52 protein-coding genes and 11 tRNA genes (1 of these 63 running past the window's edge) are annotated in these 55,301 nt (G+C 65.8%); 28 read left to right on the top strand and 35 right to left on the bottom strand.

Annotation, left to right across the window (positions count from 1 at the left end):
- Positions 1–411 precede the first annotated feature (411 nt).
- The 4 genes from V9L21_RS19905 to V9L21_RS19920 form a co-directional block, all read right to left on the bottom strand.
- Complete coding sequence (locus V9L21_RS19905; RefSeq protein WP_337314665.1) at positions 412–702, bottom strand: hypothetical protein; 291 nt, start codon at positions 700–702, stop codon at positions 412–414.
- Between the two features lie 249 nt (positions 703–951).
- On the bottom strand, positions 952–1,344 hold the full coding sequence (locus tag V9L21_RS19910; RefSeq protein WP_337314666.1) for a nuclear transport factor 2 family protein: 393 nt from the start codon (positions 1,342–1,344) through the stop codon (positions 952–954).
- Between the two features lie 21 nt (positions 1,345–1,365).
- Positions 1,366–1,698, bottom strand: a complete 333-nt coding sequence (locus V9L21_RS19915; protein ID WP_337314667.1) for a DUF2834 domain-containing protein — start codon at positions 1,696–1,698, stop codon at positions 1,366–1,368.
- Positions 1,699–1,766: 68 nt separating this feature from the next.
- Positions 1,767–2,585 carry a helix-turn-helix domain-containing protein gene (locus V9L21_RS19920; RefSeq protein WP_337314668.1) on the bottom strand — a complete coding sequence of 273 codons (819 nt, stop codon included), beginning with the start codon at positions 2,583–2,585 and terminating at the stop codon, positions 1,767–1,769.
- Positions 2,586–2,819: 234 nt separating this feature from the next.
- Between V9L21_RS19920 and V9L21_RS19925 the strand changes: the two genes are divergently transcribed.
- Together V9L21_RS19925 and V9L21_RS19930 are read left to right on the top strand one after the other, a co-directional pair.
- Positions 2,820–4,772: a sensor histidine kinase gene (locus tag V9L21_RS19925; protein WP_337314669.1), complete on the top strand. Its 1,953-nt coding sequence runs from the start codon at positions 2,820–2,822 to the stop codon at positions 4,770–4,772.
- Between the two features lie 45 nt (positions 4,773–4,817).
- Positions 4,818–5,735: an AraC family transcriptional regulator gene (locus V9L21_RS19930; RefSeq protein ID WP_337314670.1), complete on the top strand. Its 918-nt coding sequence runs from the start codon at positions 4,818–4,820 to the stop codon at positions 5,733–5,735.
- A gap of 33 nt (positions 5,736–5,768) precedes the next feature.
- Here V9L21_RS19930 and V9L21_RS19935 read toward each other — a convergent pair whose 3' ends face one another.
- Positions 5,769–6,677, bottom strand: coding sequence for a LysR family transcriptional regulator (locus tag V9L21_RS19935; protein ID WP_337314671.1), 909 nt, complete (start codon positions 6,675–6,677; stop codon positions 5,769–5,771).
- 166 nt (positions 6,678–6,843) lie between these two features.
- Between V9L21_RS19935 and V9L21_RS19940 the strand changes: the two genes are divergently transcribed.
- The 8 genes from V9L21_RS19940 to V9L21_RS19975 all read left to right on the top strand — a co-directional run bounded on the left by V9L21_RS19940 (position 6,844) and on the right by V9L21_RS19975 (position 14,018).
- Positions 6,844–7,563 carry a pirin family protein gene (locus tag V9L21_RS19940; RefSeq protein ID WP_337314672.1) on the top strand — a complete coding sequence of 240 codons (720 nt, stop codon included), beginning with the start codon at positions 6,844–6,846 and terminating at the stop codon, positions 7,561–7,563.
- Between the two features lie 140 nt (positions 7,564–7,703).
- Entirely contained in the window at positions 7,704–8,357 is a 654-nt protein-coding gene (locus tag V9L21_RS19945) for a hydrolase (RefSeq protein WP_157612132.1), read from the top strand.
- 16 nt (positions 8,358–8,373) lie between these two features.
- Positions 8,374–8,652 carry a XapX domain-containing protein gene (locus V9L21_RS19950; RefSeq protein ID WP_258504132.1) on the top strand — a complete coding sequence of 93 codons (279 nt, stop codon included), beginning with the start codon at positions 8,374–8,376 and terminating at the stop codon, positions 8,650–8,652.
- A gap of 1 nt (position 8,653) precedes the next feature.
- A complete protein-coding gene (locus V9L21_RS19955; RefSeq protein WP_337314673.1) occupies positions 8,654–10,555 on the top strand; it encodes an amidohydrolase in 1,902 nt (633 codons plus the stop codon).
- Between the two features lie 8 nt (positions 10,556–10,563).
- Positions 10,564–10,959: a DoxX family protein gene (locus V9L21_RS19960; protein ID WP_337314674.1), complete on the top strand. Its 396-nt coding sequence runs from the start codon at positions 10,564–10,566 to the stop codon at positions 10,957–10,959.
- Positions 10,952–12,547, top strand: a complete 1,596-nt coding sequence (locus tag V9L21_RS19965) for an MFS transporter (protein ID WP_337314675.1) — start codon at positions 10,952–10,954, stop codon at positions 12,545–12,547. Before V9L21_RS19960 ends, V9L21_RS19965 begins: the two co-directional genes overlap by 8 nt.
- 64 nt (positions 12,548–12,611) lie before the next feature.
- Positions 12,612–13,433: an alpha/beta fold hydrolase gene (locus tag V9L21_RS19970; protein ID WP_337314676.1), complete on the top strand. Its 822-nt coding sequence runs from the start codon at positions 12,612–12,614 to the stop codon at positions 13,431–13,433.
- A 21-nt stretch (positions 13,434–13,454) separates the two neighbouring features.
- Complete coding sequence (locus V9L21_RS19975) at positions 13,455–14,018, top strand: AraC family transcriptional regulator (RefSeq protein WP_337314677.1); 564 nt, start codon at positions 13,455–13,457, stop codon at positions 14,016–14,018.
- On the opposite strand, the gene V9L21_RS19980 is transcribed toward V9L21_RS19975, so the two are convergent.
- From V9L21_RS19980 to V9L21_RS19995, 4 genes are all read right to left on the bottom strand, one after another.
- Entirely contained in the window at positions 14,015–15,223 is a 1,209-nt protein-coding gene (locus tag V9L21_RS19980) for a helix-turn-helix transcriptional regulator (RefSeq protein ID WP_337314678.1), read from the bottom strand. The genes V9L21_RS19975 and V9L21_RS19980 overlap by 4 nt on opposite strands.
- Entirely contained in the window at positions 15,124–16,389 is a 1,266-nt protein-coding gene (locus V9L21_RS19985; RefSeq protein ID WP_337314679.1) for an MFS transporter, read from the bottom strand. Before V9L21_RS19985 ends, V9L21_RS19980 begins: the two co-directional genes overlap by 100 nt.
- Complete coding sequence (locus V9L21_RS19990; RefSeq protein ID WP_337314680.1) at positions 16,386–17,018, bottom strand: rhodanese-like domain-containing protein; 633 nt, start codon at positions 17,016–17,018, stop codon at positions 16,386–16,388. The genes V9L21_RS19985 and V9L21_RS19990 overlap by 4 nt, the downstream gene beginning before the upstream one ends.
- Before the next feature lie 82 nt (positions 17,019–17,100).
- A complete protein-coding gene (locus V9L21_RS19995; RefSeq protein WP_337314681.1) occupies positions 17,101–18,540 on the bottom strand; it encodes an aminotransferase-like domain-containing protein in 1,440 nt (479 codons plus the stop codon).
- A gap of 135 nt (positions 18,541–18,675) precedes the next feature.
- Between V9L21_RS19995 and V9L21_RS20000 the strand changes: the two genes are divergently transcribed.
- Positions 18,676–19,824: a pyridoxal phosphate-dependent aminotransferase gene (locus tag V9L21_RS20000; RefSeq protein WP_337314682.1), complete on the top strand. Its 1,149-nt coding sequence runs from the start codon at positions 18,676–18,678 to the stop codon at positions 19,822–19,824.
- Here V9L21_RS20000 and V9L21_RS20005 read toward each other — a convergent pair.
- Entirely contained in the window at positions 19,821–21,647 is a 1,827-nt protein-coding gene (locus V9L21_RS20005) for a histidine kinase (protein ID WP_337314683.1), read from the bottom strand. The two genes, V9L21_RS20000 and V9L21_RS20005, sit on opposite strands and share 4 nt — an antisense overlap.
- Before the next feature lie 224 nt (positions 21,648–21,871).
- Here V9L21_RS20005 and oxlT point away from each other — a divergent pair, with 224 nt between their 5' ends.
- Positions 21,872–23,218: an oxalate/formate MFS antiporter gene (gene oxlT, locus V9L21_RS20010; RefSeq protein WP_337314684.1), complete on the top strand. Its 1,347-nt coding sequence runs from the start codon at positions 21,872–21,874 to the stop codon at positions 23,216–23,218.
- Between the two features lie 99 nt (positions 23,219–23,317).
- Here the strand turns inward: oxlT and V9L21_RS20015 are convergent, their stop codons facing one another.
- The 17 genes from V9L21_RS20015 to V9L21_RS20095 form a co-directional block, all read right to left on the bottom strand.
- Complete coding sequence (locus V9L21_RS20015) at positions 23,318–24,073, bottom strand: response regulator transcription factor (protein ID WP_157612154.1); 756 nt, start codon at positions 24,071–24,073, stop codon at positions 23,318–23,320.
- Positions 24,074–24,080: 7 nt separating this feature from the next.
- Positions 24,081–24,371, bottom strand: a complete 291-nt coding sequence (locus V9L21_RS20020; protein WP_337314685.1) for a DUF1330 domain-containing protein — start codon at positions 24,369–24,371, stop codon at positions 24,081–24,083.
- 68 nt (positions 24,372–24,439) lie between these two features.
- Positions 24,440–26,068 carry a tannase/feruloyl esterase family alpha/beta hydrolase gene (locus tag V9L21_RS20025; RefSeq protein ID WP_337314686.1) on the bottom strand — a complete coding sequence of 543 codons (1,629 nt, stop codon included), beginning with the start codon at positions 26,066–26,068 and terminating at the stop codon, positions 24,440–24,442.
- Positions 26,069–26,230: 162 nt separating this feature from the next.
- Complete coding sequence (locus V9L21_RS20030) at positions 26,231–26,911, bottom strand: Crp/Fnr family transcriptional regulator (RefSeq protein WP_337314687.1); 681 nt, start codon at positions 26,909–26,911, stop codon at positions 26,231–26,233.
- Positions 26,912–27,153: 242 nt separating this feature from the next.
- Positions 27,154–27,717, bottom strand: a complete 564-nt coding sequence (locus V9L21_RS20035; protein ID WP_337314688.1) for an HNH endonuclease — start codon at positions 27,715–27,717, stop codon at positions 27,154–27,156.
- A 63-nt stretch (positions 27,718–27,780) separates the two neighbouring features.
- A tRNA-Arg gene (locus V9L21_RS20040) sits at positions 27,781–27,857 on the bottom strand.
- A gap of 7 nt (positions 27,858–27,864) precedes the next feature.
- A tRNA-His gene (locus V9L21_RS20045) sits at positions 27,865–27,938 on the bottom strand.
- A gap of 19 nt (positions 27,939–27,957) precedes the next feature.
- Positions 27,958–28,034 (bottom strand) — tRNA-Asn (locus V9L21_RS20050).
- Positions 28,035–28,083: 49 nt separating this feature from the next.
- Positions 28,084–28,284 carry a short-chain dehydrogenase gene (locus V9L21_RS20055; RefSeq protein WP_337314689.1) on the bottom strand — a complete coding sequence of 67 codons (201 nt, stop codon included), beginning with the start codon at positions 28,282–28,284 and terminating at the stop codon, positions 28,084–28,086.
- A gap of 97 nt (positions 28,285–28,381) precedes the next feature.
- A tRNA-Arg gene (locus V9L21_RS20060) sits at positions 28,382–28,459 on the bottom strand.
- A gap of 56 nt (positions 28,460–28,515) precedes the next feature.
- Positions 28,516–28,591, bottom strand: a tRNA-Asp gene (locus V9L21_RS20065).
- Positions 28,592–28,616: 25 nt separating this feature from the next.
- Positions 28,617–28,692: transfer RNA gene (locus V9L21_RS20070), tRNA-Ser, on the bottom strand.
- Between the two features lie 100 nt (positions 28,693–28,792).
- Positions 28,793–28,868, bottom strand: a tRNA-Pro gene (locus V9L21_RS20075).
- Positions 28,869–28,885: 17 nt separating this feature from the next.
- Positions 28,886–28,963 (bottom strand) — tRNA-Gln (locus V9L21_RS20080).
- Positions 28,964–28,980: 17 nt separating this feature from the next.
- Positions 28,981–29,057 (bottom strand) — tRNA-Glu (locus tag V9L21_RS20085).
- A gap of 88 nt (positions 29,058–29,145) precedes the next feature.
- A tRNA-Leu gene (locus V9L21_RS20090) sits at positions 29,146–29,230 on the bottom strand.
- A 147-nt stretch (positions 29,231–29,377) separates the two neighbouring features.
- Positions 29,378–29,454, bottom strand: a tRNA-Gly gene (locus V9L21_RS20095).
- Between the two features lie 582 nt (positions 29,455–30,036).
- Between V9L21_RS20095 and V9L21_RS20100 the strand changes: the two genes are divergently transcribed.
- Positions 30,037–30,411 (top strand): hypothetical protein, encoded by a 375-nt coding sequence (locus V9L21_RS20100; protein ID WP_337314690.1) that lies wholly within the window; start codon positions 30,037–30,039, stop codon positions 30,409–30,411.
- 34 nt (positions 30,412–30,445) lie between these two features.
- Here the strand turns inward: V9L21_RS20100 and paoC are convergent, their stop codons facing one another.
- The 4 genes from paoC to V9L21_RS20120 all read right to left on the bottom strand — a co-directional run bounded on the left by paoC (position 30,446) and on the right by V9L21_RS20120 (position 35,492).
- Positions 30,446–32,659 carry an aldehyde oxidoreductase molybdenum-binding subunit PaoC gene (paoC, locus tag V9L21_RS20105; RefSeq protein ID WP_337314691.1) on the bottom strand — a complete coding sequence of 738 codons (2,214 nt, stop codon included), beginning with the start codon at positions 32,657–32,659 and terminating at the stop codon, positions 30,446–30,448.
- A gap of 5 nt (positions 32,660–32,664) precedes the next feature.
- Entirely contained in the window at positions 32,665–33,615 is a 951-nt protein-coding gene (locus V9L21_RS20110; RefSeq protein ID WP_337314692.1) for an FAD binding domain-containing protein, read from the bottom strand.
- Complete coding sequence (paoA, locus tag V9L21_RS20115; protein WP_337314693.1) at positions 33,612–34,262, bottom strand: aldehyde dehydrogenase iron-sulfur subunit PaoA; 651 nt, start codon at positions 34,260–34,262, stop codon at positions 33,612–33,614. Before paoA ends, V9L21_RS20110 begins: the two co-directional genes overlap by 4 nt.
- A gap of 246 nt (positions 34,263–34,508) precedes the next feature.
- Entirely contained in the window at positions 34,509–35,492 is a 984-nt protein-coding gene (locus tag V9L21_RS20120; RefSeq protein ID WP_337314694.1) for an AraC family transcriptional regulator, read from the bottom strand.
- 199 nt (positions 35,493–35,691) lie between these two features.
- On the opposite strand from V9L21_RS20120, the gene V9L21_RS20125 reads away from it, so the two are divergent.
- Positions 35,692–36,564, top strand: a complete 873-nt coding sequence (locus tag V9L21_RS20125) for an alpha/beta fold hydrolase (protein WP_337314695.1) — start codon at positions 35,692–35,694, stop codon at positions 36,562–36,564.
- A 7-nt stretch (positions 36,565–36,571) separates the two neighbouring features.
- Here the strand turns inward: V9L21_RS20125 and V9L21_RS20130 are convergent, their stop codons facing one another.
- Both V9L21_RS20130 and V9L21_RS20135 read right to left on the bottom strand, forming a co-directional pair.
- Positions 36,572–37,477, bottom strand: coding sequence for a beta-1,6-N-acetylglucosaminyltransferase (locus V9L21_RS20130; RefSeq protein ID WP_337314696.1), 906 nt, complete (start codon positions 37,475–37,477; stop codon positions 36,572–36,574).
- Between the two features lie 74 nt (positions 37,478–37,551).
- On the bottom strand, positions 37,552–38,451 hold the full coding sequence (locus tag V9L21_RS20135; RefSeq protein ID WP_337314697.1) for a LysR substrate-binding domain-containing protein: 900 nt from the start codon (positions 38,449–38,451) through the stop codon (positions 37,552–37,554).
- Positions 38,452–38,579: 128 nt separating this feature from the next.
- Between V9L21_RS20135 and V9L21_RS20140 the strand changes: the two genes are divergently transcribed.
- The 5 genes from V9L21_RS20140 (at position 38,580) to V9L21_RS20160 (ending at position 43,596) form a co-directional block, all read left to right on the top strand.
- Positions 38,580–39,740 carry a CaiB/BaiF CoA transferase family protein gene (locus V9L21_RS20140; protein ID WP_337314698.1) on the top strand — a complete coding sequence of 387 codons (1,161 nt, stop codon included), beginning with the start codon at positions 38,580–38,582 and terminating at the stop codon, positions 39,738–39,740.
- A gap of 52 nt (positions 39,741–39,792) precedes the next feature.
- On the top strand, positions 39,793–40,737 hold the full coding sequence (locus tag V9L21_RS20145; RefSeq protein WP_337314699.1) for a dioxygenase family protein: 945 nt from the start codon (positions 39,793–39,795) through the stop codon (positions 40,735–40,737).
- Positions 40,738–40,749: 12 nt separating this feature from the next.
- Positions 40,750–41,556, top strand: coding sequence for a citryl-CoA lyase (locus V9L21_RS20150; RefSeq protein WP_258504237.1), 807 nt, complete (start codon positions 40,750–40,752; stop codon positions 41,554–41,556).
- Positions 41,553–42,518 carry a Bug family tripartite tricarboxylate transporter substrate binding protein gene (locus V9L21_RS20155; protein ID WP_337314700.1) on the top strand — a complete coding sequence of 322 codons (966 nt, stop codon included), beginning with the start codon at positions 41,553–41,555 and terminating at the stop codon, positions 42,516–42,518. Before V9L21_RS20150 ends, V9L21_RS20155 begins: the two co-directional genes overlap by 4 nt.
- 97 nt (positions 42,519–42,615) lie before the next feature.
- A complete protein-coding gene (locus tag V9L21_RS20160; RefSeq protein ID WP_337298271.1) occupies positions 42,616–43,596 on the top strand; it encodes a Bug family tripartite tricarboxylate transporter substrate binding protein in 981 nt (326 codons plus the stop codon).
- A 22-nt stretch (positions 43,597–43,618) separates the two neighbouring features.
- On the opposite strand, the gene V9L21_RS20165 is transcribed toward V9L21_RS20160, so the two are convergent.
- Positions 43,619–45,031 (bottom strand): aminotransferase-like domain-containing protein, encoded by a 1,413-nt coding sequence (locus tag V9L21_RS20165; RefSeq protein ID WP_337314701.1) that lies wholly within the window; start codon positions 45,029–45,031, stop codon positions 43,619–43,621.
- Positions 45,032–45,193: 162 nt separating this feature from the next.
- Here V9L21_RS20165 and gabT point away from each other — a divergent pair, with 162 nt between their 5' ends.
- The 7 genes from gabT (at position 45,194) to V9L21_RS20200 (ending at position 53,621) form a co-directional block, all read left to right on the top strand.
- Positions 45,194–46,486, top strand: coding sequence for a 4-aminobutyrate--2-oxoglutarate transaminase (gene gabT, locus V9L21_RS20170; RefSeq protein WP_258504241.1), 1,293 nt, complete (start codon positions 45,194–45,196; stop codon positions 46,484–46,486).
- A gap of 26 nt (positions 46,487–46,512) precedes the next feature.
- Positions 46,513–47,607, top strand: coding sequence for an ABC transporter ATP-binding protein (locus V9L21_RS20175; protein WP_337314702.1), 1,095 nt, complete (start codon positions 46,513–46,515; stop codon positions 47,605–47,607).
- Positions 47,608–47,680: 73 nt separating this feature from the next.
- Positions 47,681–48,709, top strand: coding sequence for an ABC transporter substrate-binding protein (locus V9L21_RS20180; protein ID WP_337314703.1), 1,029 nt, complete (start codon positions 47,681–47,683; stop codon positions 48,707–48,709).
- A gap of 27 nt (positions 48,710–48,736) precedes the next feature.
- Entirely contained in the window at positions 48,737–49,993 is a 1,257-nt protein-coding gene (locus V9L21_RS20185; protein ID WP_337314704.1) for an ABC transporter permease, read from the top strand.
- A gap of 22 nt (positions 49,994–50,015) precedes the next feature.
- Positions 50,016–50,834 (top strand): ABC transporter permease, encoded by an 819-nt coding sequence (locus tag V9L21_RS20190; protein WP_157612203.1) that lies wholly within the window; start codon positions 50,016–50,018, stop codon positions 50,832–50,834.
- Positions 50,835–50,846: 12 nt separating this feature from the next.
- Entirely contained in the window at positions 50,847–51,797 is a 951-nt protein-coding gene (speB, locus tag V9L21_RS20195) for an agmatinase (protein WP_337314705.1), read from the top strand.
- 351 nt (positions 51,798–52,148) lie between these two features.
- Positions 52,149–53,621, top strand: coding sequence for an NAD-dependent succinate-semialdehyde dehydrogenase (locus V9L21_RS20200; RefSeq protein WP_337314706.1), 1,473 nt, complete (start codon positions 52,149–52,151; stop codon positions 53,619–53,621).
- Positions 53,622–53,691: 70 nt separating this feature from the next.
- Here the strand turns inward: V9L21_RS20200 and V9L21_RS20205 are convergent, their stop codons facing one another.
- Positions 53,692–54,465 carry a M48 family metalloprotease gene (locus V9L21_RS20205; RefSeq protein WP_337314707.1) on the bottom strand — a complete coding sequence of 258 codons (774 nt, stop codon included), beginning with the start codon at positions 54,463–54,465 and terminating at the stop codon, positions 53,692–53,694.
- Between the two features lie 232 nt (positions 54,466–54,697).
- On the opposite strand from V9L21_RS20205, the gene V9L21_RS20210 reads away from it, so the two are divergent.
- Both V9L21_RS20210 and V9L21_RS20215 read left to right on the top strand, forming a co-directional pair.
- A complete protein-coding gene (locus V9L21_RS20210; protein ID WP_337314708.1) occupies positions 54,698–55,108 on the top strand; it encodes a hypothetical protein in 411 nt (136 codons plus the stop codon).
- 135 nt (positions 55,109–55,243) lie between these two features.
- Positions 55,244–55,301: the beginning of a hypothetical protein gene (locus V9L21_RS20215; protein WP_337314709.1), read on the top strand. 290 nt of this gene lie beyond the right edge of the window; the window shows 58 of its 348 coding nt (coding positions 1–58); the start codon lies at positions 55,244–55,246; its stop codon lies beyond the right edge, outside the window.

Here is a 55,301-nt window from a genome sequence, read left to right on the forward strand (position 1 = left end):
CCTCCATCGATGATGAAGGGCATGCAAACTGCGAGCCAGTTCCTAGAATTCAGCGGAGTTTTTCAACACAATCGGCCCAAAGCGGCCTCTCAAACTTCTCGAGAGCGGTCGTTGAACCCCGACTGCTTGCGATCATTTTGCAAGTACGTCATGCCAGGTTCGAAAAACCATGGAGCACCTCGATGGCCACCTCATTCAAGCACTCCGGAAAGGACGTCCGAAAAACATCCGCTCCGCGCCGGCCACGAAAACTAGCCTGCTTCAGCTTGGGTCGGAGTCTGGCTCCAATTCTGAGGACTTTAGCTAGGTCCTCAAGGAATGAGGCAGGTGCTTCAATTCCACATCGCGCTTCGGTGCCAGCCATCTCCTTGCGGCATGCCTGCCATTCCCTGTGCCGGCCAGAAGGCGAGGTCACATCATCCGGAAGCCCCGGGTGAACTGCATCGACGTTTTCATCGGCGCAGGCAAATCGCTCATCTTCGCCAGCTCTGCAACTCCATCCGCCGTGATGCGAGTCACCGTCGCCAGGCGCGATGAAAGGTAGGCTGCGGTCGAGGTCAGGGTCGTGATCTCGGCTTCGATCAGCCCCGTCGCCAAAAGCACCGAGACGTGCCGGATCTCCTCCGGACAAGCGACCCGGACGGGAAGCTGCACATGCTGCAGCCTCTTCAAAAACGAAAGCGGCATTATTCGATCCTCCATGCCGGCGCCTCCTCTCCCAAGCACGCCGGCCTGCGTTGGGTCTCGAAAAAATGTTTGTTTAGGTCTTCTTTGGCACAGCCGGTCAGTGGGTAGAACGTGAAGCCACCAAACCAGCGGTGCGGGAGGTCATGCAGCTCTCTTGGCCGGTAGGACTTCCCGAACACCGCGCTGCTTGTAACCGATTTGGCCTGATTTCTCATTGACCTGGGGCAGCTTCCGTCGCCGCAGTGGGCGGTCACGCCGGTATGTTCAGTCTATTGCGTCGCGCCATAAGCCCGTATCGGTGATTTGCTGCAGTTCCCAAAACTGCATACCGTCGAACTCCCAGAAATGAGCAAACGTGGCGCTCAAGATTTTGCTGGTTTCCGTGGCTGTGCCGTTGTAGGTGCCTCGCACGATCAGCACCGTGCCTGCATCGAAAAGCTGGTCCACCTTCACATCCAGCTGAAACAGTCGGCCGACCACCGCCCATGCCTCACCCATCATCGCGTCAAGACCGCTGTAGTTCTTTCCCAGGCCCCTTGGAAGGCCGGGAGACAACCGGCCCCTGAAGTCGGCGCGAAGCAACTGCTGTAGAGCGTCGGCATCCCCGCTGTTCAATGCTGCGTAGAGGGCGTGGCCCTTGGCCAGGATATTGGTCATGAACGGATCCCTTGCGGGTCATCAGTCGCGTTCATCGCACCGGCCTCGAATCGCCATGTACAGCGGCAAGCTGAAGGCGAGTCCGATGCCGAATGTCAGCACGACATAGATCCACGGCCGACGAACGCCGGCTGCCGGTGCGTCCTGCAACAGCCAGACCGAGAACGCCGCGGCGGCGATGTAGACGTCCCAGGTAATTCCCGCGACCAGCTTGTTGGCGGACACAGCAGCGACAAAAGGCCCCGGTGCGAAGCTGCCGCCGTCCAGGAGGAAGGCGATATTGAAGTACCACGGAGCCACCACGCCGAGCAATGCGAGGACGAAAAGGACGAGGGTTGCGTTCTTGGTCGACATGGCTGGGCATCCTATTGGCCCTGCGCGGCTGACTATAGGAAAAATGCGACATCGGCCCATGGCCGCTGTCACTGCGCCGTGCCTACCGCGAGCGCCCAGTTTTCCGAATCCCGCTGGCGGGCGGCCTCAATGAGCGTGCTCAGCGAAGCGCCGGCCAACATGCGCAGGTCGCGTGCCATGTGCGACTGGTCATAGTAGCCATGCCGCAACGCGAGTGCTGCGCCTGGCGTGCCGGTGGCAATGGCATCGCGCAGCAATCCTTCCATGCGGGCCACGCGCTGGAACAGCTTGGGCGTCAGGCCGAAGGTTCCGGCGAACACTCGTTCGAACTGCCGCGTGGAGAGGCCCGCGGCATCGGCGGGAGCCGCTGCCCGCAGGGCAACTTGCTGCAGCAGCGCCGCGCGGCGCACTCGCTCGAGATGTACTTCGTCGCGCAGGCGCTCGCGTGCGAACGTCAACAAGGAAGCCAAGCGCCGCTCGGGGACGGTCTCTGCCCTGATGCGCTCCATCAGCAGCGGCCAGGCTTGGCCGAAAACATCTGCCGCATCGGCAAACTGGTGCGGCAGAGACAGCGGGCTCGATTGCAGCAGCCCGAGCGTCCCTGTGGGCTGCAGCCGCAGCCCGGCGTAGCACAGCCGCGGCGTGCGATAAAGCGTGAGCGGCACCGCGCGGGCACTGCCCACGAATCCGTCAGGAAGGGGGACGAATGCGCCCGACGGTTCCTTGGCGAAGAACCGGCCCTCGAGGACCAGAACAAGTCCGCCCTCGACCAGCGCGGGAAAGTGGCAGGGCACCGGCTGGCTGCCTGGGCTGTCGAACGAGAGGTGCACAGCCATTGAAACCCAGGCGCTCACATCGGGGTGCGGCCGCGCGACGTGGAGTTCCATCTGCGAATTATCCGATCAAGCGCTTCGCTCATGGCAAACAGGGTGGCGTCGGCTGCTGCTTTGGCCCGGGCGGATGGGCAGCAAGCGCAGTGTCGCAATCGCCGCATAGACTCGGCCGATGCACTGCGTTTTCATTCCCGGTGTGCCATCGGCTGCATTTCAAGGGATGCATGCCGGCGGCTGGCCGACAGCTGGAAGCGCTGCATGACGGCATGCTGCGGGGAGCGCCGGTGGATGGCCCGTTGGTTCGCCCTGCTATGGCTGGCCCTGCCGGTGGCAGCCCCGACATGTGCGGGTGCAGCGCAGCCGCCCCTTGCGAATGCAGCAACGCCACAGCCCGATGGTGCTGTCCACATCACGCGGGCCGAACTGCTGTCCATCACGGGTACGGGTTATTCAGCTCCGCCGCGACGCATCGAGGACGCCGGGCTGCCGGTCGACGGATGGCAGGAAGTCAGCCTGCCGCATACGGCCGAGCGCGAACTGGTCCCCACGCCGTCAGGCGGTGTGAACACCATCACTGATTGGTATCGCATCGACCTGACCGGCTTGGCGCCCTCGGCGGAACAGCCGCGCCTTCTCTACCTGCCGCGTTGGAAGACCCTGGGCCGCATCGCGGTGTACGGCGACGGCGTGTTGCTCTACCAATCGCAAGGCAGCGCCGTGCACAACGGCTACAACCAGCCTCTGCTTGTGCCGCTGAATGCGGCGGCGAACACGCCTTCTCCAAGCTCGGTGCTGATTCGCGTCGATCGCCTGCGAAGCAGCGGCAGCGGCTTTTCGACGGTATGGGTGGGTGACCAGGGCTCGCTGGGTTGGCGCTACCAGGTTCGCCAGTTGCTGCAAGTGCAGTTGCCGTTCATGGGCAGCGCTGCGTTCCTGGCGGTTGGCGCATTCGCGTTCGCGGTGTGGCTGGGAAGAAGGAGCGAATTGCTCTACCTGCTGTTCTTTGCCATTTCGGCACTCGCCTACTTGCGCACGCTCCACTATTTTGTGAGCGGAGACTACCTGCCTATTTCGGACGAGTGGTTTGAATGGATCACCGTTGTCTCGCTGCTCTGGCTGATCATCCTCATCCACCTGTTCCTGCAGCGCTTGCATCAGCAGCGCTCGGCCTGGCTCACCCGCTTGTCGGTCGCCCTGGCGCTGGCCTGCAGTGTCGCAACGCTGCCGCACGCATCCGAGGCGATTCCAAGTCTCTACCTGCTCACGCCCCTGCTCAACCTGGCAGTGCTGCCGGTTGCGGTGCTGATCTTTGCAGTAAACCTGCACAAGGCACTGCGCGCCAGGCTGCCCGAAGGGCGACTGGTGGCGGGCTGGGCGGTGGCGGCTGTCGCATTCACTTCGTATGACGGGCTGCTGCAAAACAACCTGGTCAGCCCGGAGAGCGTGTACACCTCACCCTACGCCATCATCAGCCTGTTCTTCATCTTCTCGTACATCATGTTCCAGCGGTACACGGGCGCGTTCGCCGAGGTGGCCCGGTTGAACAAGGGCCTGGCGCAGCGCCTGCAGGCACGCGAGAGCGAGCTGGAGCAAAGCTACCAGCGGCTGCGCGTCGTCGAGAACGAGCAAATGCTGGGTGCCGAGCGCCGGCGCCTGATGCAGGACATGCACGATGGGCTGGGGTCGTCGTTGATCAGTGCCATTCGTTCGGTCGAGCAAGGCGCCATGACCGGCACCGAGATCTCCGGCGTGCTCAAGGGCTGTATGGACGATCTGAAGCTGGCCATCGATTCGATGGAGAGCGTGGATGCCGATCTGCTGCTGTTGCTGGCAACCTTGCGCTTTCGCCTGGCACCGCGCATCGAGAGCGCCGGGCTTGCGTTGCGCTGGGAGGTGCAGTCGGTGCCTGCGTTGCCCTGGCTGAACCCCGGCAGTGCACTGCACATCCTGCGCATCATGCAGGAGTGCGTGGCCAATGTGCTGCGCCACACCCGGGCCACGACCATCCGCTTCAGCACCGCGATGGACGGGCAGGGCGTGTGCGTGGTGATCGAAGACAACGGCGGAGGCTTTGCCGTGGAGGAGGTCTTGCTTCGAAGAGGCCGGGGACTGCGCAACCAGCAGCAGCGCGCAACGGCCATTGGCGGCACTGTCAACTGGGAATCCGGCAGTGCCGGAACCCGCTTCACGCTCTGGTTGCCGCTTGAACAGGTAGCCGGCACCGAATCCGTTCCCCAGTGACGCAGCCGCCCTAGGCAGCTTCTACAAAACCGGTATCGTTCTCAAATGCTGAACACCCTTGGTCCTCACTGCCACTTCGGACAACGACTCGCATCGCAGTACGGCATCGACGCGGTTCAGTCTTTCGTGAGCAGGTCGCGCCGCGGCTGCGAACTGGGCGTTGCGCGCATGCGCTATGAGCTGCCGCATCTGTTCGTGCTGGCGCCCCTGCCCACCGAAGACGCGTTCCTGCTCAGCGTGGAGATCAATCCGGGCGGCAGCCGGCGCGTCGTCCGGGACGGCAAATCGCGGCAACTGGGCCTGCAGCAGGAGGGCGCCTTTCACATTGCCGATCTTTCGCAGCGCGCCTCGGCCTACGTGAGCAGCCCGTTCCATTCGATGTTCTTCCATCTGCCGCGCGCAACCATCGATGCGTTCACAGAAGAAATGGAGATGCCGCGCATCGACCGGCTGGGCTGTGCCGCGGGCACGCTCGATCCGGTGGTCGCCAATCTGGGCCGGGCCATGCTGCCGGTGCTGATGCATCCGCAGGATGCGAGCCGGCTGTTCGTGGAACACCTGGCGCTGGCGCTGAAGGCGCATGTGGTGCATGCCTACGGCGGCGTGGCCGGGCCGGCGCCTGTGCAGTCACGAGGCCTCGCGCCGTGGCAGGAGCGCCGGGCCAAGGCGTTTCTCACGGAGCACCTTGCCGGCGACGTATCGCTGGGCGATGCGGCGCGCGAATGTGCGCTGTCGCGCAGCCACTTCAGCAAGGCGTTCAAGCAGACGACGGGGCAGACGCCGCATGCATGGCTCGTAGCGCAGCGCGTGCAAGCGGCGCGCCGCCTGCTGGGGCAGCCGCGTCTTCCAATCGCGGAGATTGCCACCGCCTGCGGCTTTTCCGACCAGAGCCATCTGACGCGGGTGTTTACCGCGCACACGGGCACGTCTCCCGCGCGCTGGCGGCGCCTGAACGCGGGCTGATTCGTGCGCTGATTCGCGCACTGTGCTGAGGGTTCAGAGCGACCTCGGCAGCAGCGCCGGAACCAGCTGCCGGTTCAGCTGCTTCACCCACCACTGGAGCGCCTTTCCCTTGGCGCCGGTCTTCCAGGCAAGCCAGAACGCCTCGGGGGCGCGCGGCTCTTCGGTCTGCAGCTCGATGAGCGTGCCGCGCTTCAGTTCGCCCTCGATGCACGCCCGGGGTAAAAAGCCATGCCCCAGGCCCGCGGCCTGGCAGGCGATCTTCGCGGCCATGCTGGGTACGGCCACGCGGTGCTGGCCGGCGAGCAGCCCCACGGTGCGGTCGGAGAGAGTGCGCGCGCTGTCGCTCACCACGATGGCGTTGTGCTCCAGCAGGTCGCCGCGATGCAGCGGCCGCTCGAGACGCGTCAGCGGATGCGTGGGCGCCACGCAGAACGCGAACTCGAGGCTGCCCACCATCACCGCCTGGTAGCCCCCGCCGGCCGGCCCTTCGCCTGCGGCAATGACGATGTCGGCACGCCCCTCGCGCAATGCCTCCCAACTGCCGGTGAGCGCCTCGCACCCGATGCGCAGCCGCGTGCCGCAGCGCAGCGCCTCGAATGCGCGAATGTCGTCGATCAGTGCCTGCGTGGGAATCAGCGAGTCGTGCACCAGCCGCAGCTCCGATTCGAAGCCGGTGGCGATCTGCCGCATGCGCGATTCGAGATCGCCCGCGGCGCCGAGCAGCCAGCGGCCTTCCTTGAGCATTTCTTCGCCGGCCGCGGTGAGTGTCACGCGCGGCCCGTTGCGCACGAACAGCAGCATGCCCAACTGCTCCTCGAGCTTGCCCACGGCGTACGAGATGGTCGAGGGCACCTTGTTCAGGCGCGCGCCCGCGGCGGCGAACGAGCCGTGGCGTGCGATGGCGTCCACCAGTTCGATGGCTTCGAGACTGAGCTTGAGCACGGCAAGTCCTTCAAGAATTGAATCATCGAAAAATTCGATGATTGACGGCTAAAAGTTTCGTCAACAGGCCTTGGTGAAAGCAAGATGATTCAGCCATGCCTCTGAGATTCTTCTCCGAAGCGATTGTGAATCACATCGAACCAAACAACCACCAAGGGCCTCAATCATGTTGGAAATTCGCAGCGCCAATGACCGCGGACTTGCAGACTTCGGCTGGCTCAAGTCCCGCCATACCTTTTCTTTTGGCCACTACCACGACCCGGAGCAAGAGGGCTTCTCGGACCTGCTGGTGATCAACGACGACCGCGTGCATCCCGGCCGCGGCTTCGGCACCCACCCGCACCGCGACATGGAAATCTTCTCGTACGTGCTCGACGGCGCGCTCGAGCACAAGGATTCGATGGGCACCGGTTCCGTCATTCGCCCCGGCGACGTTCAGATGATGAGTGCCGGTACCGGCGTGCGCCACAGCGAGTTCAATTCGTCCGCCACCGATCCGCTGCACTTCCTGCAGATCTGGATCGTGCCGAACGCCAAGGGCGTTGCACCGCGCTACCAGCAGGTGCACTTTGCGCCCGAAGAAAAGCGCGGCCGCCTGCGGCTGATCGTCTCGCCCGAGGGCACCGACGGCTCGCTTGCCGTGCACCAGGACGCCCGCGTCTACGCCGGCCTGTTCGACGGCGATGAAGCCACCTCGCTCACGCTCGGCCCCGATCGCCACGCCTATGTGCATGTGGCGCGCGGCAGCGTGGAAGTGAACGGCCAGCGGCTGGGCGAGGGCGACGGTGCGCGGGTGCGCGGCGAACAGCGGCTCGACCTGGCGCGCGGCCAGGGCGCCGAGGTGCTGGTGTTCGACCTGCGCCCGAAAGAGTTGCCTTCCTTCTGACATTGCACATGCGCCCGTGGCCGGCGCGGACGGCAAATGTCCAAACGGCCTCACTAATCGACAAGACACGCATCGGCGCCGAAACGACGATGCATGGCAACGCAAGACCTGATTTTTTTCACCAACTCACGGAGAGTCCCATGTCCATCAAAGCCACCCCCACCGCCGGCTCCAAGCTGCTGACCCCCGCCGACCACACGCTGGTCATGATCGACTTCCAGTCGCAGATGGCATTTGCCACGCACTCGATCGACGCGGTGAACCTGCGCAACAACGCCGCCCTCGTGGCTAATGCGGCGGCCGGTTTCGGCGTGCCGACCATCCTCACGACCGTGGCCGAGAAGAGTTTCTCGGGCCCTATGTTCAGCGAGATCACCGATGCCTTCCCGGGCCAGAAGATGCTCGACCGCACCTCGATGAACACCTGGGAAGACGCCGCGGTGATCGACCGTGTGAACGAGATCGGCAAGAAGCGCATCGTGCTGTCCGGCCTCTGGACCGGCGTGTGCATCGTCGGCCCGGCGCTGTCGGCCATCGACCAGGGCTTCGAGGTGTTCGTCATTGCCGATGCCTGCGGCGATGTGTCCACCGAGGCGCACAACCGCGCCATGGACCGCATGGTGCAAGCCGGCGCACAGCCGATGACCTCGCTGCAATACCTGCTCGAGCTGCAGCGCGACTGGGCCCGCACCGACACCTACGAACTCACCACCGGCATCGCGAAGAAGTTCGGCGGCGCCTACGGCCTGGGCGTAACCTACGCCAAGACCATGTTCGGCGCCCACGAAGGCTGATGGCCAGGTGAACGGAATGAAGCCCTACGTCCTGTCGCTCGCGCTCGGCCTGCTGGTCGGTGTGATCTACGCACTGTTCCAGGTGCGCTCGCCGGCCCCGCCGGTCATCGCCCTCGTGGGGCTGCTCGGCATCTTGCTCGGCGAGCAGATCCCGCCGCTCATCAAGAGCGTGATCAAGCCAGATGCCGTGGCCACCTCGTGGCTGCGGCACCAGGTCAAGCCGCATGTGTTCGGCGAACTGCCGCAATGCGCCAAGGCCGAGGCCGGCACCGCGGCCGGAAAGAAGGACGCCTGACATGGCCGGCACCACCGCCCCCCAGCTGATCCTGCACAACGGCCGCTTCACCACGCTGGACCGCGCCAACCCCGTGGCCGATGCCGTGGCCATTGCGGACAGCCGCTTTACCCGCGTGGGCCGCGCGCAAGACATCCTGCCGCTGGCGGACGGCAGCACCCGGGTCATCGACCTGCAGGGCAGGCGCGTGCTGCCGGGCCTCATCGACAACCACCTGCACATCATTCGGGGCGGGCTCAACTTCAACCTCGAGCTGCGCTGGGACGGCGTGCGCAGCCTGGCCGACGCCATGGCGATGCTGAAGCGCCAGGTGGCGATCACGCCCGCGCCGCAGTGGGTGCGCGTGGTGGGCGGCTTCACCGAACACCAGTTCGTTGAGAAGCGCCTGCCGACCATTGAAGAGCTCAACGCCGTGGCGCCCGACACGCCGGTGTTCCTGCTGCACCTGTATGACCGCGCGCTGCTCAACGGCGCGGCGCTGCGCGCGGTGGGCTACACCAGGGACACCCCCGCACCGCCCGGCGGAGAAATCGTGCGCGACGCGGCCGGCAACCCGACCGGGCTGCTGCTGGCCAAGCCCAACGCGAGCATCCTCTACGCCACCCTGGCCAAGGGCCCCAAGCTGCCCTTCGAATACCAGCTCAATTCCACGCGCCACTTCATGCGCGAACTCAACCGCCTGGGCGTGACCGGCGCCATCGACGCGGGCGGCGGGTTCCAGAACTTCCCCGAGGACTACCAGGTGATCCAGCAGCTGGCCGATGCCGGCCAGCTCACTATTCGCCTGGCCTACAACCTGTTCACGCAAAAGCCCAAGCAGGAGAAGCAGGACTTCCTCAACTGGACCGCCAGCTCCAGGTACAAGCAGGGCGACGACTACTTTCGCCACAACGGCGCGGGCGAGATGCTGGTGTTTTCGGCGGCCGACTTCGAAGACTTTCGCCAGCCGCGGCCCGACATGGCGCCCGAAATGGAAGGCGAGCTCGAAGAAGTGGTGCGCGTGCTGGTGCAGAACAAGTGGCCGTGGCGCATGCACGCCACCTACGACGAAACCATCGACCGTGCGCTCGACGTGTTCGAGAAGGTCGACCGCGACACGCCGCTCGCGGGCCTGAACTGGTTCTTCGACCACTGCGAGACCATCTCCGAAAAATCGATCGACCGCATCGCCGCGCTCGGCGGCGGCATTGCGGTGCAGCACCGCATGGCCTACCAGGGCGAATACTTCGTCGAGCGCTACGGCGCCGGTGCGGCCGAAGCCACGCCGCCCGTGAAGCGCATGCTCGAAAAAGGCGTCAGGGTGTCCGCAGGCACCGACGCCACGCGCGTTGCCTCGTACAACCCGTGGGTGTCGCTCTCGTGGCTGGTCACCGGCAAGACCGTGGGCGGCATGCAGCTCTACCCGCAGCGCAACTGCCTGGACCGCGAGGCCGCGCTTCGCATGTGGACCGAGAACGTGACCTGGTTCTCGAACGAGGTTGGCAAGAAGGGCCGCATCGAAGCCGGCATGCTGGCCGACCTAGTGGTGCCTGACCGCGACTTCTTCGCCTGCCCCGAGTCCGAGATTGCCGACACCACGGCGCTCCTGACCATGGTCGGCGGCAAGGTGGTGTATGCCGCGGGGCCGTTCCAGCCGCACGACGAAGGCGCGCCGCCGCCGGCCATGCCCGACTGGTCGCCGGTGCGCAGCTTCGGCGGCTATGGCGGCTGGGCGAATACCGGGGGAACTGCCGAGGGCGCACCGCTGCAAAAGGCGATGCGCCACGCGGCCATGGCCTGCGCGTGTGCCAACAACTGCAGCGTGCACGGCCACCAGCATGCAACGGCCTGGAGCAGCAAGCTGCCGATTGCCGACCTGAAGAGCTTCTGGGGCGCGCTGGGCTGCGCCTGCTGGGCGGTGTGATGGCGACGATGCGCCGGACCACTTCACCCGCGGTGCGCTGGGTCGCCTTGCTGCTGCTCTGCGCGGCCTACCTGCAGGGCGGCATCAACAAGGCCCTGGACTTCAACGCGGCCATCGCCGAGATGAACCACTTCGGCCTGTCGCCCGCCGCGCCGCTGGCGGTGGCCGTCATCGTGCTGGAGCTGGGCGCCTCGGCGCTCATTCTCACGGGCTTCCTGCGCTGGCTCGGCGCGCTGGCACTGGGCGGCTTCACTCTGATGGCGACCTTCGTCGCGCTGCGCTTCTGGGAAATGCCGCAGCCCGAGCGCTTCATGGCCGCCAATTCATTCTTCGAACACCTGGGCCTGGTCGGCGGCTTTGTGCTCGTGGCCTGGCTCGACCTGAAAGAGCGCACCCATGACTGATTCCCCCAAAGGCGCTGCCGCTTCGCCGCCCGGCGCCTTTGCGCCGCTGCGCCAGCCGGTGTTCGCGGTGCTGTGGGCGGCCACCGTGCTAGGCAACATCGGCAGCTTCATGCGCGACGTGGCGAGCTCGTGGCTGGTGACTGACCTTTCGGCCAACCCGACCGCGGTGGCGCTGATCCAGACCGCGGCCACGCTGCCGATCTTTCTGCTGGCGATTCCGGCGGGCGTGCTCTCCGACATCCTCGACCGGCGGCGCTTTCTTATTTTTGTGCAGCTGGTGCTCGCGGCCGTGAGCGGCACCCTGCTGGTGCTCTCCCATACCGGCACGCTCACTGTCGAATACCTGATCGCGCTGACGTTCGTCGGCGGCATTGGTGCGGCACTCATGGGTCCGACCTGGCAATCGATCGTGCCCGAGCTGGTGCCCCGCAGCGACCTGAAGAGCGCGGTCGCGTTGAACTCGCTCGGCATCAACATCGCGCGCTCCATCGGCCCGGCGGCGGGCGGGCTCATTCTCGCGAGCTTCGGCGCCGCGGTGACCTATGGCCTGGACGTGCTGAGCTATGTGTTCGTCATTGCGGCGCTGATCTGGTGGAAGCGCCCCGCAGCCGTCGACACCGGGCTGTCAGAAAACTTCTTCGGCGCTTTCCGCGCCGGCATCCGCTACACGCGAGCGAGCAAAGAGCTGCACGTGGTGCTGCTGCGCGCGGCGGTGTTCTTTGTGTTCGCAAGCTCTGTGTGGGCGCTGCTGCCGCTCGTGGCGCGCCAGATGCTCGGCGGCACGGCGGGGTTCTACGGCGTGCTGCTTGGCGCCGTGGGCGCGGGCGCCATCGGCGGAGCGCTGTTGATGCCGCGGCTGCGCAAGCGGCTCGATGCCGACGGCATGCTGCTGCTGGCTTCGCTGCTCAGCGCTGCCGTGATGGGCGGGCTGGTCTTTGCACCCCCGCAATGGCTCGCGGTAGGCCTCTTGTTGTTGCTGGGGCTGGGCTGGATCATCGCGCTCACCACGCTCAACGGCGTGGCGCAGTCCATCTTGCCGAACTGGGTGCGCGGCCGCGGGCTGGCCGTGTACCTCACGGTGTTCAACGGCGCAATGGCGGCCGGCAGCCTGGGCTGGGGCCTTGTCGCACAGCAGATCGGCGTGCCCTACACGCTGGTGGCCGGCGCCGTGGGCCTGGTGGTGGCCGGCCTCATATTCCACCGGGTACGCCTGCCCGCAGGCGAAGCCGACCTGCAGGCGTCGAACCACTGGCCGGAGCCGCTGCTGGCCGAGCCCGTGGCGCATGACCGCGGGCCGGTGATGGTGCAGGTCGAGTACCGCATTCGCAAGGAAGACCGGCCTGCGTTCATGGAGGCGATGAGGCGCCTGTCGCTCGAACGCCGCCGCGACGGCGCCTACGCATGGGGCGTGACCGAGCACACCGGCGACGCGGAGCGCGTGATGGAGTGGTTCCTCGTCGAGTCCTGGGCCGAGCACCTGCGCCAGCACCAGCGCGTGTCGCATGCCGACGCCGACCTGCAGAACGAAGCCGTGCGCTTTCACATGGGGCCCGGAAAGCCCGAGGTGCACCACTTTCTTTCCCTCTGATTTTTCGATGTCCGCCTTCTTTTTCCTTCCTTCTTTCCCTCCACTCCACTACCACTGAAAAACCATGACCACACTGACATTGCGCGACGGAACCGAGCTCTACTACAAGGACTGGGGCACGGGCCAACCCATTCTCTTCAGCCACGGCTGGCCGCTCAGCGCCGACATGTGGGATGCCCAGATGCTGTTCTTCGCGGAACGCGGCTACCGCGTCATTGCGTTCGACCGCCGCGGTTTCGGCCGCTCGAGCCAGCCGTGGACCGGCTATGACTACGACACCTTTGCCGACGACATCGCCGAGCTGATCGAAAAGCTCGACCTCAACGACGTCATCCTGGCCGGCTTCTCGATGGGCGGCGGCGACGTGACCCGCTACATTGCGCGCAAGGGCAGCTCGCGCGTGGCCAAGCTTGCGCTCATCAGCGCCGTGACGCCGCTGTTCATGAAGACCGACGACCACCTCGTGGGCCCCGACGCGTCGCTGTTCGCGAGCATTCGCGCCGGCCTGGCCGCCGACCGCCCGCAGTTCCTCGACGACTTCAGCACGCTCTTCTACGGCACCAACCGTCCCGGCGCCACCGTGTCGCAAGGCGTCTTCAAGCAGACGCTGCAGATCGCGCTGCAGGCATCGATCAAGGCCACGATCGACTGCGTGACCGCGTTCTCGGAAACCGACTTCCGCCCCGACATGGCCAAGATCGACGTGCCCACGCTCGTGATCCACGGCGACGACGACCAAGTGGTGCCGATCGATGCCACCGGCAGGCTGGCGGCCAAGATGATCAAGGGCAGCCAGTTCAAGGTGTACGCCGGCGCGCCGCACGCCACCTGCACCACCCACAAGGACCAGGTGAACGCAGACCTGCTGGCGTTTATCAAGGGCTGACCGCACATTGCGAGCGCGGGCATGCAAGGCGCGTACGGCGACCTCCTCGGTCGCTACTTCGATCTGCCTTCGGTGCCCGCTCTCGTCATGCTTGCGGCGCCCAAGGCGCCGTTCGTTGCAACGCGCATCACCTGCATGCCCGGCCAACTGGGCATGAAGCATGAGATTCCTCCCGAAGACGCCTTCCTGGTGACCCTGCACCTTGCCGGTGTGGGCCACCACGAGTTATGGGTGCGTGGCCGGCCTTCGGTGGTGCGCGGCTATGCGCGCGGTGCCATCAGCATCGTCGACCTGCGCGACGAGGTGGCGAGCTACCTCGGCAGTCCGCTCGATGCTCTTCATTTCTACCTGCCGCGCGCGTTGATGAACGCGGTGACCGAAGCGGCAGGCCTGCCGCGCGTGAGCGGCATCGCCTGCCCGCCGGGGCTGGTCGACCCGGTCATGAAAAGCCTGGGTGCGGCGGTGCTGTGCCTGCTCGAAGGGCCGCGGCGCGAAAGCTCGGCCGTGAGCGAGCACCTGGCAATCGCGATCTGTGCCCACCTGGTTCATCGCTTCGGGGGCAGGTCGACACGGTTCCGGCGCTAGTTTTCAACCCGCATCCTGCGCCGCCAGATGCCTGGGGGCACGCCGGAATGCTGCGAGAAAACGCGGGAAAAGTGGCTCTGATCGGCAAACCCGCAGGCCGCGGCAATGTCCGCCAGCGAGGTGCCGGGATTCATGAGGAGCGCGCGCGCGTGCTCCAGCCGCTGCGCTATCAGCCATTGATGAGGCGTGCAGCCGGTGGTCTCGCGGAAGGCATGAATGAAATAGCTGCGTGAAAGCCCGCACGCATCGGCGATCTCGGTGATTGAAATGCTGCCGTCGAACTTGCTGCGCAGCATTTCCTTGGCACGCGCCTCGTGCGAGCGCGACAGGATCCGGTTGGTGCGGGGTGCAGAGCTTGCCGCGCCGCCGTAGGTTTCGACGAGATAGCTCGTCATGGCAACACTCAGCTGCTCGACGAACAGCATGCTCGCGCAGGCGGGGTTCTCGAGGGCCGGCGTCAGGGCTTCGGCAAGATTGAGCAGCACCTCGTCGCGTGCGCCAGCCACATGGGCAAGGCTGCCGATGCGCTTGCCCGGCTTTTCTTCGATGGCCCGCTCGAGGCTGGCCTGCGATATTTCGAGCAGCACAAAATCGAAAGGGCGCTGGATGTCGGCACGATAGCGTTCAGAAAAACCGCGGATGTAGATCGATCCCCTGTCGAAGTCGTGGCACGAGGCATGCCGCCCGGCCACGATGCGCCGGCTGTGGCCGTCGCGCATCGAAATGCCGAGCAGCACGCCGCGAGCGCTGGGCTCCGTCTCCACATGGTGGAGGTGGGGCAGGGCCATCGTCTTGCGATGGATTCCGACTCCGTTCGCGCACAGGCCCTGATCCCGTTGAAGATGGCTGGACATGCATCCCAGCGTGTCCTTGGGTGCAGGCTCGATACGCAGCGGCGCAGCCTGCGGAGCCGGGTTGAACATATTTTTGCTTTGCGCCAGAGGGCCGCTTTCAACGTGCATGAACGGGTGGAACAGGAAGGGGAGTTGGCGACAGCCTATTTGCCGATTTCGCAGCAATTGCAGATAGAAGGTTAGCGCGCTTTCTTGAAGATTTTGCTGCAACCCAAGGCAGTCGACCTCGACAAAGTTGCCGAACGAGATGGCTACTCGCCATCCAACCGGTCCCGCCGCATGGCACGCCACAGCGCGAGGTCGTAGCCGATCTTCAGCAGCCCGCAGGCGATGAGCGGCAGCGAGATCCATCCGGCGGCAAACAGCGCACCGCTGATCGTCGGGCTGATGGCCGCAGCAAGGCTGCGCGGCACGGCCGTGAAACTCGCCGCGGCGCTGCGCTCCGCCGGCGTGACCACCGCCATCACATACGCCGTTCGCGTGGGCACGTCCATCGACGACAGCGCACTGCGAACCATCAATAGCCCGAGCGCGATCGGCAAGCTGGGCGCCAGCGCCGCAAGTACCAGGCAGACGTTGGCCGGCAAGTGCGTGAAGACCATGGTGTTGAGCAGGCCGATGCGTCGGGCGACCACCGGTGCGGCAAGCTGCGATGCCGCGCCGAGCAAACCGGTCCAGAAGAAGAACACGCCGGCCTGGGTCAGCGAGAGGCCGAACCGCTCGAGCAGCCACAGCGACATCAATGCGTTGATCGCAAGCCCACCTGCAAACGAATCGACGCTGAAGAGCGCCGCGAGCCGCATCACCACGCGCCGCGATGGTCCGAGCGGCGCTGGTGCGGCGGGCGCGCTGTCCGCGTTGTTACTGGTGCCGGCGTGGGCGGGCAGATTGCGGTAAAGCCAGAACACAGCCAGCCCGATGGCCGCGTAGACCACGAACATTCCGCGCAGTGCGACGAGCCGCGTGACCTCGCTGTGCCGAACCAGCCAGTCGGGCACGGCCGCGGCCAGTGCACCCAATGCCGCGCACAGCGCACCCAGCAGGCTGTAACGCGCGAACAGGGCCGTGCGCGCATGGCCCTGCGCCGCCGCGGCCAGGCGTGCATGCTCCAGTGGAAGGAACACGCTGACATCGCCCGAGCTGGGGTTGAGCGTGCCGACCAGCGCGACGACCAGCAACGGCCAGAACGACGTCAGGCCCGCAAAGCCGAGGCCCGTGGCTGCCATCAGCAAGGCGGCGGTGCGAAGCAGCCGGCCGCCCGCGAAGCGATACCCCCAAGCGCCCACTGCAAGGGTGGCAAGCGCCGAGCCCAGCATCGTCGCCGTGGCAACGATGCCGACCTCCAGCGTACCCAGCCCGATCGACAGCAGATAGGCCGGCAACAGCACGGCCATGTAGCCGTCACCGAAGGCGCGCAGCCCTCGAGCAGCGAGCAAAGGCACGGCGCCCGGATCGACCCCGGCCGGCAGGAGGCTTGCGAGACCGTTGCGCGGCCCGGGGGAAGGCGCGGCGCTCATAGGCTTTGCGTGGGGAGCTTGGCCTCGACCGGCCGGCCCGCGGCTTGCCAGCCGTCGAGGCCGCCGCGCAAATAGCGCGCATCGAGGCCCATGGCGCGCAGCCGCATGGCGGTGCTGCGTCCGACCTCATGGCCGTAGACGCAATAGACCACGACGCCGCGGCCGGCCGGCAACTCGGAGGCCCACCGGTCCACGGCCGACGGATCGCGCCACGTGGCTCCCGGGATCATTGCGGTCGCCTGCTCGAACACGCCGGCCCGCCGAACGTCGAGCAGCGTCGATCCGGCGACCTCGTCGTGCGTTGCACCGAAGGGCTCACTGGCGGCGTGCACAGCCTGCTGGTAGCGCTCGTACACCCGAGCCCAGTGAATGTTTTCCATGAAGGTGTCGACATCCACGCCCGAACCTCCGCCATGGGCCTTGCCCATGGCCGCGAACTCTTCACGCCATCGTTCGACACTGCCGAAGTTGGCCATGAGGGCCAGCGCCATGGCCGGCTCCATCGGTTCGCTGTTGCCGCCAAGCGAGGCGAAGTACAGCTCGTGCAGCAGCATCGGGTCGAAGGGGGAAAGCTGGAGGGGAACGGGCGCAGAAAGCGCGTGCGATGCGTCAGGCAGGGTAGTGTCCACGGGGTGCTCCGTTGTGAGTCACCAGCGCTTGGACGGGACACCGTCTAACTTTGCAGAACGGGAGGCTGTTTTCCCGATGCAGTCATCGTACACCGGCTTTGGAAGCCTTGCGCGCCATGGCGCCGAGCGTGCGCAGGCCCTTTTCGATCCGCGTGTCCCAGCCATGGCCGCCGCTCAGCCGCAGGCAGTGCGCGTATTTGCCGCTGGCCGAGAACACGACGCCGGGCGCGAAGCAGATACCTTTCTCTAGCGCTTCTGCAAACAGCACGCGCGTGTCGGCCGGCTCGGGCAGCTCGACCCACAGCACAAAATTTCCTTCGGGCCGAGACACCTTCGTGCCCGGCGGAAACGCCTGCTCGATCACCCGCGTCATGCGTTCGAGGGTTTCGGCAAACTCGCGCCGGATGCGGCGCAGGTGCCGGTCGTAGTCGCCATTGGAGAGAAAGGTGGCCAGCGCCACCTGGGTCAGCACGGGCGTGGCAAGGCTCGTGGCGAACTTGGTTTCGAGCGCCCGTGCCATGTGCCGGCCGGTTGCGATCCAGCCGATGCGGTAGCCGGGCGCGAGCGTCTTGGAAAAAGAGCCGCAGTAGATGACGTTGTCGTGCGTGTCGAGTGCGCTGAAGGGCAGGGGCCGTTCCTCGCCGAAGTGAACGTCGCCGTACACGTCGTCTTCGATCAGCGGCACGCCATGCTTCGCGAGCAGGCGCAGCACGGTGCGCTTGTTCTCTTCGGGCATGGTGCAGCCCAGCGGATTGCTGAAGCTCGACGCCAGCACGCAGGCGCGCACCTTGCCAGAGGCCACGCTGTCGCCCAGCGCATCGACGTCCACGCCGGTGACGGCATCGGTCGGCAACTCGACCACCTTGAGCCTTTTCGCCCGCAAGACCTGAAGCAGACCGAAGTAGGTGGGCGATTCGATCGCGACCGTGTCGCCGGGCTCCGTGACCGCGTCGAGCGCGAGCGCCAGCGCCTCGGTGCAGCCGCAGGTAATGGCAATGTCGTCCGGCGACAGCGCCTGGCCGTAGCGCAGCGCGCGCCGGGCAATCTCCAGGCGCAGCGACATCTCGCCGCGCGGCGGGGAGTAGGTATTGCTCTGACCGCCCTTCACGCGTGCCGTGCGTGCAAGCACGAGATCGAGCTTGGACGAAGATAGCAGCCGCTGGTTGGGAATCGCGCAGCCGAGCGGCACCAGGGTGTCGTCCGACGCATGCTCCAGCAGGTCGAGCATGAGGCCCGAAAGCTCCACCTTGGCGGGTCGGATCGAATGCCGCGTGGTTGTTGGAACCGGTAACGCGGGCGGCGCCTTGGCAACGTAGTAGCCCGACTGCGGCCGCACCTCGAGGATGCCGCGGTCTTCGAGCAGGCGGTAGGCCTGCACGGCCGTGCTGAGGCTGGTGCGTTGCTGCGTGCTGATCTCCCGCAGCGACGGCGCCCGCATGCCCGGGCGCAGCGCACCGCGGCCGGCCAGGCCGGCCACGAAATCGGCGACTTCTTCATAGCGAAACCTGGGAGAGTGCGACACGGCTGAATCCTGCTTTCATGAATGGCACGGCGCTCAACTGTACTGCACCAAATTTCAAGAAATTGTGGCTGTTATCGCGAGTCACAAAACGGCAATATCAATGCCCAGCCACACCAATCGATCAAGCAGCAGTACATGGCACGGTTTCCGGACAACGAAATCATTTCCCTGGTCAGCAAGGCGCCCCGATTCGACCTCGCGGAAAGCGTGGGACCGAGCGTGCGGCTCGCGGAACTGATCGACATGGCCTTCGCGGACGACGCCGATTTTTCGCTGGACTACGGAACGGCGGCGGGCAACCCGGAGCTGCGGCAGGAGATCGCGACCGAAAGCGGCGTGCACGCCGACGACGTCGTGGTCACGGTCGGCGGCATGCACGCGCTCTTTCTCATTGCCTTCACGCTGTGCCAGGCGGGCGACGAAGCCATCGTGGCCGAGCCGGTGTTTCCGCTCGCGCGCAATGCGCTGACCGCGGTGGGCGCCGTGACGCGCCCACTGGCGCTCAGCTTCGACACGGGCTACCGAATCGACCTGGAGGCGCTCCGAAAGCTGATGTCCCCGAAGACGAAGCTGGTGAGCCTGGCTTCGCCGCAGAACCCCTCGGGCGTTGCGATTCCCGAGCAGACCCTGCGCAACATCCTAGCCATGCTGGCCGAGCACGCGCCCGATGCCTGGCTGCTGATCGACGAAACCTACCGGGAAGCCGCCTACGGCGAAGATGCCGCCGCGCCGAGCGCCGCATGCCTCGGGCCGAAGGTCATCTCGGTTTCTTCGCTGTCCAAGTCCCATGGGTCGGCGGGCTTGCGCATCGGCTGGGCCATCACACGCGACACCGCACTGCGCCAGGCGCTGGTGACGGCAAAGTTCAGCACGGTGATCTCGTGTTCGCCGGTCGACGAGGCGCTTGCACTGGCCGTGTTCAGGCAGCGCGAGCGGATCATCGGCGAGAGGCGCAAGCTCCTCGCGCAAAACCTGCAGCTGGTCGAGAACTGGGTGCTGCGCCATCCGGGCCACATCGACTGGGTGCGCCCGGACGCGGGTGCGTTGTGCTGCGTGCGGCTCAAGCCCGAAGTCTTCGACGCCGCGGCGGTCGAACGCTTCTATGCGACGCTGGCCAGGTACAGCACGCGCGTCGCGCCCGGCGCGTGGTTCGGAGACGATCCGCTGGTGTTCCGGCTCGGCTTCGGCTTGCCAACGCTCACGGCGCTGGCCATCGCGCTGGAATGCGTGTCGGTGGCGTTGACCGAGGCCACGCGGGCGCCGGAGGGCGCGGCCGCTTTCTAGCCGGTGCTTTGCCCGCGCTGCGTCCAGCGCAGCGACACCCAGGTGCCTTCGCCGCGGCGGCTCTCGATACGCAGCCGCGCGCCGATCGCGTCGGCCTGCTCGCGCAGCCCCACGATCCCGTAGTGCCCCGCGGCACCCGCGCTCGGCTCGAAGCCGATGCCGTCGTCGCCGATCTCCAGCTCGACTTCATCGCTTGCGACGCTGTGCAGGCGGATCAGCAGGCGACGTGCGCCCGCATGGCGCTCGACGTTGCGCAGCACTTCCTCGCACATGTGAAACACGGTTTCCGCCGGCTCGGCCGCCAGGTCGGACAGCGCGGGGTCCATCTGGCAGTCGAGCTCGATGCCGGTGCGCTCGCTCAGGCTCTTGGCCAGCTCGGCCAGCGCCGCGCCCAGCCCGATGTCGCGCACCGGGTTGCTGCGCAGCTGGTCGATGGCGCGGCGTGCCTCGTCCAGCCCGTCGCGCGCCGCGCGCTCGGCCCTGACCAGTTCGTCCGGCAGCGCATCGGGCCGGCTCGATGCCAGGTGCTTGAGCACGCGGATCTCGGTGAGCATTGCCATCATCGAATGCGCCAGCGTGTCGTGCAGCCCGCGCGCCAGGCGCAGGCGCTCGCGCACCACCGCGGCATCGCGTGACTCCTGCGCGAGCCGGCTGATCTCTTCGGTGCGCTGCCGCACGCGCTCGTCCAACTCGGCATTGAGCCGGCGCAACTCGTCGCGTTCGCGCTGCAGCGTATTCAGCAAACGGTCGAGCGCGCTGCCCAGCCGCGCGGCTTCGTCGGCACCTTGCGGCACCTCGATGCGCGTTGCGCTCCCGGCCAGCACCGCGTCAGCCGAATGGGCAATCACGCTCACGCGCCGCGTGAGGCGGTGCGCCACGATGATGCCGGCGACAGCGGCCGCCAGGCCCAGCAGGCTCAGAACGATCGAGATGCGCCATTCGATGGCCGTGGCAAAGGCCGCGACCGATTCGACCGGCTGGATCACCACCGCCTGCCAGCCGAGCCGGCGCAGCGTGCCGTCGCGGGCATTGGGCGGAGAGGCGATCAGGTAGGGCCGGTTGTCCAGGAGCCGCCGGGTGCGAATGCGCGTGGGCAGGTCGGATCCGTCGTTGCCCAGCCCGGCTACGACGGGGTCGAATGGCGTGATGGGGTCGCCCACATCCTGCCAGCGCTTGCCCAGCAGCACACCCGGCCCGTGGCGCACGATGCCGTCGCGGTCGATCAGCAGCCATTCGCCGGGCGAGGCGCGGATTTCGGCCACCATCTTCTCCACCCAGCTCCAGCTCAGGTTGGCCGCCACCACGCCGATGATCGCCCCGTCGGCATTGCGCACCGGCGCGGTGAGCTTCAAAAAGCGCTCACGCGGCGAGCGGCCTTCCTCGATCCATGCGGCGTTCAGGCCTTGCGAAATCCACGCGTGCTGATTGACGTTCTGGCCGACCACCTGCTCGTCGGTCGCCGCGACGATGAAGCCGTCGGCATCGGTCACCGCCAGCCAGATCAGGTCGGGCACGCCGCGGCGCACAGCCTCGAGCGACCGCTTCAGGCGTGCGCCTTCGCTGTGCTGCACGTCTTCCGAAAGCATGGCCGCCACCACGCTGACCGCCTGCAGCCGAAGCAGCAGTGCGGTGTCGAGCTCGGCGTTGACGTGCTCGGCCGCGGCTTCCAGCCGCTGGCCGTGCTGCTCGAGCAGCGTTGCACGCACGAAGCTGCGCAGCCACAGGTTGGACACCAGTGCCAGGCACAAGGTGAGCGCAATCAGCAGCCAGCCGATCGCGGCGGCCATGGAGCGCCGTGGGTCGATGCGACGTGCGAGGTTCATTGGCTGCGGATTCTCGCAAACGCGAGCCGTGACTTTCGGCATGGGTAGTTCCCCTGAGTCCTCGGGGTTTGTCTCGACTCGTCGCGTGACTTCCGGCAGGCGCGCCGGCGGCGGTTTGCGGCAACAGTTGCACCCATCGCGATCCGTGCCCCCAGCGCGACTGATTCCCAACCCTGCAACGTGCCGCGACGCGATCGGCGCGACTACGAATGGAGACGAAGCGAATGAACCCCACTTCCCCGACATACATCTCATCCGGCGCGCCGCCGCGATTGATCGACAACCGCTGGCTGCAGCTGGTGGTCGGCATCGTCTGCATGATCGCCACGGCCAACATCCAGTACGCGTGGACGCTGTTCGTGCCGGAAATCCAGGGCAAGTTCGGCTGGGAGCGTGCGTCGATCCAGGTTGCCTTCACCATCTTCGTGCTGGTGCAGACATGGCTCGCGCCCATCGAGGGCTACTTCATCGACAAGTTCGGCCCGCGCCTGATCGTGGCCTTTGGTGCGCTGTTCATCGGCGCGGCCTGGGTCATCAACTCGCAGGCCACCACGCTGATGGGCTTCTACATCGGCGCGGCCGTCGGCGGCATAGGCGTCGGCTCGATCTACGCCACCTGCATCAACAACGCGCTCAAGTGGTTCCCCGATCGCCGCGGCCTGGCGGTGGGCCTGACGGCCGGCGGCTACGGTGCCGGCTCGGCCGCCACCATCCTGCCGATTGCGGCAATGATCGAATCGTCGGGCTTCCAGCAAGCCTTCATGTTCTTCGGCCTGCTGCAGGGTTCGCTGGCCTTTGCCGCGGCTTGGTTCCTGCGCGCGCCCAAGGGCAACGAGGTGCGCGGCTCGACCAAGCTCGTGCAGAGCCGTCGCGACTACACGCTGGGCGAAGCGCTTCGCACGCCGCTATTCTGGCTGATGATCTTGATGTTCTCGTGCGTGGTCACCGGCGGCATGATGGCCGTGGCCCAACTGGGCGTGATCGCACAGGACCTGGGTGTGAAGAACTTCAAGGTCGACCTGTACTTCGTCACCATGGCCGCACTGCCGCTCGCGCTGATGCTCGACCGCGTCATGAACGGCATCTCGCGTCCGCTGTTCGGCTGGATCTCCGACCACATCGGCCGCGAGAAGACGATGGTGATCGCCTTCACGCTGGAAGGCATCGGCATCATCGCGCTGGGCTACTTCGGCCACAACCCATGGGCCTTCCTGATCCTGTCGGGCGTGGTCTTCCTGGCCTGGGGCGAGGTGTATTCGCTGTTCTCGGCACTTGCGGGCGACGCCTTCGGCACCAAGCACATCGGCAAGATCTACGGCGTGCTGTATTGCGCCAAGGGCATCGGCGCGCTGTTCGTGCCGCTCGGCAACCTGATGATGGAAGCGACCGGCACCTGGTCGACCGTGCTCTACACCGTGGCAGCTCTTGACTTGTTCGCAGCCTTCCTGGCCATCGTCGCGCTGCGGCCGATGCTGGCAAGGCACACGGCCAGCAATGCGTCGCATGCGCCTTCACCGGCGCCTGATATTGCGATGCCGGGCGGCCTGTCGCCCGCGGGCCGCACGGCCTGATGGCCTGAGACCACTGCCATCCCCCCGCGCACCCTGGAGCCGGCTTTGCCGGGCTCTCGGGTGCGTTTTGCATTCAGGGCGCCGAAGCGCTTCTGGGGGTTATTTCTTCAACACCAGCACGGCGAGTTCGGTGCGGGTGTTCGCGTGAAGCTTCTGCATGATCCGGCTGACGTGGTTCTTCGCCGTTCCCTCGGCCAGGTTGAGCGCGGTGGCAATCTGGCGATTGCCGTAGCCCTTGGCGATCAGTTCGAGCACGGCAGCCTCGCGGTCGGTCAGCGGCTTGGTTGCCGCGTCGGGCCCCGACAACTCGCCGGGAACGGTGGCCTGCGGTTCGGCGCGCAAGTCCGGCGCAGGCGCGGGCGGCGGCTCCTGCGCAACGCGGTCGGCCAGCAGCCGGAACTGGTCCATCACCTTGCGCGCGATCTGCGGCGTGAGCCGTGACTCGCCGCGGTGCACCGCCCGCACGGTGTCCAGCACCTCTTCCTCCGAGGCGTCCTTGAGTAGATAGGCTTGCGCGCCGGCACGCACCGCGTCGAAGACGAGGTCGTCGCGGTCGAAGGTGGTCAGCACCATCACGCGCGTGTGCGGCAGCGCGGCCGAAATTTCGCGCGTGGCGAGCACGCCGCCCTTGCGCGGCATGTGCAGGTCCATCAGCACCACGTCCGGCAGCAGGCGGCGGGCCAGCTCCACGGCTTCGATGCCGTCGGCCGCCTGGCCCACCACTTCGATGTCCGGCGCGGCATCGAGCAGCATGGCCATGCCGCGGCGGATGAGCGCCTGGTCGTCGGCAATCAGCACGCGAATCCGCGGCGCGGCATGAGGCGCAGGCGCCGACGGCTCGGCAATGGTGCTCATGGCAGGCTCAGACGCCTTCGATGATCCGCAGGTCCCGTTCGGCGCCATCGGCCAGTGCGTCGAGCGCGGCTTGGTAGTCAGCGCTGTCATGCACGGCACGGGCTTGCTCGACGCTGTCGAATTCGATCAGCACGGTACGCTCGGGCAAGCCGTATTCATAAACCTGGGCGGGCATGCCCCGCGCCAGGAAACGACCGCCGCCCGCGGCGATTGCGGGGCCGGCGAGTTTTGCATAGGCCGCGAGTTTGTCGGCATCCTTGACGGCACGGTACGCGCTGACCCAATAGGCTTTTGCCATGGTGATTTCTCTCAGTTGCAGAGCGAGCAATATAGCGTGCTCGCCGCTTCACCGCTTGGGTGCGCAACTCAGGAGGCGCAGGCGTAGTTGGCCGCCAACCTGGACGCTGCAGCGTCATTCGCCGGCCCGGTGTATCGCGGATATTGCGGGTACTGGCACAGCGGCCGGCTGAGCAGAACCGCGCCATCGGCATCACGTTTCTCCGCCACCAGCGTGGCCGGTGCCGCGCTCTTCGTCACCCATTGGTCGAGTGCCGTCAGCAGGTCTGCCGAATCGGCGCCCGGTCCTCCGGCGCAGTGGTTCACCCCCGGCGCCACGTAGAAGCGCGTGGATGCATCGGCGGCCGGGGCACCCACCGCGTTTCGCATGTTCGCGTGGTACTCGACGGTCGACCGGGCGCTGAGCGCGGAATCGTTTCCGCCGTGCCACAAGATCAGCTTGCCGCCGCTGTTGATGAACGGCCGGATGTCCGCGTTGGTCGCGTCGTTGAGTGCGGCCATGGCATAGAGCGCGTTCTGGTTCTGGTCCCAGGGCGTGTAGGTCAGCGAATCGACTGTGCGGTCACGGGCGAGGTAGTTCTTGACGGTCGTGTCCTGAAACAGGAACTGCAGCGCCATGGTGACATTGCCGTCGCCCGTGAGCCACGTCCGCCAGGCACCGGGGTCGTCCTCATTGCCTGTCAGGTTCCACCCCGCGTTGCGGAAGGTGGGGCTGCCCGTGAACGCGGCTTCGGTCGTCCACGAAGTCACCACGTCGAGCTGTGCATCCGACAGGCAGCTGTCGCCGGTATCGCCCCCGCCGGCGCAGCGCAGCGCGGCAACGTTGACCACCGCCGGCGTGCATGCGGCCTGGTTCGACACAACGCTGTCGGTGACGCCGTCGAGCCCGTCGCACGCGTCTCGCACATGCTTGCTCAGAAGGGCCGTCTTCGCGGCGCTGAATGCACCGCCGGGTGCGGCAAGCGCCCTGGAGTTGCGGTTGAAGGCACCCATGAACCCGACCCAGTTGTAGGCGGGTGCGCGTGCAATGACGCCGTCGAAGAGGTTCGGTGAGCGCTGCACTGCCATCAATGCTTCCCGTCCGCCGTTCGAGCAACCCTCGAAGTACGACTTGGCCGGCAACGCTCCGTAGGCCGTCGCCAGCGTCTCCGTGGCGGTCGACATCACCGTGGGTACCGAGAGGCTGCCGAACAACTGGGCGGCAAAGGTGTCGGTCAACGCGAAGTCCGCGCTCAATGCGCTGCCCTGATGGCCGGAGTCGCTGGCAACCACGGCGTAGCCCTGCTTGAGCGCCGGTGCCCCGGGCGGCGAGATGGCGCCGTTGTAGCCGCCCCCGCCCTGGTAGTAGAGCTTGCCGTTCCACGCCTCCGGCAGCGAGATCTGAAAGTTCAATGCCGGCGCGATCGTGCCGGTGACCTTGCAGTACACGGGAGTGCTTGCCACTGCCGCCTCCATCACGGCCGTCAGCGCGGCGCCCGCAACGGTTTTTCCGTTCAGGTCGCTGCACGCCTTTTGAGCCGTGACAACCGGCGGCGCAGGCGGCGGATTTTCGGGTTGTGCCGCCGGAGGAGCGGGAAGCGGAAAAAAGGGCGTGCCGTTGTCGGAGCCGCCGCCGCACGCCGCCAGCATCGCCACGCTGACAGCAGCAGCATGGAGCTTCACGCGAGGCAATGATGCCTTTGAGAGTAAGAAGTGCATGTCTCTATTCCTTTGTCAGTTTTCTGCCGGCGCACCGCATCGAGATTGAGCGATGCCGATCAGATTCTGAAAGGCGAGAACATTGGCAACTGTTCCGGGACGGACATTCGGACCGCTAATTTCTAAGGAAAAACCCTTCGGCTTCGAGGCATGCCGGCCCGGCTACGGATACCTCGCAAGTGCCTGCCGGTCCATGACCGTGATGTAGCCGTAGCCCCGCTGGATGAGGCCTGCGGTCTCCAGTTCGGTCAACGCGATGTTGACGCGCTGGCGCGAGATGCCGACCAGCAGCCCGATCTCCTCCTGGTTGATCCGCAGTGTGGAATCGGTATTCGGATAGAGCACCGGATGGAAGAGGCTGGAGATGCCGCGTGCCACGCGCGCCGTCGGTTCGAGCAGCCGGTCGAACTTCACCATGGCGATGAATTGCCCCAGCCGCTCGTTCAGATGCGAAAGCATGAAATGGTTGAACGGAATGCTTCGATCGAGCAGCCACGAGAACGTGGCCCTCGGCAGGTGGACCGTGATAGTCGGCCGCGTTGCCATGACCTCGTACCTGCGGTGCTCCGGCTTCAGCAGCGACCCTTCGCCGATCCATCCGCTGGCCGCGACCCCGGTAAACATGACCAGGCGGCCGTCCACCGTGGTGTCCTGAACACGAAGAAAGCCTTCGAGCACGCCGATCCAACTGTCGGCCATCTCGTCTCGCTGGCACACATAGGAGTGCGCTTCATGGTGGCGAACGTACAGGGCCTCGAATGCCTTCGTTCGCTCAGCCTGCGTGAGCGCGCGCGGCCAGATGCACCGTTCGAAGAAAGCATTCAGTTCCTTGGCCGGCAGCATGCGTTACCACCACGCCAGGCGAGAGACATGGGCGCGGGCAAAGAACGAACCAGAGCGGACTCTCATTGCGAATTTCCTTCAGGTGCCGAATCCTATGGGCGCTGGCTTGCCGAGTTTGTAGCGCGGACGACATTTACGCCTTTGCACCGCTGGGACAAACCCTGACTGGAGAGCGATGCGAAGCGCTTCGCATGGCGCGAAAAGAAAAAGGGGCGCCCCTCGCGGAGCGCCCCTTTGTTCGTTCAGTTGAGCCTGGAGCCCTTCGGCAACCGGCTCGCGAGCCACTCGTGCACATCGGCTCGCACGTTCCGGCCTTCCAGAAGAAAGTCTTCCCAGCGGCTTGGCACGTACGGCAGGTAGACCAGCTTCATGCCCGCTTCCTCGGGCAAGCGGTCGGCCTTCTCCGAGTTGCAGGCGCGGCACGCCGCGACCAGGTTCATCCAGTTCCAACCGCCGCCGCGGCTGACGGGAAGAATGTGCTCGCAGGTGAGATCTTGTTCGCGAAAGTGCTGCGCGCAGTAGGCGCAGGTGAAGCGGTCGCGCACGAAGAGCTTGCGCCGGCTGAAGGCCGGCGTGTGATCGAACAGGTTCACCTTTGCGCAGCCCTTGAGCGCAATGATCGGCGAAATCTCCAGCCGGGATTCCGCGCCGCGCGCCACGTTGAAGCCCCCGTGCATCGTCGCCAGCGGACCAGCACCGTCCTCCCACACAACGGAGTCCGTTGCGTAGTGAGCAGCAGCGTGCTCAAGCGAGATCCAGGCCTGCGGCGTTCCCTGGATGTCGAGCTGAAGAACTTGGGGTTTCATGATGACGGCCTCCTTTCATGGCCGAGCGCTTTTTTAGAGGGGAATCTCCTGTTTCGTGTTTGTTGGACCAGCCGGCTGGATCCGCCCCAGCGACCTCGCGCTTCGGAGGCGCGCGCGCTGTCTGACTGCGCCACGGCTGGAAAAAATTGGGGTGCACGAACGGAATCGAACCGTCGTCAGCTGGACCACAACCAGCGGCTCTGCCATTGAGCTACGCGCACCGTAAGCGCTGGGAAAAAATGGCTCCTCGACCTGGGTTCGAACCAGGGACCTTCGCATTAACAGTGCGACGCTGCTACCAGCTGAGCTACCGAGGAAAAAAGAATGTGTTCGATCGAGTGGGCGCCGGCAGCATTGCCGCGGCTGCTACCACTCGCCGATCTCGCGCACGCGCTGATCGAAGTCGAGCTTCTCGAACCGCTCGCGTGCGCGTTCGACCTCCCGCTGGCGCTGCCCGGTCATCGCGCCGAAGCTGCGTGTGACCGCCTGCACAAGAGCGCTGCGAGGCTTGGGCTCGGACACCATGATGCGGGTCGCCGGCCGGCGGTGGCTGGTGGTGAGTCGCATGGATGTCCTCCGTTGGTCGCGCTGGGCGGTGGTGAATGATCTCTGTATATCGGCGGGCGCCGTGAAATGTTGAGCGGCTGCTCGCACTCCAGGTGTATGGCCCCACGCACACGATTCGAACGTGCAACCCCCGGCTTCGTAGGCCGGTGCTCTGATCCAGTTGAGCTAACGCGGGAAGAAAAATGGATGAATGATGTCGCCCGACGCGAGGCGAGTCGAACGCGGAGAAGATGGCGATCCGTAGGGGAGTCGAACCCCTGGCTTCCTCCTAGACAGGGAGGCACTCTGGCCACTGAGTTAACGGATCGAAGTAGTAATAAATGTGCTGGGCATGGACCTGACGAGGGCTGCTTACGAGCCACTTGCGCGGCCACGGCTTAGCAAGCCGCTGCCTTGGACCTCTCGGCCAATGCTCCAATGGTGTCCGGTTACGAGTTCCGGCGCCTCCCAATCTTTGAGGCCGGTTTCCACGAGAGGACGACGCGAATCGCCCGGTCTCGCTCTTGTGTGGTCGAGGCGGCAGAAATCGAATCTGCGACCTGATGCTCCCAAAGCAACCGCGCTGCCAACTGCGCTACGCCCCGAATTTCTGGTTGTGAATTGGCACGCCGTGGTCGATTCGAACGACCGATTGCCTGAGTCAAAGTCAGGTGCCTTGGTCCAGCTTGGCGAACGGCGCGTAAGGTAGTCGAACGATGGAGTCGTATGCGGGATTCGAACCCGCGTCTACAAGGATGAAAACCTTGTGTCCTAAGCCACTAGACGAATACGACGTGAATCTGCGAATGAAGCCCGCACTCCGGATCGAACGAAGAAGCTAGCTTTTAAAGGCGGGCTGATCTATGCGGGCGAACTGACTGGTGGTGCCCCAAGAGAGCCTCGAACTCTCATGACTTTCGTCCCCGGCTTCTGAGGCCGGTGCGTCTTCCAATTCCGCCATCGGGGCATTCCATTTCGGTTGTGTCTTCACGCGATTCGAGCGCTTGCGCGCCCACGTCGGCATCGCTGCACATGGTTGGGTCCAGACCGTGCACATCCCTCCAGGCCGCCGGCGCGGTTGGCCTCTGGAGGTGCTGCAAAGGCACACCCGAAATGGAGCAGCAGGAGGGCTTCGATCCCCCGGCCTCAACGTTGGCGACGTTGCGCTCTACCTGGCTGAGCTACGGCTGCATGTTCTTGCGGATCGTCGGCCCACCAGTGAGGGGCGCGATCCGCGGCAAATTTTTAAAGAGCGTTCACCGGCGCCGCTCGGCGGGTGAATTCACGGCAGCGCGATCACTGCAGTGGCGGCCGGCAACAAGTGCCGTTCGCGGTAGGTGGTGCGAAAAGAACAAAAAGGCCCGGATCCATTTCGGAATCCGGGCCTCTGATGAGAGAGCTTGGAAGGTATGCGCCTACGCGCTACCTCCACCCGGGTGCGGCTGATCCTCGTGCTGCTGTCCGAGCCACAAGGTGGCCGACGCTGCGGGAAGGGAGTTCAACTGCGAATGCATGTTGAACGCCGCCAGACCGCGACCGCCGCGAAACGAGACGCGCACGAACGTCCGGCCCGATGCCGGTCGGTTGTTCAGTGAGGTCATGTTTGCTTTCACGATGGTTTCCAGTGCTTGGCGAAGAAGTTCTCGATGATTCGAAGTTGGTTGTTGCGGATGAAACGGGGACGAAGCATTTCGTCGATGGGATGTACTGTAAACTCGGTTTACTAATTCGCGCAACACTTTTTTTGAGTGTTGTGTTTTTTTCTCACCAAGCATGTCTCTTCCAGCTATCCGCCGCAACAACGTCCTGCTTCTGTTCGGTGAGTTTGTTGCGGAGCATGCGGCCAACGGGGCGGAGCCGCTCGGCCTGGCGGCCAAGTTTGCACAGAAGCTGCAGATCTCGGCCAGCATGTGGAGCCAGATCAAGAAGGGCCGGGTGATCTCCGACAAGCTGGCCCGGCAGATCGAGTCCCATTGCGGAAAGACTCCACTCTGGCTCGATGCGCCACAAGCCGCCGAGCCCTTGCCCGACGCGGGGGAGGAGCGGTTCGTGGAACTGGCGCGCCAGGCATACAGGGCACAGAACGCGCGCGGCAAGCGCGCGCTGCGCACCATCTTGCTGGAGCACGCGAACCCACCAGAGGGCTAAAGCCCCCGGTAGATCGCAAGTGCCGGAGCCCGGCTCAGGCCACTGGCGGCAGGCGGTCCAGCAATTTGTCGAGCGTGATCGGGTAGTTGCGCACCCGGGCACCCGTGGCGTTGTAGACGGCGTTGGCCACCGCGGCCGCAACGCCGCACATGCCGAGCTCGCCTACGCCCTTGGCCTTCATCGGCGACGAGATCGGGTCCGTCTCATCGAGAAAGATCACTTCCTGGTGCGGAATGTCGGCGTGCACCGGCACCTCGTAGCCCGCCAGGTCGTGGTTGACGAAGAAGCCGTGCCGCTTGTCTAGCGCCAGCTCTTCCATCAATGCGCCGCCAACGCCCATCGTCATGGCGCCGATCACCTGGCTGCGCGCCGACTTGGGGTTGAGAATGCGGCCGGCCGCACACACAGCGAGCATGCGCCGGACGCGTATCTCGCCCGTGACGGCGTCGACGCCCACCTCCACGAAATGCGCGCCGAAGGTGGACTGCTGGTACTTCTTGTCGAGGTCTCCGTACTCGATGCCGTCCTCGGCCACCAAGCCGTTTGTGCCTGCCGCGTCTGCGATGGGCACCACGCGCTCGCCGGACCGCACCATGCCGTCCGAAAATTCCACGCCCGCCGCAGCAGCAAAGCCCAGCTTGCTTGCGATGGCTTCGCGCAGCTTCATGCAGGCCGCATAGACACCGGAAGTCGAATTATTGGCACCCCACTGCCCGCCGGAGCCGGCCGAAACGGGGTAGGCCGAGTCTCCCAGTCGCACTTGGACCTTGTCGAGCGGCACGCCCATGGTTTCCGCGGCGGTCTGCGCAATGATGGTGTAAGTGCCCGTGCCGATGTCGGTCATGTCGGTTTCGACCGTGACCATGCCGCGGTTGTCCAGACGCACACGTGCGGCTGACTTGGTCAGCAGGTTGTTGCGGAATGCCGCGGCAACGCCCATTCCCACGAGCCAGCGCCCGTCACGCTGCCGGCCTGGCGACGCGTTGCGCTTGCTCCAGCCGAAGCGCTCGGCGCCTGTGCGCATGCACTCGATCAGCTTGCGCTGCGAGTAGGGGCGCTCCGGTTTTTCAGGGTCGACCTGGGTGTCGTTGAGCACGCGAAACTCGATCGGATCGAGCCCGAGCTTCTCGGCCATTTCGTCCATGGCAATCTCCAGCGCCATCATGCCCGGCGCTTCGCCGGGCGCACGCATGGCGTTGCCCTCGGGCAGGTCGAGCACGGCAAGCCGCGTGGTCGTCAGGCGGTTGGCACCCGCATAGAGCAGGCGTGTCTGGTTGACGGCAGTCTCGGCCTGGCCGCCCGGCAGGTCGCCGGACCAGCCTTCGTGCGCAATGGCCGTGATCTTGCCGTCCCTTGCGGCGCCGATGCGGATGCGCTGGATGGTCGCCGGCCGATGCGTGGTGTTGTTCATCATCAGCGGCCGCTGCAGGGCCACCTTCACGGGGCGCTTTGCCGCCCGCGCACCCAATGCGGCAAGCAATGCATCCGAGCGCACGAACAGCTTGCCGCCGAAGCCGCCGCCGATGAAGGGCGACACCAGGCGCACATTCGCTTTCGGAATGCCGAGCGTCTTGGCGACATCGCCGACGCCCCAGGCGATCATCTGGTTCGATGTCCAGATGGTGAGCTTGTCACCCTTCCACTGCGCGATGGAAGCGTGCGGCTCCATCATGGCGTGCGACTCGTCGGGCGTGGTGTAGGTGGCATCGAGCTGCACCGGGGCTGCGGCAAACGCACCCGGAAAGTCCCCGGTCCTGGTTTCCGGCTGGCCCGAAAACGGATTGGGTTCGGGCAGCTGCGCCGCACCCATCTCGGCCGACAGGTCGAAGCGTCCCTGTGTTCGCGTGTACTCGATCCGCACCAGCTGCGCCGCGGCACGCGCCTGCTCGAAGGTGTTGGCCACGACCACCGCGACCGCCTGGTGGTAGTGATCGATCTCGGGCCCGCCCAGGAGCTTGGCCGTATTGAAGTCGCCCTTGCCGAGCTTGCCTGCGTTGCGCGCCGTGACGATCGCCAGCACGCCCGGGGCCGCGCGTGCGGCGTTCAGGTCCATCGAGGCGATGCGGCCTTTTGCGATGCCGGCGCCAACCACGTAGCCATAGGCGGCATTGGGCACTTCGGAGTTGCGTTCATAGGTATAGCGTGCGGAGCCCGTGGTCTTGACCGGGCCGTCGATCCGGTCGGTCGGCTTGCCGATGATCTTGAGCTGGTCAATCGGGTTGGTGGTGGCGGGTGTGTCGAATTTCATGATGGTCAGCTCCTCGCTTGCACCAGCGCCGCGGCCAGCGCGCGCTCGGCCAATGGCAACTTGAATGCGTTCTCGTGGGTCGGCTGCGCGCCGGCCAGCAGCTGTGCGGTCACGGCCTTGGCGCCCTGCGGCATTGCGGCCTCCGCGGACTCCAGGCGCCACGGCTTGTGCGCCACGCCGCCCAGGGCCACGCGGCCGGAGCCGTCGCGCTGAACGATGGCCGCAACGGACACGAGCGCAAAGGCATAGGAGGCCCGATCACGTACCTTGCGGTACACCTGCGTGCCGCCAATCGGCTTGGGCAGCGTGACGCTGGTGATCAGCTCGTCCTGCTCCAGCGCCGTTTCGATGTGCGGCGTGTCGCCGGGCAGGCGGTGAAAGTCGGCAATCGGAATCACGCGGGTGCGGCCATCGGGGCGCACCGTTTCCACGGTCGCGTCGAGCACGCGCATGGCCACCGCCATGTCGCTGGGGTGCGTCGCAATGCAGGCCTTGCTGGTGCCGACCACCGCATGCTGGCGGGTAACGCCGCCGATGGCGCTGCAACCGCTCCCGGGCTGGCGCTTGTTGCACGGCTGGTCGGTGTCGTAGAAGTACGGGCAGCGCGTGCGCTGCAGCAGGTTGCCCGCCGTCGTTGCCTTGTTGCGCAACTGGCCGGAGGCACCGGCCAGCAGCGCACGCGACAGCACGCCGTAGTCGCGGCGCACGCGCTCGTCGGCCGCCAGGTCGGTGTTGCGCACCAGTGCGCCCACACGCAAGCCGCCGTCGGCCGTGGGTTCGATCTTGTCCAGTGCAAGGCCGTTCACGTCGACCAGGTGCGGCGGCGCTTCGATCTGCAGCTTCATAAGGTCCAGCAGGTTGGTGCCGCCCGCGATGAACTTGGCACCCGGGTTGCGCGCGATGGCCGAGGCGGCCTGTGCCGGAGACTGCGCCTTCTCGTAGGTGAACGGCTTCATGCTCTGCTCCCCGCCACTTCGGTGATGGCCTCGACGATGTTGGAGTACGCACCGCAGCGGCAGATGTTGCCGCTCATGCGCTCGCGCAGCTCATCGGCCGAGAGCATCGGGCGCGCAGTGAGGTCGGCGCTCACGTGGCTCGGCACGCCGCGCTTCACCTCGTCGATCACGCCGACCGCCGAGCAGATCTGGCCCGGCGTGCAGTAGCCGCATTGGTAGCCGTCGTGCTTGACGAATGCCGCCTGCAGCGGATGCATGTTCTGCGGTGTGCCCAACCCTTCGATGGTGGTGACCTGCCCGCCGTCGTGCATGACGGCGAGCGTCAGGCAGGAGTTGATCCGCCTTCCGTCGGCAATGACCGTGCAGGCGCCGCACTGGCCGTGGTCGCAGCCCTTCTTGGTGCCGGTCAGGTGCAGGTGCTCACGCAACGCGTCGAGCAGGGTGGTGCGCGTATCGAGGTCGAGCGAGTGCGCTTTGCCGTTGACGGTCAGCGACAGCTTCGCGCGGGGCACCGCATTTGCCGAGGAGGCGGCAGGCGCAGCGGCAGCAGGGGCGGAAGACGACACCGCCGCGGCAGTGGCGGCGGTTGCGGCGCCGACAATGAGCGCGTCGCGTCGGGAGATCAGGTGGGTCGTGGGACTGTCCATATCAGCTCCTGTTGTTCGAGGTTCGTGGGTTCGTGGGCAATCACCGCTGATATCGCGAGCCATCAGCGATGGCAATAGGAGACCGGCTCTTTGTTGCCGGATGAGTTCCCCGACAGCAAAAAGTCCTCAGCCCGCAAGACCAGGCCAGATCACCATTTTTCTGGCGCCACACGCGGAATCGATAGAGCATTCCGCTTCTTTTCTTGCCTGATCCTCTGTGCGCGCAAGCGCCGCCGGCGCAAAAGCTCAATCGTTCAGGGCAGGGCGGCGTCGAACGAAATCTTTTGCATGCGTTTGCACGTTGGCGCCGCGCGCGCCGTCTCGCAGCACCTCGATGTCTCGCTTGGGCGGTGCTCCGAACAGGCGGCTGTATTCGCGGCTGAACTGCGAGGGGCTTTCATAGCCGACCTTGAAGGCGGCGCTCGCCGCGTCGGAGTGCTCGCTCAGCATCAACCGCTTCGCTTCGTTCAGCCGCAGCCACTTCTGGTACTGCAGCGGGCTCATGGCGGTGAGCTGGCGAAAGTGGTGATGAAACGTGGGCGCGCTCATCTGCACGCGCGCTGCGAGTTCATCGACGCGCAACGGCGAGGCGTAGTTCAGCTTGAGCCAATCGATGGCTCTTGCAATCCGGTATCCCTGTCCGTCCACGGAGGCAATCTGCCGCAGCTTGGGCGCCTGGTCGCTCATCAGCAGCCGGTAGTGAATCTCGCGATGGATCAGGGGCGCGAGAACAGGAATGGCCGCAGGCTCGTCGAGCAGCTCCAGCAGCCGCCCGAACGGCGCCAGCAGCGCGGGTGTTGCCGCGCCGATTCCCACACCCACGCCGGGCGAGCGATCGCGATGCGGCGGCAGGCCGCCCTGCGCGACCAGCTCGGTCAGCACCCGCACGTCCAGCTTCAGCACCAGGCCGAGGCAGGGCCGCTCAGGGCTTGCCGCCAGCACTTCGGAATTGGCGGGCACATCGAGCGAGGTGACGAGAAAACGCGACGTGTCGTACGGATAGGCGTCGCCGCCCACCCACATCTGCTTTGCGCCCTGCGCGACAAGCACGATGCTCGGTTCGACCATGCACACGACAGGCGACGCCGGGGCTTCGCGCCGAAAGAAGCCGAGGCCGGCAATGGGCGTTTCGAAGTCGCCCGACCCGGTTGTTCGCGCACCGATGATGCGGGCCATGGCCTCGTGCGGCGGAACGGGCTGGGCGGCCGTGTCGTGGGGTGTGGGTGCCATGTTGCTGGAGCCTCCGCGAAGCACTCTAATGCGCGGGCCCATCTTCATCCGCAAAATAGCGACGGCCCCAGAGGATCAGGCAAGAAATTGAGCGGAATGCGCAAACGATCGGTTGGGCGCCCCTTCAGAACGGGCAGTTGCCCGGCTTGCCGCATCGGAGCGTACCCTTTGATTCAACCGATGAAAGGAGAACCACGAAATGAAAGCCGATCCAGCACGCCGCGAAAGCTTCGATATTGCAGGCTGCAGGATTTCCGCCGTGGTGGGCGGAAACCGGAACCACCCGGCTGTCTTGCTCCTGCATGGGTTCCCGAGCTCGTCGCGTACCTTCAGGAACATCATCCCGCGCTTGTCTGAAACATGCTTCGTGATTGCGCCGGATCTTCCGGGTTCGGGCGAGTCAAATCTCGTTCCGGATGCGACCTTTGCCCGCTTCGCCGACCTGATCGAAGCGCTGCTGGAAGAGCTTGGCATTGCGAATGCCTATCTGTATCTGCACGACTTCGGCGCGCCTGTGGCCTTGGAGTTGGCAATGCGCGACCCCCGCCGCGTGCTGGGCCTGATCGTCCAGAACGCCAACGCGCATCGCACGGGCATGGGGCCGCAATGGCGCGGCACGATCGACTATTGGAACGCGCCCACGAAAGAAAACGAGCAAGCCGCCACGGCGCATCTCACCTTCGAAGGCGTGCGCGCCGAGTATGTCGGCGGTGTGCCGGACGACATTGCCTCGCGCATCTCCGCTGACAACTGGATCGAAGACTGGCGCACGATGAGCCGGCCCGGCCATCTGGAACTGCAACGCGCCCTGGTGAAGGACTATGGGAACTACGTGGCCCGCTTCGACGACATCGCGCGGTACCTGCGCGACCACCAGCCGCCGGCGCTCATGCTCTGGGGACGGCATGACAGCTACTTCGATTGCGCCGAGATTCTCTCCTGGCTGCAAGACCTGCCGCGCATGGAAGCGCATGTTCTGGACGGCCCGCACATGCTGCTCGAAACCCACGCCGAGTACTGTGCGGAGCAGATCGCCGATTTCGTGCAGCGAGCGCATCCGGTCCCCGGCTGAGCCAAGGCTACGCCGTCTTCCTGTTTTGCTCCGCGACCAGGTCGTCGTCGATGTCGTCCAGCATGTCGCACAGGTCGCCCGAGGCCTCGCTTCCCACCTTGCGCACGAACCAACTGCCCGACGCGACGATCTCCTCGTAGTCGGCCGCGTGAAACCAGCGCGACAGCGAGGGATCGATCAGGTGCAGGTTGGCTGCGTCCCACACACCCGACCCACTGACGCGCTTCACGCTGTGCCGCAGCGGAGAATGTGCAAGCAGGGTATGAAAGTAGATTTCGTCGGGCGCCTTGGAGAACCGCAGAAAGCGCTTCACGGGCTCTTCGAGCGGATGCGATACGAGGTACCCCACCGCTTCGGGGTTGAGTGCCCACCACTGCGATCCGAAGTGCCATTGCGGAAAAAGCGAAAGCGAACGGCGGCCGAGTTTGCCGGCCAATTGCAGCAGGCCGCGCGCCAGCCGCACCAGCGTGAACTTGCGTCCATCGACTGGCAGGTCTTGGTAGAACCAGAAATGGCGTATGCGCTCATGCAGCTTGCGCGTGCTTGCCAGGGGAATCATCTTGATGAAGTTCATGCCCGCATGCGAGCGCGAGTAGGCACCAAACTCTTCCAGCGGCCGCACCGGGTAGCAGTTGCCAGAGAGCAGCACGAAATGGCTTACCTGCGATGCCTCGCACCCTGCGAGAGCAGCCCGCATGAGCCTCAAGGTGGCATCGACCTGCGAGACGGCGCCCCAGCGCACGTCGACGCGGTCGTGCACGTAGCTCACGCGCGGGTCTTCGATGCGGAAATCCGAAAGATCGGACTTTGCATCGACATGAACAAAGCAGCGGCCCACGGACGCGAGCCGCCGCAGCAGCCGTTTGACCTGCTGTGGATCCGTATGGACAAGCAATAGGAATACCGGGCTCATGTCGCGGTGCGCTCAGTGTTTGGGGTTCTTTCGATCATGCAAGAAGAATGCCCCGGACACTAGCTCGGCCGCCGCTAGTGGGTACCCTGCAGGCTGCTTCGCAGCGCCAGCTTGCGCACGATGGTCGAGAACGCACGCGTGGCCGCCGCGTCGCGCGCCACGGGCGACCACAGCATGCCGGGCGTGCGCACCGGGGTGGGGCTTTCGAGCCGCACGACCACAAGGCCCGACTGAGCAGTAACGACGTTGGCGGCCATGATGGAAGCCAGCTGCGTCTTGGCGACCAGGTCCATCATGGGCGCCAGCGTGTTGATCTCCGCCACCACGTGCGGCTGCGCACCGCAGGAGCGAAAGCATTCGTCCAGCATCTGGCGGGTGGCAAAGCTGCCCGGCAGCAGCACCATGGGCAGGCGATGCAGCTCCACCATGCGCACGCGCTTGCGCCGCGCAAGGGGGTGCTTCTTCGCCACCACCAGCACCATCTCTTCGTTGTAGAGCGGTTCGAACTGCAGCGGGCCGGGCGCATTCGGTCGGTAGGCAATGCCCAGGTCGAGCGTGCCCTGCTGCAGCCGCGCGGCAATCTGGTCGGCCGAGAGTTCTTCCACCACCACCTTCACCTGCGGGTGCTTTCCGTGAAAGCTCGCAATGCAGTCGGGAATGAAACCCAGGTTGAAGGTGTGCGTGGAGCCCACGCGCAGCTCGCCCGCTATGTCGGAGCTGCTCTGGCGCAGTGCACCCAGGCCCAGGTCGATCTCGTGCAGGGCCTTGGTGCAGTAGTGCAGAAACTCGTCGCCCGCCTCGGTCAGGCTCACGCGCTTGCCGATGCGGTCGAACAGCGGCTGGCCGATTTCTTCTTCGAGTTGCTTGATCTGGTGCGACAGCGTCGACTGCGTCACATGCAGGCGCTCGGCCGCACGGGTGAAGTTGAGCGAGCCTGAAAGAGCGATGAAGTAGCGCAGGTGCCGGAGTTCCATAGCGATGCTTTTTTTGGGTGCCGATGATCGATGGCATCGATGCTAACGATGAAAAACAATCATTTTCAGGAACGGCCGCTGCCGCCTACAGTTTCTTCCAGTCCTTACAACTATCAGGAGACGCCTCGGTGCAAAAAGTCCTCAGCGGCATCAAGGTGCTGGAACAAGGCACGTTCATTACCGGGCCGGCCGCGGGCATGTTTCTCGCGGACCTGGGCGCCGACGTGGTGAAGATCGAGCAGCCCGGCGCAGGCGACCCGTTCCGCGCCTTTCGCGGCGGGCTCTACAGCCCCCACTTCCAGACCTACAACCGCAACAAGCGCAGCATCACGCTCAACCCCAAGCTGCCCCAAGACGCGGCCGTGTTCGACGAGCTCGTCAAGGATGCGGACGTCTACATCCAGAATTTCCGTCCCGGCGCGGCCGAGCGGCTGGGTGCGGGCGAAGCCCGCCTGCGCGAGCTCAATCCGCGGCTGGTGTATTGCGCCATCAGCGGCTTCGGGCAGACGGGCCCCGCCGCCGGCAGGCCCGCCTATGACACGGTGGCGCAGGCCGCGAGCGCCTTTCTCAAGCTGCTGGTGAACCCGGCCAACCCACGCGTGGTGGGCCCCGCGCTCGCCGACGCCATGACCGGCTTCTACGCCGCCTACGGCGTGCTCGGTGCGTTGGTCGAGCGCGGCCGCACCGGCCGTGGGCGCGCGGTGGAAGTGTCGATGCTGGAGGCCATGTGCCACTTCAACCTCGACGCATTCACGCACTACTTTTCAGAGAGCGAGGTCATGGGTCCGTTCAGCCGGCCGAGCGTGTCGCAGTCCTACGTGCTGGAGTGCGCGGACGGCCTCTGGATTGCGCTGCACATGTCGTCGCCCGAAAAGTTCTGGCAGGGCTTGGCCAATGCCATCGAGCGGCCACAGCTTTTTGCCGACCCGCGCTTCGCCTCGCGCGAGGCGCGCATCGCCCATCAGGAAGACCTGATCACGCTGCTCGGCGAGCTGTTCCGCCAACAGCCGCGCGCCACCTGGTGCGCCCGGCTCGAGGCGGAAGACGTGCCGCACGCGCCCATGTACGACACACGCGAGGCGATGGAAGACCCGCAGGCGCGGCATCTGCAATTGGAGGTGAGCGCGCCGCACCCGGAGGGCGGCGAATGGCGCACCATCCGCTCGCCCGTGAGCTTCGACGGCGAGCGCCCGCTGGAAGTGACGGCGCCGCCCACGCTCGGCGCCGACAACGCATCCATCGTCGATCCGATCCGCAAGCGCCTGGGGCAGCCGCCGGGCGCAAGCTGAATCTCTCTCGACACAGCCCTTGAATCAAAACAGAGCCAGGAGACAAAAGAACATGACCCCATCGAACGAAAGCGAGCTGACGAAGGCCGTGCTGCAGCGGCTCGAAGGCGCCGGCGATGCGCGCTTTGCAGAGATCATGCAGTCGCTCATCACCCATCTGCATGCCTTCATACGCGAGGTGGACCTGAAGCCCGATGAGTGGATGAAGGGCATCGAGTTTCTGACGGCGGTGGGCCAGACCTGCACCGACAAGCGGCAGGAGTTCATCCTGCTGTCGGACACGCTGGGCGCTTCGATGATGGTGGTCATGCTCGACCAGCTGCGCGCCGCCGCCGGCAAGCGCAGCCGCGGGGGCAGCGGTGCCACCGAAGCCACCGAAGCCACTGAAGCCACTGAAGCCACAGAGCTGAGCGAGGCCACGCACGCCACGGTGCAGGGCCCCTTCTACTGGGAAGGCGCACCCGATCTCCCGCTGGGCGCCGACGTGGCACAGGGCGCCCGCGGCGAGCCGACCTTCTACAGCGGCCGCGTGACCGACACCCACGGCCAGCCGCTGCAGGGTGCGCTGCTCGACATCTGGTCCGGCGACGGAGAAGGCGTGTATGACATGCAGATCGAAGGCGCCGAAATGGCCGCGCGCGGTCGCATCCGCACCGACAGCGAAGGCCGCTACTGGTTCTGGTCGATCCGCCCGACCTTCTATCCGATTCCGGTCGACGGGCCCGTGGGCCGCATGCTGGATGCGATGGGCCGCCACCCGAACCGCCCCGGGCACATCCACATGATGGTTTCTGCGCCGGGCCATGTGCCGGTGACCACGCACCTGTTCGTGGCGGGCAGCCCGTACATCGAATCCGATGCGGTGTTCGGCGTGCGGCCGAGCCTGATCGTCGACTTCGAATCGCACCCCGCGGGCCGCGCGCCCGACGGCAAGACGCTGGAAACGCCGTACTGGTCGGCGCACTACGACTTTCGCCTCGAACCCCAACACGCCTGAAAGACGCTACCCATGAAGATCGGAAAGTCCACCGTCCCGAGCACCGCCATCTGCACCTCGGACGAACACACCATCGTCGTGCGCGGGCAGGACCTGTGCCAGGAGCTGATCGGGCACCTGTCCTTTGCCGACTACTTCTTCTTGCTGCTCACCGGGCGGCGCCCCGATGCGGCGTGCAGTGCCGTGCTCAATGCCACGCTGGTCGCCATCGCGGAGCACGGCCTGGTGCCGAGCGTGCAGGCCAGCCGCATGACCTTTGCGGCAGCGCCCGATGCGCTGCAGGGCGCGGTGGCGGCGGGCATCCTGGGCTGCGGCTCGGTCATCCTCGGCGCATCCGAAACGGCGGGCCGCCTGTTCATGGACGTGGCGGCGCGCGTCGATGCGGGTGCCGCGCTGCCCGATGCAGCCACGGCGGCCATCACCGAACTGAAGGCTGCGCGTGCGGCCATTCCGGGCTATGGCCATCCGCTGCACAAGGAGCGCGATCCGCGCGTCGACCGGCTGATCGAAGTGGCCACGCAGGCGGGTGCCGACCTGCGCTACGTGCGCATTGCGCAAGCGCTTGAAGAAGTGATCCCGGGCATCGTCGGCAAGGACCTGCGCATGAACGTGTCCGCGGCCATTCCAGCGGTGCTGCTGGGGGTGGGCTTTCCGGTGGCGTCGCTGCGCGGCGTGCCGATTCTTGCGCGCACGGCGGGGCTCATCGCGCACCTGGCGGAAGAGGCTGAAACGCCCAGCGGCTTTGCGCTGTCTTACCAGGCCACGCGCGAGCTTCAGTACAACGGCACCGTGCCTGCGGGCTTCGGAAAACCGGCATGAAGCGCCGCGCAGTCCTGGCCGCGGCAACGCTTGCCGCCACGCTGCTTTCGCAAGCAGGCGCATGGGCGCAGGGCGGCGATGCACGCCCCATCAAACTGGTCGTGCCCTTCGCCGCCGGCACCTCGACCGACATCGTGGGGCGCGTGCTGGCCGAAGCACTGGGGCGCCAGCTCTCGCAGGTGGTCATCGTCGACAACCGGCCCGGCGCGGGCGGCGCCATCGGCAGCGAGCTGGTGGCCCGTTCGGGTGCTGAAGGGCACACCGTGCTGCTGGGCACCGTGGGCACGCACGCCATCAACGCCTCGCTCTACAAGCGGCTCTCCTACCAGCCGCAGCGCGACTTCGTGCCGCTGGGTTTCGTCGGCGCCACGCCCACGCTGCTGGTGGTGCCGGCCGCGGCGCCGTGGAAGACGGTGGCGGACATGCGCCAGGCCAGCGGCAAGTCGGTGAGCTTTGCGTCGGCTGGCAACGGCACCTCGGGCCACCTTGCGGGCGAACTGCTCAACCTGCGGCTGGGCAAGGACTTCGTGCACGTGCCGTATCGCGACGGCGCCCAGGCGCTCACGGAGGTGATGGCGGGCAACGTGCAGTTCATGTTCTATCACCCGGCCGCGGTGCTGCCGCAGGTGCGCGCCGGCAAGCTGCGCGCGCTCGGCGCCTCGAGCGCACGCCGGAGCATGGCCGCGCCCGATGTGCCCACGCTGGCCGAGCAGGGCATAGCCGACTTCGACCTGGTGGCCTGGTTCATGTTGTATGCGCCGGCCGACATGCCCGCTGCGCAGCGCGACCGGCTGCGCGAGGCAACGCAAGCGGTGCTTGCCCAACCCGCGGTGCGCGACAAGCTGGCCGCCCAAGGTATCGAGCCGATGGCCATGACCGCCGCGGAAATGGCGGCCTTCGGCACGGCAGAGATCGCGAAATGGGGCGAGGCCGTGCGCCGTTCGGGCGCGCAGGTCGACTGAAGAAAAAGACAACAAGAGCGGACGCCCGGCCGCACCGGGCGCGACAAGAAGCGGAATGACCAAAACACGGGCACGCAGTGGCCCAAGGAGACAAAGAATGCGTTCGACAACCCTCAAGAAGATGCTCGGCCTGGTGCTGGGCATTGCCGGCAGCGTGGCCTCGGGCCTGGCAGGCGCCCAAACACCGGAATGGCCGAGCAAGCCGATCAAGATCGTGGTGGGCTTTGCCCCCGGCACGCCGCCCGACATCTTTGCGCGCATGTACGGCGACTACGCAAGCCGCAAGCTCGGCGTGCCCGTGCTCATCGACAACAAGCCGGGCACGGCCGGCAACCTTGCGTCGGACACGGTGGCCAAGGCGCCGGCGGACGGCTACACCTTTCTCTACAACCTCTCGACGGCGTTCACGATCAACCCGTACATCTACAGCAAGCTCCCGTTCGATCCCGACAAGGACCTGGTGCCCGTCGCGACGACGATGCGCCAAGGCCTGGTGCTGATCGCCAACGCCAAGTTCCCGGCCAAGACCATCAAGGAGCTGGTGGCCGCGGCCAAGGAGAAGCCGGGCACCTACTCGCATGCCTCCTACGGCGCGGGGAGCCCCTCGCAGCTGATCGTCGAGTCGCTGAAGGACGAGGTGGGCATCAACATGCTGCACGTGCCGTATCGCGCCAGCCCCATCGCAGACCTGGTCGGCGGGCAGGTCGACACGCTGATGGAACCCATTGCCACGGGGTATCCGCTCATCAGCAGCGGCCGTGTGCAGGCATTGGCCTATTCGGGCCCGACGCGCCACCCGGCCTTGCCCGACGTGCCCACGCTGTCAGAAGTGATGCCGGGCTTTTCGATGATGTCGTGGCACGGCATCTGGGCGCCCGCTGCGACGCCTGCCGCGGTGCTCAACCGTTTCAACGCCGTGTTCGTCGAAGCCAGCAAGGACCCGGACCTGGCCAAGCGCATCAAGGACCTCAACAGCGAACCGCTGGGTGTCACGCGCGGCGAGATGAGCGCCATGGTGCGGCGCGACGCGGAAATCTACAGCAAGGTGGTGAAGGCCCGCAACATCCGGGTGGACTGAAGCGGGCAGAAGCCGGAGCGCTTCAGTCCACCTTGCGTTCGTCGATGCTGCGCGCCAGAAAGCGCCAGATCCGCTCGTCTTCGCTGAACGCCACGTTGAAGCGCAGCCAACCGGTGGGGCGCGGGTTCACCAGAAACAGCTGCCCCGGGCCGAGCATGATTCCTTCCGTTGCCGCCAGGCGGGACAGCTCGGCGGTGTCGGTCAGGTCGGGGTGGCGCGCCCACAGGTACAGGCCCGCCGCGGGCTCGTGAAAAAGCTCGAAGCCCTGGGCTTCCAGCCGCCTGGCCACGTTCGAATGCGCCTCGGCCAGCCGCTCGCGCAGCGACTTCAGGTGCTTGCGCCAGCGCCCGTCGGTCACGGCGCCGAAGACCAGCCGCTCGGTAATGTCCGACGAGGTGAGCCCCGAGACCATCTTCAGCTGGGCCAGGTCTTCCATCAGCTCGGGCTGCGCCACCACGTAGCCGACCCGCAGGTTGGGCGAAATGGTCTTGGAGAAGCTGCCGACGTACACCACCTGGCGCAACTGGCTCAGGCTGGCAAGCGAGGGCCGCGAGGAGGCGTCCATGTCGGCGTAGATGTCGTTCTCGACCAGCGTGAACTGGTGCTCCTGCGCGAGCTGCAGCAGCCGCACGAGCTGCGGCATCGACGCCAGCGAGCAGGTGGGGCTTTGCAGCCGCGGCTGCGTGAAGAAGGCCTTGGGTCGGTGCAGCGCCAGCAGCGCCTCCAGCGCCGGCAGGTCGTAGCCGGTGGGCGTGCGCGGCACGCCGATGATGTTCACGCCCAGGAAGCGCAGCATGAACATCAGGTTGGGGTAGCCGGGGTCGTCCACCAGCACCTCGTCGCCCGGCTTCAGCAGCTGGCGCGCCACCAGGTCGAGCGCCTGGCTGGAGCCCTGGGTGAGCAGCACCTGGCCCGCCTCCACCGCAATCTGCCGCTCGCACAGCGAATCGGCCACCGCCATGCGCAGCGCCATGTGCCCGAACGGCAGGCCGTAGCCGCCGATGTCCGTGCCGCCGGCCGCAAGGCTGCGCAGGCTGCGGCGCATGCCGTCCTCGAACAGCCAGTCGTGCGGCAGCCATCCGCAGCCCGGCTTGAGCGGCAGGTTGCGGTTCTCGAAAATCTGCCGCAGATACCAGCGCGCGTCGAAGCGCGGGTCAGGCTGGGCCGCGGTGGGCCCGCTGCCGGCGGCGTTGTCGTCGCTGCGCCGCTTGACGAAGAAGCCCGCATTGGCGCGCGACACCAGAAGGCCTTGCGCCACCAGCCGGTCGTAGGCCTCGACCACCGTGAAAACACTGACGCCATGGGCTGCCGCAAAGGCGCGGATCGAAGGCAGCTTGCTGTCCGCCTTGAGTTTCTGGGCACCGATCAGCCCGCGGAGCCCCTCCACGATCTGACTCACGAGCGGAGTCGGCTGTTCGGGATGAAGAATGAGCATCAAAAGGGGTCCCGGCAGGCCGAATCTGCACCATATTGAGGAAAGTATGTACAGGATACAAGACCAGTACAGTCCGCCGATCCATGGCTCGGGGTGTACATGGTCAGGCCCGGACGTGAAACCTAAAGTGCCAGCATCTTCTTTCAGGCACAGGTCGTATCCATGCAGCGCGAACCCCATCTCAGCAACGCCGCCCTCATGGCCCGCCGCGGCGCGGCCGTGGCCCGCGGCGTTGGCCAGGCCCATGAAATCTTCGTCAGCCGGGCGGCCAACGCCGAGGTCTGGGACGTCGAAGGGCGCCGCTACATCGACTTTGCCGGCGGCATTGCGGTGCTCAACACCGGCCACTGCCACCCGGAGATCAGCGCGGCGGTCAAGGCGCAGGTCGACCTGTATTCGCACACCTGCTTCCAGGTGCTGGCCTACGAACCCTATGTAGAGCTGGCCGAGCGCCTGAACGCGCTGGCGCCGGGCAACTTCGCCAAGAAGTCGATTTTCCTGAGCACCGGCGCCGAAGCCGTCGAAAACGCGGTGAAGATCGCCCGCGCCTACACCAGGCGTCCCGGCGTCATCGCCTTTACCGGCGGCTATCACGGCCGCACGATGATGACGCTGGGTCTCACCGGCAAGGTGGCGCCCTACAAGGTCGGCTTCGGGCCGTTCCCGGGCGAGGTGTTCCACGCGCTCTACCCGAACGCGCTGCACGGGGTGAGCGTGGACGACGCCCTGCATTCGGTCGAGCTGCTGTTCAAGAACGACATCGAGCCCGAGCGCGTGGCGGCCTTCATCCTGGAGCCGGTGCAGGGGGAGGGCGGCTTCTACGTCGCGCCCAACGACTTTGTCGAAGGCCTGCGCGCCCTGGCGGACCGCCACGGCATCCTGGTCATTGCCGACGAAGTGCAGACCGGCGCCGGCCGCACCGGCACCTGGTTTGCCAGCGAGCAGTGGCCTGTGGCGCCCGACCTGATCACCACCGCCAAGTCGATGGCGGGCGGCTTTCCGATCTCCGGCGTGGTGGGCCGTGCCGAGGTGATGGACGCACCCGCACCCGGCGGCCTGGGCGGCACCTACGCCGGCAGCCCCATCGGCTGTGCCGCGGCGCTGGCGGTGCTCAAGGTGTTCGACGACGAGCAGCTGCTGGCGCGCAGCAGGGCGCTGGGCGAACGGCTCACGGCGGGCCTGCGCCGCATGGCGGCCGAGGTGCCGGCCATCGGCGACGTACGGGGCCTCGGCGCCATGGTGGCCATCGAGCTGTTCGAAGAGGGCGACACGGCGCGGCCCGACGCGGCATTGACCCGCCGGGTGGTGGCCGAAGCGGCGCGGCGCGGGTTAATCCTGCTGTCATGCGGCACCTACGGCAATGTAATTCGCGTGCTGGTGCCGTTGACGGCATCCGACTTGCTTGTGGACGAAGGCCTGTCGCTTCTCGCGGACAGCTTCGCCGCACTGCGCTGATCGGTCCTTTTCTCTTGAACTCCTCCATGACAGCAGAACCCCTGGTGCGTTTCCAGCGTGTCCAGAAAACCTACGACGGCGAGCACCTGGTGGTGCGCCAGCTCGACCTGGACATTCACCGCGGCGAGTTCCTGAGCCTGCTCGGTCCGTCGGGCTCGGGCAAGACCACCACGCTGATGATGCTGGCGGGCTTCGAGTCGCCGACCTCCGGGGAAATCTTGCTGAACGGCAAGCAGATCACCGGCACGCCGCCGCACAAGCGCCACTTCGGCATGGTGTTCCAGAACTACGCGCTGTTTCCGCACCTGAGCGTGGGGCAGAACGTGGCCTATCCGCTCACCGTGCGCAAGGTGCCGAAAGACGAGCAGCAGCGCCGCGTGCAGCGCGCGCTCGACATGGTGCAGCTGCGCGGCATGACTGACCGGCTCCCGGGCCAGCTTTCGGGCGGCCAGCAGCAGCGCGTGGCGCTGGCGCGCGCGCTGGTGTTCGAGCCGCAACTGGTGCTGATGGACGAGCCGCTGGGCGCGCTCGACAAGCAACTGCGCGAGCACATGCAGATCGAGCTGAAAGATCTGCACCGCCAACTGGGCGTGACCTTCGTCTACGTGACGCACGACCAGAGCGAGGCGCTCACCATGAGCGACCGCGTCGCGGTGTTCAACGAAGGCGTGATCCAGCAGCTGGACACGGTCGACCGGCTGTACGAGAAGCCGTCGAACCGTTTCGTGGCCGGCTTCGTCGGCGACAACACCGTGCTCAAGGGGCAATTGAGCCGCGCCGGCGAGCACGCCGAAATGACGCTGCCCGACGGCCGCGTGCTGAGCGGCCTCAATGTCGGCGGTGCCGCCGCCGGCAGCGCGGTGGAGGCTTGCATCCGCCCCGAGCGCGTGGTGCTGCACCGCGGCGCCGAGGCGCACGGGCCCAACATGCTGCAGGCCGAAGTGGCGCGCGTCATCTACTTCGGCGACCACCTGCGGCTGCTCTGCAACGTGGGCGGCGGCCAGGCCGAAGCCACCGTGAAGCTGCCGCTCACCGGCCTGAACGGCGCCGCCGCACCGCAGGGTGGCGACGCTGTGTCGCTCGAATTTCCGGTGGCGCATGCGCGCCTGTATGCGTCGTAACGTGCGCTCTGACATGCACTCTGAATCCCGTTCCATTTCTCGTTCCCGTTCATCACCCAGGACCCGCACCACCATGAAAAAGACACTCCTCGCCTGCACCGTCGTTGCCAGCTTCGCGCTGCCGGCGCTTGCCCAGCAGCAGCTCACCGTCGTCAACTTCGGTGGCGCCAACGCCAACGCGCAGAAGAAGGCCTACTACGAGCCTTACGAGAAGACCGGCACCAAGATCATTCCGGTCGAATACAACGGCGAGCAGGCCAAGATCAAGGCCATGGTCGAGACCAAGAAGGTCACCTGGGACGTGGTCGAAGTCGAATCGCCCGACGCCGCGCGCGGCTGCGATGAAGGCCTGTTCGAGAAGCTCGACTATTCCAAGATCGGCAGCAAGGCCGACTTTCTTCCGGCGGCGGTTACCGATTGCGGCGTGGGCCTTTTCGTGTGGTCGACCGTGATGGCCTACAACGGCGAAAAGCTCAAGACCGCACCCACCAGCTGGGCCGACTTCTGGGACGTGAAGAAGATTCCGGGCAAGCGCGGCATGCGCAAGGGCGCGCGCTACAACCTGGAGTTCGCGCTCATGGCCGACGGTGTGAAGCCGGCCGACGTGTACAAGGTGCTGGCCACAAAAGACGGCGCCGAGCGCGCGTTCAAGAAGCTCAGCGAGCTGAAGCCGAACATCCAGTGGTGGGAAGCCGGCGCCCAGCCGCCGCAGTTCCTGGTGGCCGGCGACGTGGTGCTCACCACCGTGTACAACGGCCGCATCGACGCCGCCAACCGCGAAGGCCGCGACCTCAAGATCTTCTGGCCGGGCGGCATCTACGACCTGGACTACCTGGTGATTCCGAAGGGCGCACCCAACAAGGAAGCGTCGCTCAAGTACATCCAGTTCGCGATGCAGCCGGCCAACCAGGCGGTGTATGCGCAGAACATCGCCTACGGCCCCACCAACACCAAGGCACTGGCTTCGCTCAGCCCCAAGGTGCTGGCCGACCTGCCGACCTCGGCGGGCAACGCGAAGGAAGCGCTGCAGTTCAACGTCGGCTTCTGGGCCGACCAGGGCGAGGCGCTCGAGAAGCGCTTCGCATCCTGGGCTACCCAGTAACCGGCGCACGAACAAACGAAAGAGGCCATGCACGCGGCAACGACTGTTCCCCTGGTTCCGGCGGAGGCGCCCCCCGTTTCGCTGCGGCGTGCGCTGGCCCGCGCCGAAGCGCGCCGCAAGTGGCGGGCCTTCGCGCTCACGGCGCCGCTGCTGGTGTTTCTGTTGTTGACGCTGCTGGTGCCCATCGTCGCGCTGCTGCAGCGCGCCGTCGAGAACCCGGAAGTGGCCAACGCGCTGCCGCGCACCGTGCGTGCCCTCGACGGCTGGAACCGCAAGGAGGCGCCCGCACCAGCGGCCTACGCCGCCATGGCGGCCGACCTGGGGCAGCTGCCCGACAGCTCCGACGCCGGCGCCCTGGCGCGCCGCCTCAATACCGAAATTGCCGGCGCCCGTTCGCTGGTGATGGGCACCTTCAGGGCGCTGCCGATTGCCGGCACGCCCGAAGAAGTCAAGGCACGCATGCTGGAGCTCGATCCGCGCTGGGGCGAGCCGCCGTATTGGCAGGCCATTGCCAAGAACGGTTCGCGCTGGACGCCTGACTACCTGCTTGCCTCGCTCGACCTGCGCCGCAACGTGGCGGGCGAGGTGGAGCGCATGCCCGACGACCAGCGCGCCTTTGCGAACATCCTGTTGCGCACCTTTCATATCAGCGCAGTGGTCACCTTCTTCTGCCTGCTGCTGGCGTATCCGCTGGCGTGGTGGCTGTCGACCTTGCCCGCGCGCAAGGCCAACGTGCTGATGATCCTGGTGCTGGTGCCGTTCTGGACGTCCATCCTGGTGCGCGTAGCGGCGTGGATCGTGCTGCTGCAATCCGAAGGGCTGGTCAACCGCGGCCTCATGGGCATCGGGTTGATCGACCATCCGCTGGCGCTGCTGTTCAACCGCACCGGCGTGATCATCGCCATGGTGCACATCCTGTTGCCCTTCATGATCCTGCCTCTGTACAGCGTGATGAAGAGCGTGCCGCCCACCTATCTGCGCGCGGCCGTCTCGCTGGGCAGCTCTCCACTCGCGGCGTTCTTTCGGGTGTATGTACCGCAGACCTACCCCGGCATCGGCGCGGGTGCGCTGCTGGTCTTCATCCTGGCCATCGGCTACTACGTAACGCCGGCGCTGCTCGGCGGCGCGGACGACCAGATGCTGAGCTACTACATCGCGCGCTACACCAATGTGGAAATCAACTGGGGCATGGCCTGTGCGTTGGGCGCCGTGCTGCTCGTCGCCACGCTGGTGCTCTACGCCGTGTACCGCCGCATCGGCAAGGCCGAGCTGAGCCTCGGCTGAGCGGCACGAAGGACACACACGCATGTTCAAGCTTCCACAATTTCCGGCCTATGCCACCTTTGCCGACAAGCTCGGCTGGTGGCTGGTGCGCGCCGGCTGCGTCGCGGTGCTGGCTTTTCTGCTGGCGCCCATCCTGGTCGTGATTCCGCTGTCTTTTTCAGACAGCTCGTTTCTGGCCTACCCGATCCGGGGCTGGTCGCTGCAGTGGTACCGCCACCTGTTCGAATCGCCCGAGTGGGCACGTGCGGCGCGCAACAGCTTCATCGTGGCGCCGGCCGCCACGGCGCTGGCCACCGTGCTCGGCACCTTGGCGGCGGTAGGCTTGTCGCGCACCAACTTCGCGTTCAAGGGCCTGCTCATGAGCGTGCTGATCTCGCCGATGGTGGTGCCCATCGTGGTGGTGGGCGTCGCCGCGTACCTTTACTTCGCGCCCCTCGGCCTGGCCGACACCTACTTCGGGCTGATCGTGGTGCATGCGGCGCTTGGCGCGCCTTTCGTGCTGACCACCGTGCTTGCCACGCTGGCGGGCTTCAACCACAACCTGGTGCGCGCATCGCTGAGCCTGGGCGAAACGCCGTTCAGGACTTTCATGCGCATCACGCTGCCGGTGATTGCGCCGGGCGTGATTTCGGGTGCGCTGTTCGCCTTTGCCACGTCGTTCGACGAGGTGGTGGTCACGCTGTTTCTCGCGGGGCCCGACCAGGTGACCCTGCCCCGCCAGATGTTCACCGGCATTCGCGAGAACATCTCTCCCACGATTGCAGCGGTGGCAACGCTGCTGATCATCTTCACCACCGCGCTGCTGCTTGCGCTCGAATGGCTGCGCGGCCGGCAGCGCTGAGGCCAGGCTCCCATGACCACACCGAACCAGCCGCTCGGCGGCAACAGCATGCCGCGCTTTGCCGGCCCGGGCACCATGATGCGGCTGCCGGCCGCAACGTCGGCGCAGGGGCTGGACGCAGCGTTCATCGGCGTGCCGCTGGACATCGGCACTTCCAACCGGCCGGGCGCACGCTTCGGGCCGCGCCAGATTCGCGCTGAATCGGCACTGCTGCGGCCCTACAACATGGCCACCGGCGCGGCGCCGTTCGACACACTTAACGTGGCGGACCTGGGCGACGTGCCAATCAACACCTATTCGCTCGAAAAGTCGGTCGACATCATCTCGTCGTTCTACGACACGGTGCTGGCTGCCGGCTGCGCACCGCTCACGCTCGGGGGCGACCACACCATTGCGCTGCCCATCCTGCGCGCGCTGGCGCGCAAGCATGGCCCGGTCGCGCTGGTGCATGTGGATGCGCATGCGGACGTGAACGACGACATGTTCGGAGAGCGCATCGCGCACGGCACGCCGTTCCGCCGCGCGGTCGAAGAAGGCCTGCTGGCCTGTGACAAGGTCTGGCAAATCGGCTTGCGCGGCACTGGTTATGCGGCGGACGATTTCGACTGGCCGCGCCAGCAGGGCTTTACCGTGGTGCAGGCGCATGAGGTCTGGTACCAATCGCTGGCACCGCTCATGGCGCAGGTGCGCGAGCGCATCGGGCCGACGCATCCGGTCTATATCAGCTTCGACATCGACGGCATCGATCCTTCGTTCGCCGGCGGTACGGGCACGCCGGAGATCGGCGGCCTTACGGTGCCGCAGGCGCTGGAGATCGTGCGCGGGTGCCGGGGCTTGAACGTGGTTGGGGCCGATCTGGTGGAGGTGAGCCCGCCTTACGACGTCAGCGGGAATACCGCGCTGCTGGGGGCCAATCTTTTGTACGAGATGTTGTGTGTGCTGCCTGGGGTGCCTTATCGGTGACTGTGCGTGGTCTTTTTAGGCGCTGCTGTTTTCAGGGCTTGTGCAAAGGCCACCGGGTACTCCCCTCCGCGAATGTCCCCCGCCTTCGGCTCCTCCTTTATTTCGCTGCGTGGAGCACCCGATGCCCTGTGCACTTGGGCACGCTGCTGGTGTACCGCTGATCAACGACTGCTCTGAATCACGCACACGTCGATGGGGTGCCTTGCGCAGCGAAATAAAGGAGGAGGCCGCAGGCCGGGGGACATTCGCGGAGAAAGGTACCCCGTCGGCGGGCGCGCCGCCCTGAACAGCAGCGTCCCCAACAACCCTCTCACCTAAACAGAATCGCAACAAAACTCGAGACCAACGACCATGAAAACATCTCCTCTCGCATTGCTGAACGACCCGACCCTCCTGAAGACAGATGCGCTGATCGCCGGCGAATGGATTCGAGGCAAGAGCCGCTTTGACGTGAACGACCCGGCCACCGGTCAGAAGCTGGTCGACGTTGCCAACCTTACGCGCGCGGACGCTGCCCTGGCCATTGCCGCGGCCAACAAGGCGCTTGCTGGCTGGCGCGGCAAGACAGGCAAGGAGCGCAGCATCGTGCTGCGCAAGTGGTTCGACCTGCTGGTTGCCAACACCGAAGACCTGGGGCGCCTCATGACCGCGGAGCAGGGCAAGCCCTTTGCCGAGGCCAAGGGCGAAGTGGCCTACGGTGCCAGCTTCATTGAATGGTTTGCCGAAGAAGCCAAGCGCGTCAACGGAGAGGTGCTGCCGCAGTTCGATAACAACCGCCGCTTGCTCGTGATGAAGCAGGCCATCGGCGTGTGCGCCGCCATCACGCCGTGGAACTTTCCGCTGGCCATGATCACGCGCAAGGTCGCACCGGCATTGGCCGCGGGTTGCACGGTCGTCATCAAGCCGGCCGAACTCACGCCGCTCACCGCGCTGGCCGCGGCCGAGCTGGCCGTGCGCGCGGGCATTCCGGCGGGCGTGCTCAACGTGCTTACGGCAGACAGCCAGAACAGCATCACCATCGGCAAGGAACTGTGCGAGAGCGACATCGTGCGGCACCTGAGCTTCACCGGTTCGACCGAGGTCGGCCGCATTCTCATGAGCCAGTGCGCGCCCACGGTGAAGAAGCTCTCGCTCGAGCTTGGTGGCAACGCACCCTTTTTGGTGTTCGACGATGCCGATGTCGACTCGGCGGTCGAGGGTGCCATGGCCAGCAAGTACCGCAACGCCGGCCAGACCTGCGTGTGCGCGAACCGGCTGTATGTGCAAGACGGCATCTACGACAGCTTCGTCGAGAAGTTCGCGGCCAAGGTCAAGGCGCTCAAGGTTGGCAACGGCTTTGAAGAGGGCGTGCTGCAGGGGCCGCTCATCGAAGATGCGGCTGTCGACAAGGTGCAGCGGCACGTCGACGACGCGATTGCCAAGGGCGGCAAGCTGCTGGCCGGCGGCCACAAGATCGAGGGCCAGTTCTTCGAGCCGACGGTCATTGCCGAGGCCACGCCGGACATGCTGTGCGCGAAGGAAGAAACCTTCGGGCCCTTTGCGCCGGTGTTCCGCTTCAAGACCGAGCAGGACGCAATCGACGCGGCCAACAACACGGAGTTCGGTTTGGCGAGCTACTTCTATACGCGCGACGTGGGGCGCATCTTCCGCGTGGCGGAGGCGTTGGAGTACGGCATGGTCGGCATCAATGCCGGCGTGATCGCCACGGAGCACGTGCCGTTCGGCGGCGTGAAGCAGTCGGGCCTGGGGCGCGAGGGTTCGCACCATGGCATGGACGACTACATCGAGATCAAGTATCTCTGCCTGGGCGACATCCAGAAATAAGAGACAGAGAGAAGTAAGCCCAGGCGACCGGCGACGCGCGCAGGCGGCGCGTGCCGGTCGGAGGGCGGCCTTACTTGGCCTTGGTGTCGAGGCGCTTCTGCATTGCGGCAGCGCGCTCGCTCGACGGCGGGTGCGAGCTCAGGATCGAGCTGCCCGAACTGCCGCTGCTGAGCGCGGCGAGCTTCTGGAAGCTGCTCACCAGGCCCTTGCGTTCCAGCTTGCGTTCCGTCAGCAGGTCGAACGAGTAGTTGTCGGCCGCGCTCTCTTGCGTTTGGGAGAACTGCGCGTTGATGAACTTCTCGCCGAGGTCGCCCGCTTGCGATTGCGACAGCTGGCCCACGACGCCGCCGGCTGCGCTGGCAAGGCCGCGAACAGCCGAGGCTGCATAGGCGGTTTGCATGCGCGACTTGGAGTGGCCCAGTGCCACGTGGCCGATTTCATGGCCGATGACGCCGCGCAGCTCGTCGTCGTTCATCAGGTCCATCAGCCCGCTGTACACGCGGATGCAGCCGTTGGCCATGGCCCAGGCGTTCACGTCCTTGGTCAGGTAGACCTTGTAGTTGGCCGTCTTGCCGTTCACGCTGTTGGGCATGGCGCGCACCACCTGGTTCAGCCGCGTGGTGTAGCGGCTGTTGGCGGGTGCGACTTCGTTCTTCTGGTCCATTGCGGCGCAAGACTGGTCGGACATCGTTGCAATGTCCGCGTCGGTCAGCGACATGGCCTTGTAGGCCGAGCCGCCGACTTGCGCGAGAGCGCCGGTGTCTGCGCCCTTCATGGCTCCGCAGCCCGCAAGGGCGGCAGCCATGATGACGGAAGCGGCGATAGGTAGATTGAGATGGTGCATTGGAGCTCCCCTTCTTATGAATATTAAAAGTCAGTGCATCAAGCTGGCCGCGCTCCGGCACCCGACTTTGCATCGGTGCGCTGCGCGGCAGCGGCGCCATCATAGGTGAGCAAAAGCGCTTGAAGCCACTGCTTTTTTACGGGATCGCTTCCTGTAATTCTTTCGTTGGACGAGCGCGAACCGATTCCCGCACCACGCTTGTTGGTGTTGGTCAGGCCATTAGAATGCCCGCATGTATCGGGTCCGCCTGTTCGTTCTTTGGGTCATGATGATCGCCGTGCCGTTCCAGGGGTACGCGGCGGTAGCCATGGCCTTTTGCACACCGGACCACAGCGGTAGCCATGCGGCTGCAACAGCCTCGGCCGAACACTCGCACGGCGGCAATGGGCATGCGGACCACGCCAAGGCCCAGAACCAGGACGAAGCAAAGCAATCCGCGGACAACAGCGCCGGCAACACCGCCAGCGCCGAACCCGACGCAATGCACAAGTGCGGCACCTGCGGCGCATGCCACGGCACCGCGCTGATCAGCACGCCTCAATTCGCGGTACTCCACGGGCTGCCCCGCGCAGACCTGGTGGAGCCGCCCCTCGCGATGGCCACGCTCGCGCCTCGCGTTCTCGACAAACCTCCTCGCGCCTAACGCGTTCGTGTGCGTGCGCGCGCCTGTGACCTAGTCACGGGCCGCCGCTTCCGCGAACGCTCATGCATCGCTGCGCCGCGCCCTTCTTCGGGCCGCTTTGGCGCACTCCGTTCATGAACACGTTGCGAGGACTCCATGTTCCATCCTTTGCCGGCCCGTTGGCTGGCCGTATTTCCCGCCATGGCGGTGCTGG

Source organism: Variovorax sp. CCNWLW235 (assembly GCF_037204085.1).
In the GTDB taxonomy this organism is placed as follows: domain Bacteria; phylum Pseudomonadota; class Gammaproteobacteria; order Burkholderiales; family Burkholderiaceae_C; genus Variovorax.

Bases quoted from the DNA above. Each gene is read 5' to 3' on its own strand.
- V9L21_RS19905 (WP_337314665.1), bottom strand. From the start codon at position 702: ATGGAGGATCGAATAATGCCGCTTTCGTTTTTGAAGAGGCTGCAGCAT.
- V9L21_RS19910 (WP_337314666.1), bottom strand. From the start codon at position 1,344: ATGACCAATATCCTGGCCAAGGGCCACGCCCTCTACGCAGCATTGAAC.
- V9L21_RS19915 (WP_337314667.1), bottom strand. From the start codon at position 1,698: ATGTCGACCAAGAACGCAACCCTCGTCCTTTTCGTCCTCGCATTGCTC.
- V9L21_RS19920 (WP_337314668.1), bottom strand. From the start codon at position 2,585: ATGGAACTCCACGTCGCGCGGCCGCACCCCGATGTGAGCGCCTGGGTT.
- V9L21_RS19925 (WP_337314669.1), top strand. From the start codon at position 2,820: ATGGCCCGTTGGTTCGCCCTGCTATGGCTGGCCCTGCCGGTGGCAGCC.
- V9L21_RS19930 (WP_337314670.1), top strand. From the start codon at position 4,818: ATGCTGAACACCCTTGGTCCTCACTGCCACTTCGGACAACGACTCGCA.
- V9L21_RS19940 (WP_337314672.1), top strand. From the start codon at position 6,844: ATGTTGGAAATTCGCAGCGCCAATGACCGCGGACTTGCAGACTTCGGC.
- V9L21_RS19945 (WP_157612132.1), top strand. From the start codon at position 7,704: ATGTCCATCAAAGCCACCCCCACCGCCGGCTCCAAGCTGCTGACCCCC.
- V9L21_RS19950 (WP_258504132.1), top strand. From the start codon at position 8,374: ATGAAGCCCTACGTCCTGTCGCTCGCGCTCGGCCTGCTGGTCGGTGTG.
- V9L21_RS19955 (WP_337314673.1), top strand. From the start codon at position 8,654: ATGGCCGGCACCACCGCCCCCCAGCTGATCCTGCACAACGGCCGCTTC.
- V9L21_RS19960 (WP_337314674.1), top strand. From the start codon at position 10,564: ATGCGCCGGACCACTTCACCCGCGGTGCGCTGGGTCGCCTTGCTGCTG.
- V9L21_RS19965 (WP_337314675.1), top strand. From the start codon at position 10,952: ATGACTGATTCCCCCAAAGGCGCTGCCGCTTCGCCGCCCGGCGCCTTT.
- V9L21_RS19970 (WP_337314676.1), top strand. From the start codon at position 12,612: ATGACCACACTGACATTGCGCGACGGAACCGAGCTCTACTACAAGGAC.
- V9L21_RS19975 (WP_337314677.1), top strand. From the start codon at position 13,455: ATGCAAGGCGCGTACGGCGACCTCCTCGGTCGCTACTTCGATCTGCCT.
- V9L21_RS19980 (WP_337314678.1), bottom strand. From the start codon at position 15,223: ATGGATCTCGCTGCCGCTCATCGCCTGCGGGCTGCTGAAGATCGGCTA.
- V9L21_RS19985 (WP_337314679.1), bottom strand. From the start codon at position 16,389: ATGAGCGCCGCGCCTTCCCCCGGGCCGCGCAACGGTCTCGCAAGCCTC.
- V9L21_RS20000 (WP_337314682.1), top strand. From the start codon at position 18,676: ATGGCACGGTTTCCGGACAACGAAATCATTTCCCTGGTCAGCAAGGCG.
- V9L21_RS20005 (WP_337314683.1), bottom strand. From the start codon at position 21,647: ATGAACCTCGCACGTCGCATCGACCCACGGCGCTCCATGGCCGCCGCG.
- oxlT (WP_337314684.1), top strand. From the start codon at position 21,872: ATGAACCCCACTTCCCCGACATACATCTCATCCGGCGCGCCGCCGCGA.
- V9L21_RS20015 (WP_157612154.1), bottom strand. From the start codon at position 24,073: ATGAGCACCATTGCCGAGCCGTCGGCGCCTGCGCCTCATGCCGCGCCG.
- V9L21_RS20020 (WP_337314685.1), bottom strand. From the start codon at position 24,371: ATGGCAAAAGCCTATTGGGTCAGCGCGTACCGTGCCGTCAAGGATGCC.
- V9L21_RS20025 (WP_337314686.1), bottom strand. From the start codon at position 26,068: ATGCACTTCTTACTCTCAAAGGCATCATTGCCTCGCGTGAAGCTCCAT.
- V9L21_RS20030 (WP_337314687.1), bottom strand. From the start codon at position 26,911: ATGCTGCCGGCCAAGGAACTGAATGCTTTCTTCGAACGGTGCATCTGG.
- V9L21_RS20035 (WP_337314688.1), bottom strand. From the start codon at position 27,717: ATGAAACCCCAAGTTCTTCAGCTCGACATCCAGGGAACGCCGCAGGCC.
- V9L21_RS20055 (WP_337314689.1), bottom strand. From the start codon at position 28,284: ATGCGACTCACCACCAGCCACCGCCGGCCGGCGACCCGCATCATGGTG.
- V9L21_RS20100 (WP_337314690.1), top strand. From the start codon at position 30,037: ATGTCTCTTCCAGCTATCCGCCGCAACAACGTCCTGCTTCTGTTCGGT.
- paoC (WP_337314691.1), bottom strand. From the start codon at position 32,659: ATGAAATTCGACACACCCGCCACCACCAACCCGATTGACCAGCTCAAG.
- V9L21_RS20110 (WP_337314692.1), bottom strand. From the start codon at position 33,615: ATGAAGCCGTTCACCTACGAGAAGGCGCAGTCTCCGGCACAGGCCGCC.
- paoA (WP_337314693.1), bottom strand. From the start codon at position 34,262: ATGGACAGTCCCACGACCCACCTGATCTCCCGACGCGACGCGCTCATT.
- V9L21_RS20120 (WP_337314694.1), bottom strand. From the start codon at position 35,492: ATGGCACCCACACCCCACGACACGGCCGCCCAGCCCGTTCCGCCGCAC.
- V9L21_RS20125 (WP_337314695.1), top strand. From the start codon at position 35,692: ATGAAAGCCGATCCAGCACGCCGCGAAAGCTTCGATATTGCAGGCTGC.
- V9L21_RS20130 (WP_337314696.1), bottom strand. From the start codon at position 37,477: ATGAGCCCGGTATTCCTATTGCTTGTCCATACGGATCCACAGCAGGTC.
- V9L21_RS20135 (WP_337314697.1), bottom strand. From the start codon at position 38,451: ATGGAACTCCGGCACCTGCGCTACTTCATCGCTCTTTCAGGCTCGCTC.
- V9L21_RS20145 (WP_337314699.1), top strand. From the start codon at position 39,793: ATGACCCCATCGAACGAAAGCGAGCTGACGAAGGCCGTGCTGCAGCGG.
- V9L21_RS20150 (WP_258504237.1), top strand. From the start codon at position 40,750: ATGAAGATCGGAAAGTCCACCGTCCCGAGCACCGCCATCTGCACCTCG.
- V9L21_RS20155 (WP_337314700.1), top strand. From the start codon at position 41,553: ATGAAGCGCCGCGCAGTCCTGGCCGCGGCAACGCTTGCCGCCACGCTG.
- V9L21_RS20160 (WP_337298271.1), top strand. From the start codon at position 42,616: ATGCGTTCGACAACCCTCAAGAAGATGCTCGGCCTGGTGCTGGGCATT.
- V9L21_RS20165 (WP_337314701.1), bottom strand. From the start codon at position 45,031: ATGCTCATTCTTCATCCCGAACAGCCGACTCCGCTCGTGAGTCAGATC.
- gabT (WP_258504241.1), top strand. From the start codon at position 45,194: ATGCAGCGCGAACCCCATCTCAGCAACGCCGCCCTCATGGCCCGCCGC.
- V9L21_RS20175 (WP_337314702.1), top strand. From the start codon at position 46,513: ATGACAGCAGAACCCCTGGTGCGTTTCCAGCGTGTCCAGAAAACCTAC.
- V9L21_RS20180 (WP_337314703.1), top strand. From the start codon at position 47,681: ATGAAAAAGACACTCCTCGCCTGCACCGTCGTTGCCAGCTTCGCGCTG.
- V9L21_RS20185 (WP_337314704.1), top strand. From the start codon at position 48,737: ATGCACGCGGCAACGACTGTTCCCCTGGTTCCGGCGGAGGCGCCCCCC.
- V9L21_RS20190 (WP_157612203.1), top strand. From the start codon at position 50,016: ATGTTCAAGCTTCCACAATTTCCGGCCTATGCCACCTTTGCCGACAAG.
- speB (WP_337314705.1), top strand. From the start codon at position 50,847: ATGACCACACCGAACCAGCCGCTCGGCGGCAACAGCATGCCGCGCTTT.
- V9L21_RS20200 (WP_337314706.1), top strand. From the start codon at position 52,149: ATGAAAACATCTCCTCTCGCATTGCTGAACGACCCGACCCTCCTGAAG.
- V9L21_RS20205 (WP_337314707.1), bottom strand. From the start codon at position 54,465: ATGCACCATCTCAATCTACCTATCGCCGCTTCCGTCATCATGGCTGCC.
- V9L21_RS20210 (WP_337314708.1), top strand. From the start codon at position 54,698: ATGTATCGGGTCCGCCTGTTCGTTCTTTGGGTCATGATGATCGCCGTG.